Origin of the sequence: Actinomyces ihuae, assembly GCF_001457875.1 — a bacterium.
Lineage (GTDB): Bacteria > Actinomycetota > Actinomycetes > Actinomycetales > Actinomycetaceae > Pauljensenia > Pauljensenia radingae_A.
On sequence record NZ_CZPX01000004.1, the window covers coordinates 403,700 to 461,370 of the forward strand.

55 protein-coding genes (2 of these 55 running past the window's edge) are annotated in these 57,671 nt (G+C 60.0%); 37 read left to right on the forward strand and 18 right to left on the reverse strand.

What is annotated here, in order from left to right:
- The 3 genes from BN3002_RS03010 to BN3002_RS03020 all read left to right on the forward strand — a co-directional run.
- On the forward strand, positions 1-612 hold the 3' portion of the coding sequence (locus tag BN3002_RS03010) for a sulfite exporter TauE/SafE family protein (protein ID WP_058236534.1). It extends 129 nt beyond the left edge of the window; the window shows 612 of its 741 coding nt (coding positions 130-741); its start codon lies beyond the left edge, outside the window; it ends in the stop codon at positions 610-612.
- A gap of 155 nt (positions 613-767) precedes the next feature.
- Complete coding sequence (iolG, locus tag BN3002_RS03015) at positions 768-1,757, forward strand: inositol 2-dehydrogenase (protein WP_058236535.1); 990 nt, start codon at positions 768-770, stop codon at positions 1,755-1,757.
- A 38-nt stretch (positions 1,758-1,795) separates the two neighbouring features.
- A complete protein-coding gene (locus BN3002_RS03020; protein WP_058236536.1) occupies positions 1,796-2,659 on the forward strand; it encodes a sugar phosphate isomerase/epimerase family protein in 864 nt (287 codons plus the stop codon).
- Positions 2,660-2,714: 55 nt separating this feature from the next.
- Here BN3002_RS03020 and BN3002_RS03025 read toward each other — a convergent pair whose 3' ends face one another.
- Positions 2,715-3,758: a LacI family DNA-binding transcriptional regulator gene (locus tag BN3002_RS03025; RefSeq protein ID WP_082628506.1), complete on the reverse strand. Its 1,044-nt coding sequence runs from the start codon at positions 3,756-3,758 to the stop codon at positions 2,715-2,717.
- A gap of 130 nt (positions 3,759-3,888) precedes the next feature.
- On the opposite strand from BN3002_RS03025, the gene BN3002_RS03030 reads away from it, so the two are divergent.
- Entirely contained in the window at positions 3,889-6,459 is a 2,571-nt protein-coding gene (locus BN3002_RS03030) for a GH116 family glycosyl hydrolase (RefSeq protein WP_058236538.1), read from the forward strand.
- 14 nt (positions 6,460-6,473) lie between these two features.
- The gene (gene brnQ, locus BN3002_RS03035; protein ID WP_058236539.1) at positions 6,474-7,859 is read left to right on the forward strand and encodes a branched-chain amino acid transport system II carrier protein; all 1,386 of its coding nucleotides are present in this window, start codon (positions 6,474-6,476) and stop codon (positions 7,857-7,859) included.
- On the opposite strand, the gene BN3002_RS03040 is transcribed toward brnQ, so the two are convergent.
- On the reverse strand, positions 7,849-8,652 hold the full coding sequence (locus BN3002_RS03040) for a Cof-type HAD-IIB family hydrolase (protein ID WP_058236540.1): 804 nt from the start codon (positions 8,650-8,652) through the stop codon (positions 7,849-7,851). The genes brnQ and BN3002_RS03040 overlap by 11 nt on opposite strands.
- A gap of 69 nt (positions 8,653-8,721) precedes the next feature.
- Between BN3002_RS03040 and BN3002_RS03045 the strand changes: the two genes are divergently transcribed.
- Together BN3002_RS03045 and BN3002_RS03050 are read left to right on the forward strand one after the other, a co-directional pair.
- Positions 8,722-9,537: an alpha/beta fold hydrolase gene (locus BN3002_RS03045; RefSeq protein WP_058236541.1), complete on the forward strand. Its 816-nt coding sequence runs from the start codon at positions 8,722-8,724 to the stop codon at positions 9,535-9,537.
- Entirely contained in the window at positions 9,534-10,571 is a 1,038-nt protein-coding gene (locus BN3002_RS03050; RefSeq protein WP_058236542.1) for a glycosyltransferase family 2 protein, read from the forward strand. The genes BN3002_RS03045 and BN3002_RS03050 overlap by 4 nt, the downstream gene beginning before the upstream one ends.
- On the opposite strand, the gene BN3002_RS03055 is transcribed toward BN3002_RS03050, so the two are convergent.
- On the reverse strand, positions 10,568-11,812 hold the full coding sequence (locus BN3002_RS03055; RefSeq protein ID WP_058236543.1) for an alpha-amylase family protein: 1,245 nt from the start codon (positions 11,810-11,812) through the stop codon (positions 10,568-10,570). The genes BN3002_RS03050 and BN3002_RS03055 overlap by 4 nt on opposite strands.
- 38 nt (positions 11,813-11,850) lie before the next feature.
- On the opposite strand from BN3002_RS03055, the gene BN3002_RS03060 reads away from it, so the two are divergent.
- Positions 11,851-12,786 carry an AEC family transporter gene (locus BN3002_RS03060; RefSeq protein ID WP_117394359.1) on the forward strand — a complete coding sequence of 312 codons (936 nt, stop codon included), beginning with the start codon at positions 11,851-11,853 and terminating at the stop codon, positions 12,784-12,786.
- A 5-nt stretch (positions 12,787-12,791) separates the two neighbouring features.
- Here BN3002_RS03060 and deoD read toward each other — a convergent pair whose 3' ends face one another.
- Positions 12,792-13,499, reverse strand: a complete 708-nt coding sequence (deoD, locus tag BN3002_RS03065) for a purine-nucleoside phosphorylase (RefSeq protein WP_058236544.1) — start codon at positions 13,497-13,499, stop codon at positions 12,792-12,794.
- A gap of 115 nt (positions 13,500-13,614) precedes the next feature.
- Here deoD and BN3002_RS03070 point away from each other — a divergent pair, with 115 nt between their 5' ends.
- From BN3002_RS03070 to BN3002_RS03075, 3 genes are read left to right on the forward strand one after another with little or no spacing between them, the layout of a single operon-like run.
- The gene (locus BN3002_RS03070) at positions 13,615-15,141 is read left to right on the forward strand and encodes a sodium-dependent transporter (protein ID WP_058236545.1); all 1,527 of its coding nucleotides are present in this window, start codon (positions 13,615-13,617) and stop codon (positions 15,139-15,141) included.
- The gene (locus tag BN3002_RS11000) at positions 15,138-15,272 is read left to right on the forward strand and encodes a methionine/alanine import family NSS transporter small subunit (RefSeq protein WP_117394360.1); all 135 of its coding nucleotides are present in this window, start codon (positions 15,138-15,140) and stop codon (positions 15,270-15,272) included. The genes BN3002_RS03070 and BN3002_RS11000 overlap by 4 nt, the downstream gene beginning before the upstream one ends.
- Positions 15,269-16,033 (forward strand): HAD-IIB family hydrolase, encoded by a 765-nt coding sequence (locus BN3002_RS03075; RefSeq protein ID WP_058236546.1) that lies wholly within the window; start codon positions 15,269-15,271, stop codon positions 16,031-16,033. The genes BN3002_RS11000 and BN3002_RS03075 overlap by 4 nt, the downstream gene beginning before the upstream one ends.
- Here the strand turns inward: BN3002_RS03075 and BN3002_RS03080 are convergent.
- Positions 15,995-16,849 (reverse strand): TrmH family RNA methyltransferase, encoded by an 855-nt coding sequence (locus BN3002_RS03080; protein WP_058236879.1) that lies wholly within the window; start codon positions 16,847-16,849, stop codon positions 15,995-15,997. The genes BN3002_RS03075 and BN3002_RS03080 overlap by 39 nt on opposite strands.
- 135 nt (positions 16,850-16,984) lie before the next feature.
- Between BN3002_RS03080 and BN3002_RS03085 the strand changes: the two genes are divergently transcribed.
- Both BN3002_RS03085 and BN3002_RS03090 read left to right on the forward strand, forming a co-directional pair.
- Positions 16,985-17,455: a hypothetical protein gene (locus tag BN3002_RS03085; protein WP_058236547.1), complete on the forward strand. Its 471-nt coding sequence runs from the start codon at positions 16,985-16,987 to the stop codon at positions 17,453-17,455.
- An 18-nt stretch (positions 17,456-17,473) separates the two neighbouring features.
- Positions 17,474-18,529, forward strand: coding sequence for a quinone-dependent dihydroorotate dehydrogenase (locus BN3002_RS03090; RefSeq protein WP_058236548.1), 1,056 nt, complete (start codon positions 17,474-17,476; stop codon positions 18,527-18,529).
- Here the strand turns inward: BN3002_RS03090 and BN3002_RS03095 are convergent.
- Entirely contained in the window at positions 18,526-19,203 is a 678-nt protein-coding gene (locus BN3002_RS03095; RefSeq protein WP_070726549.1) for a DUF3043 domain-containing protein, read from the reverse strand. The genes BN3002_RS03090 and BN3002_RS03095 overlap by 4 nt on opposite strands.
- 23 nt (positions 19,204-19,226) lie before the next feature.
- On the opposite strand from BN3002_RS03095, the gene BN3002_RS03100 reads away from it, so the two are divergent.
- From BN3002_RS03100 to trpD, 6 genes are all read left to right on the forward strand, one after another.
- Positions 19,227-20,618: a M20/M25/M40 family metallo-hydrolase gene (locus BN3002_RS03100; protein ID WP_257525453.1), complete on the forward strand. Its 1,392-nt coding sequence runs from the start codon at positions 19,227-19,229 to the stop codon at positions 20,616-20,618.
- A complete protein-coding gene (locus tag BN3002_RS03105; protein ID WP_058236550.1) occupies positions 20,618-21,571 on the forward strand; it encodes a glycerate kinase in 954 nt (317 codons plus the stop codon). Before BN3002_RS03100 ends, BN3002_RS03105 begins: the two co-directional genes overlap by 1 nt.
- 71 nt (positions 21,572-21,642) lie before the next feature.
- Complete coding sequence (gene erpA, locus BN3002_RS03110) at positions 21,643-21,996, forward strand: iron-sulfur cluster insertion protein ErpA (RefSeq protein ID WP_058236551.1); 354 nt, start codon at positions 21,643-21,645, stop codon at positions 21,994-21,996.
- 32 nt (positions 21,997-22,028) lie between these two features.
- A complete protein-coding gene (locus BN3002_RS03115; RefSeq protein WP_058236552.1) occupies positions 22,029-23,024 on the forward strand; it encodes an FKBP-type peptidyl-prolyl cis-trans isomerase in 996 nt (331 codons plus the stop codon).
- A gap of 53 nt (positions 23,025-23,077) precedes the next feature.
- Positions 23,078-23,464, forward strand: coding sequence for a DNA-binding transcriptional response regulator (locus tag BN3002_RS03120; RefSeq protein WP_058236553.1), 387 nt, complete (start codon positions 23,078-23,080; stop codon positions 23,462-23,464).
- A gap of 5 nt (positions 23,465-23,469) precedes the next feature.
- Positions 23,470-24,531, forward strand: coding sequence for an anthranilate phosphoribosyltransferase (gene trpD, locus BN3002_RS03125; protein WP_058236554.1), 1,062 nt, complete (start codon positions 23,470-23,472; stop codon positions 24,529-24,531).
- On the opposite strand, the gene BN3002_RS03130 is transcribed toward trpD, so the two are convergent.
- A complete protein-coding gene (locus BN3002_RS03130; protein WP_058236881.1) occupies positions 24,517-24,795 on the reverse strand; it encodes an Lrp/AsnC family transcriptional regulator in 279 nt (92 codons plus the stop codon). The two genes, trpD and BN3002_RS03130, sit on opposite strands and share 15 nt — an antisense overlap.
- Positions 24,796-24,817: 22 nt before the next feature.
- Positions 24,818-26,485: an exonuclease domain-containing protein gene (locus BN3002_RS03135; protein ID WP_058236555.1), complete on the reverse strand. Its 1,668-nt coding sequence runs from the start codon at positions 26,483-26,485 to the stop codon at positions 24,818-24,820.
- Between the two features lie 50 nt (positions 26,486-26,535).
- On the opposite strand from BN3002_RS03135, the gene BN3002_RS03140 reads away from it, so the two are divergent.
- The 3 genes from BN3002_RS03140 to BN3002_RS03150 are packed head-to-tail and all read left to right on the forward strand — an operon-like array spanning position 26,536 to position 29,941.
- Positions 26,536-27,333, forward strand: coding sequence for a lysophospholipid acyltransferase family protein (locus tag BN3002_RS03140; RefSeq protein WP_058236556.1), 798 nt, complete (start codon positions 26,536-26,538; stop codon positions 27,331-27,333).
- A 38-nt stretch (positions 27,334-27,371) separates the two neighbouring features.
- Complete coding sequence (locus BN3002_RS03145) at positions 27,372-28,589, forward strand: pyrophosphate--fructose-6-phosphate 1-phosphotransferase (protein ID WP_058236557.1); 1,218 nt, start codon at positions 27,372-27,374, stop codon at positions 28,587-28,589.
- Between the two features lie 2 nt (positions 28,590-28,591).
- On the forward strand, positions 28,592-29,941 hold the full coding sequence (locus tag BN3002_RS03150; RefSeq protein ID WP_074026158.1) for a class II 3-deoxy-7-phosphoheptulonate synthase: 1,350 nt from the start codon (positions 28,592-28,594) through the stop codon (positions 29,939-29,941).
- Here BN3002_RS03150 and pknB read toward each other — a convergent pair.
- The gene (gene pknB, locus BN3002_RS03155; RefSeq protein WP_307781415.1) at positions 29,938-31,914 is read right to left on the reverse strand and encodes a Stk1 family PASTA domain-containing Ser/Thr kinase; all 1,977 of its coding nucleotides are present in this window, start codon (positions 31,912-31,914) and stop codon (positions 29,938-29,940) included. The two genes, BN3002_RS03150 and pknB, sit on opposite strands and share 4 nt — an antisense overlap.
- Positions 31,915-32,007: 93 nt before the next feature.
- Here pknB and BN3002_RS03160 point away from each other — a divergent pair, with 93 nt between their 5' ends.
- Positions 32,008-32,358 (forward strand): Rv2175c family DNA-binding protein, encoded by a 351-nt coding sequence (locus BN3002_RS03160; protein WP_058236558.1) that lies wholly within the window; start codon positions 32,008-32,010, stop codon positions 32,356-32,358.
- Here the strand turns inward: BN3002_RS03160 and BN3002_RS03165 are convergent.
- Positions 32,342-33,382, reverse strand: a complete 1,041-nt coding sequence (locus BN3002_RS03165; protein WP_070726557.1) for a polyprenyl synthetase family protein — start codon at positions 33,380-33,382, stop codon at positions 32,342-32,344. The genes BN3002_RS03160 and BN3002_RS03165 overlap by 17 nt on opposite strands.
- A 67-nt stretch (positions 33,383-33,449) precedes the next feature.
- Here BN3002_RS03165 and BN3002_RS03170 point away from each other — a divergent pair, with 67 nt between their 5' ends.
- Positions 33,450-33,836 carry a universal stress protein gene (locus BN3002_RS03170; RefSeq protein WP_058236560.1) on the forward strand — a complete coding sequence of 129 codons (387 nt, stop codon included), beginning with the start codon at positions 33,450-33,452 and terminating at the stop codon, positions 33,834-33,836.
- A gap of 96 nt (positions 33,837-33,932) precedes the next feature.
- The gene (locus BN3002_RS03175) at positions 33,933-35,393 is read left to right on the forward strand and encodes an RNA polymerase sigma factor (RefSeq protein ID WP_058236561.1); all 1,461 of its coding nucleotides are present in this window, start codon (positions 33,933-33,935) and stop codon (positions 35,391-35,393) included.
- Here BN3002_RS03175 and BN3002_RS03180 read toward each other — a convergent pair.
- Positions 35,381-35,599 carry a DUF7455 domain-containing protein gene (locus BN3002_RS03180; protein WP_058236562.1) on the reverse strand — a complete coding sequence of 73 codons (219 nt, stop codon included), beginning with the start codon at positions 35,597-35,599 and terminating at the stop codon, positions 35,381-35,383. The two genes, BN3002_RS03175 and BN3002_RS03180, sit on opposite strands and share 13 nt — an antisense overlap.
- A 105-nt stretch (positions 35,600-35,704) precedes the next feature.
- Here BN3002_RS03180 and BN3002_RS03185 point away from each other — a divergent pair, with 105 nt between their 5' ends.
- From BN3002_RS03185 to BN3002_RS03195, 3 genes are read left to right on the forward strand one after another with little or no spacing between them, the layout of a single operon-like run.
- Positions 35,705-37,825, forward strand: a complete 2,121-nt coding sequence (locus BN3002_RS03185; protein WP_058236563.1) for a DNA gyrase/topoisomerase IV subunit B — start codon at positions 35,705-35,707, stop codon at positions 37,823-37,825.
- A 50-nt stretch (positions 37,826-37,875) separates the two neighbouring features.
- The gene (locus tag BN3002_RS03190) at positions 37,876-38,895 is read left to right on the forward strand and encodes a GNAT family N-acetyltransferase (RefSeq protein ID WP_058236564.1); all 1,020 of its coding nucleotides are present in this window, start codon (positions 37,876-37,878) and stop codon (positions 38,893-38,895) included.
- Positions 38,896-38,912: 17 nt separating this feature from the next.
- Complete coding sequence (locus BN3002_RS03195) at positions 38,913-39,959, forward strand: GNAT family N-acetyltransferase (RefSeq protein ID WP_058236565.1); 1,047 nt, start codon at positions 38,913-38,915, stop codon at positions 39,957-39,959.
- Here the strand turns inward: BN3002_RS03195 and BN3002_RS03200 are convergent.
- Positions 39,956-42,403 carry a DNA gyrase/topoisomerase IV subunit A gene (locus tag BN3002_RS03200; RefSeq protein WP_058236566.1) on the reverse strand — a complete coding sequence of 816 codons (2,448 nt, stop codon included), beginning with the start codon at positions 42,401-42,403 and terminating at the stop codon, positions 39,956-39,958. The two genes, BN3002_RS03195 and BN3002_RS03200, sit on opposite strands and share 4 nt — an antisense overlap.
- A gap of 68 nt (positions 42,404-42,471) precedes the next feature.
- Between BN3002_RS03200 and BN3002_RS03205 the strand changes: the two genes are divergently transcribed.
- Positions 42,472-43,017, forward strand: coding sequence for a DUF5998 family protein (locus tag BN3002_RS03205; protein ID WP_058236567.1), 546 nt, complete (start codon positions 42,472-42,474; stop codon positions 43,015-43,017).
- A complete protein-coding gene (locus tag BN3002_RS03210) occupies positions 43,007-44,104 on the forward strand; it encodes an alkaline phosphatase family protein (protein WP_058236568.1) in 1,098 nt (365 codons plus the stop codon). Before BN3002_RS03205 ends, BN3002_RS03210 begins: the two co-directional genes overlap by 11 nt.
- On the opposite strand, the gene sepH is transcribed toward BN3002_RS03210, so the two are convergent.
- A complete protein-coding gene (gene sepH, locus BN3002_RS03215; RefSeq protein WP_058236569.1) occupies positions 44,101-45,171 on the reverse strand; it encodes a septation protein SepH in 1,071 nt (356 codons plus the stop codon). The genes BN3002_RS03210 and sepH overlap by 4 nt on opposite strands.
- A gap of 197 nt (positions 45,172-45,368) precedes the next feature.
- On the opposite strand from sepH, the gene BN3002_RS03220 reads away from it, so the two are divergent.
- Genes BN3002_RS03220 through BN3002_RS03235 form a run of 4 tightly spaced genes read left to right on the forward strand, consistent with a single transcriptional unit; the run spans position 45,369 to position 47,384 of the window.
- Entirely contained in the window at positions 45,369-45,671 is a 303-nt protein-coding gene (locus tag BN3002_RS03220) for a DUF4193 domain-containing protein (protein ID WP_058236570.1), read from the forward strand.
- A gap of 2 nt (positions 45,672-45,673) precedes the next feature.
- Positions 45,674-46,339, forward strand: coding sequence for a DUF3710 domain-containing protein (locus BN3002_RS03225; RefSeq protein WP_058236571.1), 666 nt, complete (start codon positions 45,674-45,676; stop codon positions 46,337-46,339).
- The gene (locus BN3002_RS03230; protein WP_227469303.1) at positions 46,336-46,737 is read left to right on the forward strand and encodes a DNA-binding protein; all 402 of its coding nucleotides are present in this window, start codon (positions 46,336-46,338) and stop codon (positions 46,735-46,737) included. The genes BN3002_RS03225 and BN3002_RS03230 overlap by 4 nt, the downstream gene beginning before the upstream one ends.
- A complete protein-coding gene (locus tag BN3002_RS03235) occupies positions 46,734-47,384 on the forward strand; it encodes a DUF3159 domain-containing protein (protein ID WP_058236572.1) in 651 nt (216 codons plus the stop codon). The genes BN3002_RS03230 and BN3002_RS03235 overlap by 4 nt, the downstream gene beginning before the upstream one ends.
- Here BN3002_RS03235 and BN3002_RS03240 read toward each other — a convergent pair.
- Genes BN3002_RS03240 through BN3002_RS03250 form a run of 3 tightly spaced genes read right to left on the reverse strand, consistent with a single transcriptional unit; the run spans position 47,322 to position 50,005 of the window.
- Positions 47,322-48,590, reverse strand: coding sequence for a 13E12 repeat family protein (locus BN3002_RS03240; protein ID WP_058236573.1), 1,269 nt, complete (start codon positions 48,588-48,590; stop codon positions 47,322-47,324). The genes BN3002_RS03235 and BN3002_RS03240 overlap by 63 nt on opposite strands.
- Before the next feature lie 53 nt (positions 48,591-48,643).
- A complete protein-coding gene (locus BN3002_RS03245) occupies positions 48,644-49,354 on the reverse strand; it encodes a potassium channel family protein (protein WP_058236574.1) in 711 nt (236 codons plus the stop codon).
- Positions 49,355-50,005, reverse strand: a complete 651-nt coding sequence (locus BN3002_RS03250; protein ID WP_058236575.1) for a potassium channel family protein — start codon at positions 50,003-50,005, stop codon at positions 49,355-49,357.
- Positions 50,006-50,120: 115 nt separating this feature from the next.
- On the opposite strand from BN3002_RS03250, the gene BN3002_RS03255 reads away from it, so the two are divergent.
- The 3 genes from BN3002_RS03255 (at position 50,121) to BN3002_RS03265 (ending at position 56,307) form a co-directional block, all read left to right on the forward strand.
- Positions 50,121-52,106 carry an APC family permease gene (locus BN3002_RS03255; RefSeq protein ID WP_074026181.1) on the forward strand — a complete coding sequence of 662 codons (1,986 nt, stop codon included), beginning with the start codon at positions 50,121-50,123 and terminating at the stop codon, positions 52,104-52,106.
- Complete coding sequence (locus BN3002_RS03260) at positions 52,090-53,355, forward strand: class I SAM-dependent RNA methyltransferase (RefSeq protein WP_058236576.1); 1,266 nt, start codon at positions 52,090-52,092, stop codon at positions 53,353-53,355. Before BN3002_RS03255 ends, BN3002_RS03260 begins: the two co-directional genes overlap by 17 nt.
- 138 nt (positions 53,356-53,493) lie before the next feature.
- The gene (locus BN3002_RS03265; RefSeq protein WP_058236577.1) at positions 53,494-56,307 is read left to right on the forward strand and encodes an aconitate hydratase; all 2,814 of its coding nucleotides are present in this window, start codon (positions 53,494-53,496) and stop codon (positions 56,305-56,307) included.
- 6 nt (positions 56,308-56,313) lie between these two features.
- Here BN3002_RS03265 and BN3002_RS03270 read toward each other — a convergent pair whose 3' ends face one another.
- Positions 56,314-57,006 carry a hypothetical protein gene (locus BN3002_RS03270; RefSeq protein ID WP_141757317.1) on the reverse strand — a complete coding sequence of 231 codons (693 nt, stop codon included), beginning with the start codon at positions 57,004-57,006 and terminating at the stop codon, positions 56,314-56,316.
- Between the two features lie 91 nt (positions 57,007-57,097).
- On the reverse strand, positions 57,098-57,671 hold the end of the coding sequence (locus BN3002_RS03275) for a chloride channel protein (protein ID WP_058236579.1). Its footprint extends 1,259 nt past the window's final position; the window shows 574 of its 1,833 coding nt (coding positions 1,260-1,833); its start codon lies off the right edge, out of view — the gene reads right to left on this strand; the stop codon is at positions 57,098-57,100.

The following is a 57,671-nucleotide window of genomic DNA, read 5'->3' on the forward strand; positions in this document are numbered from 1 at the left end:
GAATCGACGGCCGTCCTGCTGATTCTGTTGCTGGTAGGGGACATAATCGCGGTGTGGGTGTACTTCAAGACATGTGACTGGCGAACCCTTTTTCGGCTGATCCCATCTGTCATCATCGGTGTGGCTTGTGGTGCGGCATTCCTGTACTTCGCCTCCGACACGGTTGTGCGTCGCTCCATCGGAATTATTGTCCTGGCACTGACATTCCTCACGCTCGCGCTCATGCACGCCTATGGGGAGAAGATGAAGAAAGCGGTCGCACGAAGCGGCGTGCGCGGAATCTATGGCGCGTTAGGTGGTTTCACGACGATGTCCGCGAACTCGGGTGGGCCCGTCATGTCGATGTACTTTTTAGCCTCCGGTTTTGATGTTCAGAGGTTCCTGGGAACCCAGGCGTGGTTTTTCTTTCTCATTAACCTTGTCAAGCTGCCGTTTTCAGCAGGAATAGGCCTGGTAACGCGTGAGGTTGTGACAATAGCGCTGATTCTGGCTCCCGTCGTCATTGCGAGCTGTGCCGTTGGCAAGCTGGTCGCCAACAGGATCAATCAAAATGTCTTCAACGCCATTGTTATTGTCCTAACTATTGCTTCTGCGGCATATCTACTTGTGTAGAGGATCTCGCAAAGACCTGTCATCTGTCGTCGATTCGGTGCCGAAAGACGCCGAATCGGGGTTTAATGTCAGAACAAGCCGTGATAGGATCGTGGGATAGAGGCACAACGGGATAGCCAACGCCGGTTGTTCATGACAATAAGGAAGGTCTTATTATGGTCAATATTGGTCTCATCGGTGCGGGACGCATCGCACACGTGCATGCCAACACCATCGCTGCCAACCCCAACGCACAGCTTGTGGCAATTGCTGATCCGTATCAGCCGGCAGCGCAGGAACTGGGTGGGCGATTCGGCGCAACGGTTCTGTCCGACGCGCAGGACCTGTTCGCCCTCGACAACCTAGACGCAGTCGTCATCTGCTCCCCGACACCGCAGCACCCACAGCACATCATTGCCGCCGCCAAAGCCGGCCTGCCCGCACTGTGCGAAAAGCCGATCGCCCTGGATTACGAGGCAGCTAAGCAGCTCGAGAAGGACCTCGAAGGCCTCAACCCGACCATCATGCTCGGATTCAACCGCCGCTTCGACCCGTCCTTCGCCGCGATCAAAGCCCTCGTCGATCGGGGTGAGATCGGCCAGGTTGAGCAGGTGACCATCACCTCGCGTGACCCCGAAGCTCCCAGCCCGCAGTACGTGGCCACCTCAGGCGGCATCTTCAAGGACATGACGATCCACGACTTCGATATGGCGCGCTTCTTCCTCGGCGACATTGTCGAGGTATTCGCCTACGGCCAGAACTTCGACCCGGAGATCAAGAAAGCCAACGACTTCGACGCAACAATGATCCTGCTGCGCAACGCCAACGGCGTTGTCGCGACCATCATCAACTCGCGCCACTGCGCCCCCGGATATGACCAGCGCCTGGAAGTCTTCGGTGCCGACGGTGTGCTCAATGCCGACAATGTGCGCGCCACAACCGTTGAGCTGTCCACTTCGAACTTCTCCGCATCGAAAGAGCCTTACCTCAACTTCTTCCTGGAACGCTACGCCCAGGCATACAGCAATGAGCTCAACACCTTCCTCGACGCGATTGCACACGGCCAGACACCGACCCCGAACGTCACCGATGGGATCAAGGCGCTGCAAATCGCTGAAGCAGCACAGGAATCCGCTCTGACCGGCACATCCATTACATTGTCCTGAATCGCCCGCATATCCACACGACATGAAAGGTTGACACGATGAAAATTGCAGGAGCCCCGATCAGCTGGGGTGTATGTGAAGTTCCAGGCTGGGGATACCAGATGAGCCCGGAGCGCGTCCTAACGGAAATGAAGCAGATCGGTCTGACCGCCACAGAATTCGGCCCCCAGGGATGGCTGCCGCTCGAAGCAGAAGCCCGCGCCACCGAGGTCGCCAAATACGAACTCGACGTCGTCGGTGCATTCTTCCTGGCCATCATGCATGACCCTGAAACCGACCCGATTCCCGCCGTCCAGAAAGAACTCGATGCGTTCGAGGTCGCAGGCGGCAAATACTTGATCCTCGCAGCTGACTCCGGCGTTGAAGGCTATGACGAGCGTCCAGTCCTGGACGAAAAGGGCTGGGAAACACTGTTCACCAACCTTGACCGTATCTCAGCCGCATGCGCCGAGCGCAACGTGATCGCGTGCCTGCACCCGCACTGGGGCACCATGGTGCAAAACGTTGACGAAGTCGAGCGCGTCCTGGACAACTCGAAGGTCGGCCTGTGCCTGGATACCGGCCACCTCGCCTGCGGTGGCGCAGACGTAGTCGAACTGGTCAACAAGTACGCCGACCGCGTCGACATCGTCCACGCCAAGGACATCCACAAGGAAATGACCGACAAGCTTCTGCCCGGCGAACTCACATGGAGCGAAGGCGTCAAGGCCGGCATGTTCGCACCCATTGGCGAGGGCGACATCGATTTCGCCGAGATCGTCAACAAACTCGACGAAGCCGGATTTGACGGATACTACGTCCTGGAGCAGGACATCATGATCGATGAGGAACCACCGGCAAACGGCGGTCCCGTCGTTGATGTCGAGAAGTCGCTGGAAGCACTCAAGACTCTCGACAAGTAAGACGAGTCTATTCATGAGGCGTCTCGCGCTGTCTGGCGAGGCGCCTCATGAGCGTCTAAGGCGCGATGGTTGCGCCTGTCGTCTCCCTTTCGATCAGAGATGGCGACACGACCACATGGTGTGGCTCCCCGTCCGGATCCTCCATCCGCTCCAGCAAAATCGACGCCGCGCGCGTCCCCATTTCCTCCACGGGCTGCGAAATCAAAGTCACCTGAGGTGACACCATTGTCGTCCAGTCAGCATCATCGGTGCCGATCAGTGACACATCCTCGGGCATGCGCCGCCCACTTTCCTGCACCGCCCGATACACACCCATCGACAGCACGGCGTTCGCCGCGTAGATAGCGGTCGGCGGGTGGGCTCGAGCCAAAGCGGACGCGGTCGCCTGGCGGGCTCCTCCGGCGTGAATATTCGTCTCCACCAGCTGCAAACCATGACGATCGCGATGCGCCTCCGTCCATGCGGCCTGGAAACCCAGATAGCGGTCAAACGTGGTGGAAGCTGCAGACGGACCAAACAAACACAGAACACGCTGGTGGCCGCGTTCAATCAGATGATTCGCAGCCAACCGGCCGACAAGAACGTTATTCAAGAGCACCGAGTCACCCTCGTACGATCCGACACGCCGGTCAACGACGACGGTGGCAATGCGGGCCCGGGTCAGCAGCTCAACGTTCTCATCAGCTTCCGACGCCGCGGTCAGGATCACTCCGCACATGCGCTGTGAAATGGCATTGGCAATAAAGCGGCGCTCGCGGTCCAGATCTTCACCCGTATTACACAACACGATCGACAGGCCGTTGGCGGTGGCGATCTGCTCAATGGAGGCGACCAGTCGCGAAAAGTACGGGTTCTGAATATCCGACACGATGACAGCCCACACATCCGAGCGCTGGCGGCGCAGGGCGCGACCTGTTGAATCGGGGACATAATGCGTGCGCCTGACAGCTTCCATCACCCGTTCAGCGAGGTCAGGCTTAACGGTGCCTGCATTGCTCAACACGCGTGAGACGGTCGCCGTTGACACCCCTGCGGCGCGAGCGACATCGATCATGCGCACGCGTTGGGGAGCATCGATGGATTGATGTTTTCTTTTCATAGTGTCTTTTCCGCAAAATGCCAACCAGTGTTGCTGTCAAGTGTAATGACTGCGCCACTGCAGACCCGTCTTGACGTGGACTGTCAGCAATATTAGCCTAAAATGTAATCGATTGCATGAAAGGCCGACGATGACCACCCCACATCCATTCACTGCTCTGCCCCTCGGCGGGATCGGAACGGGAAACCTGGCGCTCGCTGCGGACGGATCACTCAAACAATGGCAGCTGCACAACATCGGAAATCACACGGGAACGCTACCCGGATCATTCTTTGCCCTACGCATCAGTCAGTGGGAGCCGCCTTTCAACGAACAGTGTGTCCTGATCGCCCAACCAGGTGAGCCGCACGAACCAACAGTCCTGGTCAACGATGATGACGTACCGACTTGGCAGCGCGACCTGCTCGAGGACTTCTCACCGATGGCCAGTGCCTCCTTCGAAGGACACTATCCATTTGGCACCGTGACATTCGATGACGACACACTGCCGGTGAAAGTCACGCTCGACGCATTCACCCCGCTCATCCCGCTGAACGAAGATGACTCCGCACTACCTGCCGCCCTTTTCACCTTCACCTTCACGAACACTGACCCCAAGACCGGGCTCAACGGCTGGCTCGGCGCAGGTCTGCAGAACGCCATCGGTCATGACGGCATGACCAACCCGGTAGGCGTCCACTCACCGCGATACGGCGGCAACGTCAACACCGTCCACCGCGCAGACGGTTGGACCGAACTCACCATGACCAACCCCTCCTTAAACGAATCCGCCCCGCGCGATCCCGGCGCAGGCACCATGAGCCTGAGCGTGTCAGGCACGCGCGTCAGCTCCCTTCCTCAGTGGACTGATCCGGCGCAGTTCATGGACTTCATGGCGACACGCCAGCCGGTGGGCCCCGACGAATGGAACGGTGTTCCAGATGACCTGCCTGACCCGCAGCCCAACGGCATCACAGCGCGTCCCATGCCCAGCCCGTCAGGATCAACATGGAACGGGGGAGTGGTCTCGCAGTTCTTCCTTGAACCGGGTGAAACCACCACAGTGCGCGTCGCGATCACATGGCACTTCCCGAACAGATACGTCAACTTCGTTCAATTTGGAGGCGTACAACCCACCTACGCTCCGGCCACACACTGGCTGGGAAACCGCTACACCACACGCTGGTCGGATGCCTCACAGGTCACCGCGTACGTACACGAAAACTGGGACACCCTCGAACACCACTCACGCGCATGGGTGGATGCCATGACGAACTCTGACCTGGCCGACGAACCGGGCGGCGAAGTCGCAGATCGGATGCTCACACAGGCCGCAATTGTGCGCTCCCCGAGCTACTTCCAAAGTGCTGATGACCGCACATTCGCCTTCGAGGGAGTCCTGGGCGCATCCACGCCGATGTGGGCTGGATTCGTCGGCGGGTCATGTCCGCTCAATTGCACGCACGTGCACGCCTACGCGCAAGCCACAGCCAAGCTCTTCCCACGCATGGAACGCTCCATGCGCGAAACAGAGTTCACCATCACGCAGGCACCCGAAGGATTCATCCCGCACCGCGTCCTGCTGCCACTGGAGACGCCACAGATCTGGGATCGGGAAATCGGAGGACCGGGCGATCCGGCGCTTGACGGAATGCTGTCAATCGTTCTGCGCACCTACCGCGAAGCCCGCTACCAGGCGGGCAGCGCATGGCTGGAGCAGTACTGGCCGAACCTGGTGCGGCTGATGGACTACATCGAAAACACATGGGACCCCGACTCAACCGGACTGCTCCACGGCATTCAGCCCTCCACGCACGACATTGACCTGTGTGGCATTAACTCCTACATGGGAACGTACTGGCTGGCAGCACTGCGCGCGATGGAAGAGATTTCCAAACTTCTGGGCGACGATGAGCGCGCCAGCCACTACCGCGAACGCTTCGAGGCATCCTCACGTGCCTACGATGAGGCGCTGTTCACCGGCGAGTACTACCGCCAGGTCCTCGAAGAAGGGGATCGCGACGACTTCCAGTGGAAGGACGGGTGCCTGTCTGACCAGCTCATCGGCCAATGGTGGGCGCACCAGCTTGACCTGGGATACCTGCTGCCACGCGACCACGTGGTGACGGCGCTGAAGAATGTTGTACGCCTGAACCTACGCACCGGTTTTGACGACTTCGAGCACCCCTACCGCTCATTCGCTACCGGCAAGGAAACGGGTCTGCTGATGTGCTCATGGCCGACCGGTGGGCGACCCGATGTGCCCACACGATACTGCGACGAAGTGTGGACGGGCATCGAATATCAGGTGGCGGCACACTGCCTGCACGAAGGGCTCACCGACGAAGGCTATGCGGTCCTGCACGGACTGTGGGCGCGTTACGACGGCACGACACGCAATCCGTACAACGAAATCGAATGCGGTGACCACTACACGCGCGCGCTGTCCGGTTGGAGCGTCTTCGATGAGCTCACAGGGATCACGTGGAACCAGTTCACCGGCGAACTGAGGATTGCCCGCGAGCCGCGCCGCAGCCTCGTCGTGATGACGGGCACCGGTTGGGGCACGCTGACGCGCGACGAGGGAGGCCTCACACTGACCTGCCTGTACGGCACCATCGATGCCACGACCGTGACCGTGGCAGATACCCTCGTGGCGCCGGAAGGAGTGAACATCTCAGCTGGAGAGAGCGCTAAACTGTCTGCAGCACAGGAAAGTTGATCGAAAGGCGCCCAGTGACATCTGCGAAGCGTGCAGGAATCCCGACCACCATCATTGTCGTGGGGTTGATGCTGTTCTCCATGTTCTTCGGAGCGGGAAACCTGGTCTTCCCTCCACAACTGGGACAGCAGGCTGGAACGAACTACTGGCCGGCGATCCTTGGTTTCCTGTCAACCGGTGTGGTTCTGCCGATGCTGGCGATTATTGCGGTGGCAGTGTCTGGCGCCGGGCTGGGAGATATTGCCAAGCGAACCGGCAAGGTTTTCGCGATGATCTTCCCGGCACTGATCTACCTGTCGATCGGCGCGTTCTACGCGATCCCGCGTACTGCGAACGTTGCGTACGAAATGGGGTTTGTCGGGCCAACCGGAATATCGGGCACAGTGGCGCTGCTCCTGTTCGTCGTGGCGTTCTTTGCTCTGAGCCTATGGCTGTCACTGCGCCGCGCCGGCATCGTCGACGCGCTGGGCAAGTATCTGACTCCTGCCCTTCTGACATTGATCGTCATCCTGGTGATCGTGGGATCCGCGCGCCTGAGCGCTGCTCCCAGTGCGCCGAGCGAGGAATACGCGTCCTCGCCTTTCACGTCCGGCATCCTGGAGGGCTACCTGACGATGGATTCGCTGGCTGCACTGGTCTTCGGGATTGTTGTCCTGCTGTCGCTGTACTCGCGTGGAGTACCCGCGGGGCGCCCCTCCGTCATCGCCTGCATCATGTCAGGTGTGGTCGGGGCAGTACTGCTGGGACTTGTCTACCTGGGGCTGGGGCATCTGGGTCGCTCCGTTGGCCAGCAATTCAACAACGGTGCAGAACTGCTTGCCTACGCTTCGCACGTCGCCCTCGGATCAGCAGGATCGTGGGTGTTTTCCGGAATCGTCCTTCTGGCATGTCTGACGACGGCGGTTGGCCTGATCACCTCGACCGCCTCCTATTTCGCGACCCTGATCCCTGCTGTTGACTACCGAGGGTGGAGCATCATCTTCACCATCATCGGCGCACTGATGGCGAACCTGGGCCTGACCGTCATCCTCGACATTGCGGCTCCTCTCAACGCGCTCCTCTACCCCGTAGCCGTTACGCTGATTTTCCTCACGCTGATCCAGGCCGCACTGCGTTTCCGCCTGGTGTGGGCCTATCGCCTGCCGGTTGCGCTCGCGGCGGTTTTCGCACTCAACGACCTTCTGCGTTCCTTCGACATTGAAATTGGTCGGGCGATCCCCGCCATCATGAAGCTGCCGCTGTATGGTCAAGGACTGTCATGGATCCTGCCAGTTGCCATCCTGGCTGCTATCTGCATCGTGATCGACAAAATCCGAGGACTGCCAATTCAGAGCCCCTCGGAGATTGCCCGCCGGTCAACACTGCTGCATGACCTGCCCGAAACGGGAACTACCGCGTAATCAATCCGGCGTACTCAAAAGCGCGCGCCAGACCATCCTCGTCAACGGGGGAGGTCACCCACGAGGCGATCGCCTTGACGTCTTCGCTTCCATTGCCCATCGCGATACTCGTGCCCACACCCGCCAGAAGCTCACGGTCATTGGGGGAGTCACCGATTCCTACAACGTCACTGATGCTGATTCCAAGGTGACCACACAGCACATGGGCGCCCGTCAGTTTGTGACACTGTGCTTTGAGGATTTCACCGACGCGCGCATCGGCCGTACCCACCGATCCACCGATGATGTCGAAACGCTCATCCAGCTGGCTGCTCATCGCCTCAAATATTCCGGCGCGAGGTGCCAGGAACGCACATTTCGAGGCCGAATCGGGTATCCCGGAGCGCAGGTACGGTTCGATCTGGCGCATATACGGCACCCAGTCGGGATCTTTGCCGGGGAAAACTGACAAATAGTCGGCAGACGGATGCATGGCCTCGGAACTTTGCCACACCCACAAACACTCATTGCGGCTCAGCACCTTGTTGACTGATTCAATGTCCGCACGGTCGATGCGTTCATCTCGGATCACCTGACCATCGACCTCAACGTAGGCACCTGATCCGCCGATTACTGCGGAAAAGCCCAGATCCCACAGCCACGGGTAGATTTCTGGAGTGGATCGGCCGGTGCACATGGCCAGAATATGTCCGGCCTCGCGTGCCTCGCGGCAGGCAGCTTGAGCAGATGGTGGCACGTCCTGCGTCCGTGTGAGCAGCGTGCCGTCAAGATCAATCAGAACGAGTCGAGCCACGGTACCTCCTTCGTATTAGGCAGTGTGTCATACCTGTGGAAGAATGGTCAGCTGAAATAAGGAGAAGCGATGGCGTATATCGGAACCGATGATTCCTCGGGCGACCCGGTCTTTCAGGAAGACTCGGACGTTGAAGTACGCACCTACCAGCGCGGTCGTATCCGCATGGTCTACGCCATGCGTGATAACCGCGTCGAGGAACATGCGCCGGATCCTTCCCGCCCTGTCTTCGTCATGATTCACGGCGTGGGGATGGGCAGGCGAGCACTGGCTGGACTGGCCAGGGAACTGGCACCTCACGGCACTGCCTATACGGTTGACTTGCCAGGCTTTGGTGATTCACCCACTCCGAAGCGCCCCCCGTCGATGGCTCAGTACGGCAAACTCGTTGCCGCTTTCATACGGGACAACAAGCTGCGTCACGTGATCGTGATTGGTCACTCGATGGGCACCCAGGTCGCAGTGGAGGTGGCGCAGCAACGGCCCGACCTGATCGATCAGCTGGTTCTGATTGCTCCGACCATCAACCCCGCCAGGCGGACCCTCCACCAACAGGCATGGGATCTGATTACTGACTTTGCCGACGATGGGCTGCACGTGATGGCAGTGGGTGTTGCGAATTATCTGCGTGCCGGCCCAGTCTGGTTCTTCCGAACGATTCGCGCCATGATGGATCACCGCGTTGAACGCATCTACCCGCAGGTGCCCACACCCACACTGGTCATGCGCGGAGAAGACGACCTGGTGTGTCCGCACGACTGGACGAAGCGCGTGGCACAGCTGCTGCCACACGGCACGTACGCGTCGATCGAGGATCACGGCCACGAAGCTGTGCTGCGAGATGCCGTTCCTGCCACTCAGATCATTCTCGATCACGTACTATGACCGATGTGGACATATCTCATCAGCCACTGCTGAGCGTCATCATCCCGGCGTATAACTCGCAAGATTATCTGCGCCGATGTGTGGAGTCCCTGATCGGCTATGCGCACCCCATCGAAATCCTCATCATCGACGATGGATCGAGTGACAAGACTCCCGAGCTTGCCGACAAACTGGCGCGCAGATTCCCTGAAATCCGCGCAGTCCACCAGGCTAACGCAGGGCATGGCGGCGCCCTCAACACCGGCATCCGCGAGGCCACTGGCCGTTACCTGAAAGTCGTGGACTCTGACGACTGGCTCGACCGGCGCTCGCTGACACGCGTGTTGGATCAGATGGCCGCAGACCAGGACCGCGGCGACGACGTCGACATGTACGTGGCGAACTACGTCTACGAGAAACAGGGAAAATCTCATAAGCATGCGGTCCGCTTCCTCAACGTTCTTCCTGCTGATCGCATCATTGGGTGGGATGACATGCGTGCGTGCCGCTACGACCAGTACCTCATGATGCACACGCTCATTTTTCGCACCGAGCTGGTCAGACAATCCGGGATGATCCTGCCGGAGCATACCTTCTACGTGGACTACCTGTATTCCTACGTGCCCTTGCCGCATGTGCGAACGCTGCGCTACATCGATGCGAATCTGTACCGCTACTTCATTGGCCGCGATGACCAGTCAGTGAACGAAAAAGTCATGATTTCACGTATCGACCAGCTGCTGCGCGTCAACGCGGGGATGCTTGCCGGCACCCCTGACGAATCCACTGTCCCTGCACACCTGTATCGCTACATGATTCACTACCTGCGCATCAATTTCATCGTGTGCTCCCTGATGTTGTTGCTCTCTGGCACACCAGAACACGTCCAGGAGAAAGAACGCCTGTGGGCGGAAGCTGACCGAGACTACCCGCAGGTCACTCGGCAGGTCAGATCAGGTCTGCTCGGACGGCTGATCTCGCTGCCGGGAACGCCCGGACGCGTCATCCCGCTATCGATCTACCGCATCGCCCGCGCCGTCCTCGGCTTTAATTAGAATGCGAAAAGAATCTGCCCTCCGGGCTCGGTGATCGTGACGTGCGGCGCGTCAGAATCATGCAGGTCGAGAAAAACGCAGATCGTGTGTCCATCCGCGCTGGAGCGGTACGACAGCTGCTCGTTGGTTACCTCGCACACCTGCGTGCGCGCATGGACAAGCCACGGATGCTGGCGACGCAGCGCAATGAGCGCCTGGTGGGTCTGGAACACTGATTCGCCCAGATTCGACAGGTGGTCGGGCAGATCAGGGAACGAGGGACGCACCTGATCGTCGCCGCCGAGCTCCTCGGTCTTGATTCCGGTATAGCCCTGTTCGTCGCCATAGTAGATCGATGGGATCCCGCCGACAGTCATGACAATGGCGAGAGCGACGCCGACATGTTGGCTCCCGATCTGCGAGGCAATTCTCGTGACGTCGTGGTTGCCGATGAATGTCTGTGGGGTGAAGGAATCGAGGAAATGGTTGTGACGATCGAGGCACCACTGCAGCTCAAAGAAATTTCGATCCGAGATACCCGACCAGATTGCCTTCCACAGTTCGTATTGGGTCAGTGAATCAAAATGGCACTGCTCGATCATGTCGGTGTAGTCACCGTGGATTACTTCACCCATCAGCCACGCTTCAGGGAAACGCGCCCGAACGGGGTCGATGACGTCGCGCCAAAAATCGCTCGGCACAGAGTAGGCGGCATCCAGACGCCAGGCGTCGATGCCGCGTTCAAGCCAGTAGGTCATGACGTCGGTGGCGTATGTGCGTGCCTGTGCACCGGCGTGATTGAGCCGAACCAGCTCACCGTGACCCTCGAAGACGCGTGGAGTCGGACCTGCGGGATCCTCCCAGTCAATGTCGAATAATTCCGCGTGCTCACTGTCCGGGCCGGCAGCGAGAACCTCGCTGACCAGCGGGTGCTGGGAGCTGACGTGAGAAAAAACACCGTCACACGCCACGCGGATGCCGCGCTCGTGGCACGCGGCAATGAGGTGATCAAAGTCAGCTTCATCTCCCAGGCGCGGGTCAACTGCGAAGTGGTCAAGAATGTCGTAGCCATGTGATGTTGACTGGAAGATCGGGCCCAGAAGCAGGCCGTTGGCTCCCAGCTCGATCAGGTAGTCCAGCCAGTTTTCCAGCATGGTGATCCGGTGCGCCGACGCGTCGGCCCCGAACGGAGGACGAATGGGGGCGCCGCACATTCCCAGCGGGTAGACGTGCCACCACACCATGTGATCAATCCATGACATGACTTTCGCTTTCCTGGTTGTGGCCATAATGTAGACGCGTGGGACAAGTAATCGAGGGCATCGCGGTCATCGCAGTCATTATGGCTGTTGGATGGATCGCGCGCGCAACGAAGATCCTCAAGACCGATGCTACTGGACACATCACTGACCTGGTGTATTGGATCGCCGCGCCCGCACTGCTGTTCTCCACGATCGCATCAGCTGATCTTGATGTCGTCATCGGCCGTCCCCTCGTCGTGGCAGCAGCAAGCGGTGTCGTCACCGCCAGCGTGTTCGCTCTGATCGCTCGCCTGACGATGCGGCCGGCGGTTGGCGATCTGACGGTCGGCGCAATGTCGTCCTCGTTGAACAACGCGGCCTACGTCGGCATCCCGATCGCGATTTACGTACTGGGGTCAGCGGTTCACGGAGTGCCGATCATGGTGTTTCAGCTGGGCTTCTTCACCCCGATGTTCTTCGTCCTCATCGACCTGTGTACGCCGGGTATCACGCTGTCGATTTTGACCATCGTGCGCTCCGTGGTGACCAACCCGATGGTGATCGCGGCGTTCCTCGGATTCCTGTGCGCAGCGGTGAGCCTGGATGTGCCGCCACTGATCGCCAACGCGACCGAGATGATCGGGCAGTCCGCGCCGGCGCTGGTCCTGATTAGTTTTGGCGCTTCCTTGGTGGGGCAGCGCCTGACTGTGCGATCCCAGGACGGGCACATGGTGATACTCGCCAGCTGCTTCAAACTCATGGTTCAGCCGGCGTGCGCGTTCGGAGCAGGACTGCTGCTGGGCATGGACGGGCACGCGCTGTTGGCAGTCACGGTGATGGGCGCGATGCCCACCGCGCAAAATGCCTTCATCGCCTCAGCGCGGGCAGGCGTCGGCAATCACATCGCGCAGGGCACTGTGCTGATTACCACGATCATGTCACTGCCGGTGACCGTGCTGATCGCCTGGCTCTTTCACCTTGCGGCTCTGGTTTAGACAGATCACGACAGCGCGGCAGCGACCGCCAGACGCAGCGTCGTCTCAAACTGTGTTTCACGTTCCTGCGCCGTCATATCCGACGACGAGTCAAGCAGGTGATCCGAACACGTCAATACGGTCAGTGCCTCTCGGCCGCACTCTGCCGCCACGCCATACATCGCGGCAGCTTCCATATCCACGCCCAACACACCATAGTCCGCCAGGCGTTGTGTCTGACCGTCGGGCGCGAAGTAGAAGTGGTCACGCGAAATAATCGTTCCCACGTGAACAGTGTCGTCTTCGGTTGCGGCCTCGACGGCGGCTCGCGCCAGGTTGAACGAGGCGACCGCACTGAAATTGACACCGGGAATGCGCAGCTGATTCATTACGGAATCCGTGTGTGCACCGATCGCGACGATCGTGTCGCCCACATGAACTTTCGGTGAGATTCCGCCGCACGTGCCGACGCGGATCACGCGCTGAACGTCGAAGAACTTCATCAGTTCGGTGACGTAGATCGTTGCGGAAGGCTGACCCATTCCCGATCCCATCACCGACAGTGGCTGACCGTCGACAGTGCCGGTGAAGCCCAGCATGCCGCGCACATCAGTGACCAGGCGTGGTGAGTCCAAAATTGTTTCAGCAATACGCTGGGCACGCTTCGGGTCACCCGGCATCAGGACTGCGGGGGCGAAATCACCTGGCTCAGCTGCAATGTGTGGGGTCGACATGGGCCTTCCTTCGTTCTCGTCTGGCGCGAGACCATCCGATATGCGGATACTTCTTCACCGCGCGCTGACAATACTCTAGCGTGAGCTTCATCCCGCAAGTGATGGAGTGACGAAAATGAGCTCACAACAAACCAAACCGCGTCGCGAAACGTGGTCCGGTCAAACAGCGTTCCTTATCTCAGCCATTGGTTCAGCTATCGGCCTGGGGAACATCTGGCGTTTTCCAGGCGTGGCCTACGCCAACGGTGGTGGCGCATTCCTGGTGCCGTACCTCGTCTCACTCGTCTGCGTCGGTATCCCGATCCTCTTTCTTGACTACGCGATTGGTCATAAACTGCGTGGCTCACCGCCGTGGGCGCTGCGCCGCATGACAGCCGGCGGAGAATTCCTCGGCTGGTTTCAGGTCGGCGTCTGCTTCGTCATCTTCATTTACTACGCAGCGGTGGTTGCCTGGGCGGCCAGCTATGCGTGGCACTCCATCACCCTGGCATGGGGAGATGACTCGCAGACCTTCTTCCTCGAAACGTTCCTCCAACTCGACGGATCAGATTCAGTGTCATGGACACCCGTCCTGTCAGTGTTAGTCCCCCTGGCCGTGATCTGGCTGTTCGTCCTGTTCATCGTGGGACGCGGACTGACCAAGGGCGTGGAACTGGCGAACCGTATTTTCCTGCCGTTACTGGTCATCCTGTTCGTGGTGATGGTGGTGCGCGCACTGTTCCTGCCTGGCGCCATGGAAGGACTTAACGCTTTCTTCACCCCGCAATGGGATCAGCTGACGAATCCGCATGTGTGGCTGGCAGCGTTTGCACAGATTTTCTACTCGCTGTCAGTGGGCTTCGGCATCATGGCGACCTACGCCTCCTATCTCAAGCCCAAGTCAAACCTGACCGGAACCGGCCTTGTTGCAGGTTTTGCCAACTCATCCTTCGAGCTGCTCGCCGGCATCGGCGTATTCGCCGCCCTCGGCTTCATGGCACATGCTCAACAGGTTGGCGTGAACGAACTGGAAGGCCTTACCGGCCCGATCCTGTCGTTCGTGACCTTCCCGCAGATTATCTCGATGATGCCGGGCGGCCCCATCTTCGGCGTCCTGTTCTTCACGTCCCTGACGCTGGCAGGAATCACCTCGCTGCTGTCACTGTTGCAGGTTGTTTCCGGCTCCATCCAGGACAAGTTCGGAGTCACCCCGCGTAAGGCTGCGATGATTATGGGCGTGCCTGCGATGGTGCTGTCGCTGGGACTGTTCGGTGTGCGCTCGGGGCTGAATGTCCTCGACGTCATCGACACCTTCGTCAACAACATCGGCGTGGTTGCCTCCGCCATGGCGCTGTGCCTGCTTTCCGCGTTCGCCGGTCCGCGCCTGAAGGGACTGCGTGCGCACCTCAACTCGGTCTCATCGATCCGAGTTCCCGCTTTTTGGGACCTCGTCGTGGGTGTGATCAGCCCGATCGTCCTGGGCTTCATGCTTATCAGCGCACTCATCGACTATGTGATGCACGGATATGACGGGCATGCTACCTCCTTTGTCGGCATGTTCGGCTGGGGAATGCTGCTGGCAATCATCGTCTTCGCCGTTATCATGACGGTGACCAAGTGGCATCACTCCCTCGACTCGCGCGCGAAAGGACTGGAACAATGACAGCGAGCGCACTCATCTTGATGGTCATCTCGATCCTGCTCGTGTGGGGAGGCCTCGTCGCCTCGACCGTCGCACTCAAGACCCTCAAGCAGCCTGGCGTTGACGACACTATTGAGGAGTCCGTGGAGTGAAACTGGCAGCTTTCGATCTGGACGATACGTTAGCCCCCTCGAAATCTCCGCTCCCACCCCTGATGGACGAGCGCCTGTGTACGCTCCTCGACGTTGCCGACGTGTGCATCATCTCCGGAGGACACATCGGTCAATTTCGCACACAGGTCCTGGCGCACCTGCACGCTGACGATGCGCAGCTTGAACGCCTGCACCTGATGCCAACGTGTGGAACCCGCTACTTCAGGTATCGTGACCAGCAGTGGCACCAGATCTACGCGATGGATCTGAGCGCAGACGAGCGCCAGCGGGCCATCGACTCCCTGACCCGGCACGCACACGACCTGGGAATTTGGGAAAGCCACACCTGGGGAGACATTATTGAAGATCGAGGCTCGCAGATCACCTTCTCTGCCCTAGGGCAGGAAGCACCCCTGGAGGCCAAGCGCGCATGGGACCCGGACGGAACGAAGAAAGCCGCACTGGCTGAGCGGGTCGCCCGCGACGTTCCTGAACTGTCGGTACGCGGTGGCGGGTCCACATCCGTCGATATCACCCGACAGGGTGTTGACAAGGCGTTCGGCATGCGCCACCTGGTCGAGGCGACACGTATCGCCGCCAGCGACATAGTGTTTGTCGGGGACAGGCTTGATGAGGGTGGCAACGACTACCCGGTGAAAGCCGCAGGATTCACGACGATCCCAGTGTCAGGATGGGAGCAGTGTGCTGAGGTGATCGCGCAGCTAATTGAGTGCGCGGGTCGCCCAGAAGAACACTGCTGACGCAGCAGCCACATTCAGCGAATCCACTCCGCCGGCCATCGGGATACGCACCGTCAGATCTGTCTGCTCAATGGTGCGGCGCGACAATCCGTCGCCTTCAGTACCGAAGAGCAATGCCACCTTCTTGTCCGGAGGGTTCGCCACGAACTCATCGAGACTCAGTGAGTCATCACTGAGTGCGCAGGCGACCGTGCAGTAGCCCGCCTCGCGCAGCACGTCAACGGCTGGCCAGGTATCCAGCCGAGTCCACGGCACCTGAAAGACCGTGCCCATGGAGACACGGACGGAGCGCCGATACAGCGGATCACAGCAGCGAGGTGTGACGATGACCGCGTCAACACCCAGAGCAGCTGCAGAACGGAAGATTGCACCGACATTCGTGTGATCAACCAGGTCTTCCAGCACAGCGATCCGGCGCGAACGTGCCAAGAGGTCCGACACGTCCGGCAGCTCGGGACGCTGCATAGCGGCAAGAGCCCCGCGATGCAGGTGAAATCCGGTGATGTGTTCGAGCACCTCTTCGGAGGCGATATACACGGGCACGTCACCACCGTCAACACTGCCTGTCGAGGATGCCAGCAGATGCTCCATCTGCTCGAGCCAGCGCGGCGCCATGAGGAATGAGCGCGGGTGATGCCCCGTCTCAAGTGCCCGCATGATCACATTGTGTGATTCCGCCATGTACAGTCCGCGTTCCACTTCCATGCTCGAACGCAGCTTGACGTCCGTCATACACGTGTACTCAGCAAGCGCACCGTCCGGTACGGCTGCTTCCACGTCTTCCAGGCTCTGACATGCGGTTAAATCGATGATCACACCCGCCATTATGCTCCATCGTTTATCCACAGCGCACCGTGGGTACCCTCGTCAATCCACAAAGACCAGGCGCGTGCTGGCACAGGTCGATCCTCATGCGGTGAACTGCACGCACCGACACAGAAGGAGGACGTCATGCTGATCAAGCAGACGAAGGTAGAGGGAATGTATGGGCCTACAGGGTGGCTCGACACGAGTGGCATCACAGTTCTTTTGGCTCCTTACATGGAGCTGGATGATCACGATTATTGTCGCTTCACTATGGTTGGTGGGGACGATGCTCGCGAGCTGAGGAGCCTGCTGAGTGCAGAAAACCTGCAGTGTTCGCAAAATGGAGGGCCGACGGTTGAAGCCGCGCTCGATGCTGCGATCACTTTCCCTCAGGAGGTGTACGTGAGCGGTTATGTCATTCGCCAGCCGCGACGAGACGAACGAGTCAGTGTCGATGCGCTCGTGATACGTCACTCATTACCGGACGGTGTGACGCGAGCCTGGCCCTATCTGCGCGACAGATACGCGCTGCATTGTCTGGCACCCGACGAATGCGACCGCATCTTGCTGGATGATCCGGTCGGGCATCTGGCGTGGTGGTTATGGTGGGACTAGAGACGCTAGGCTAGATCCATGTCCGTCTACTCATGGCTTTTTCGCAGCGTCATCCACCGCACTGATCCTGAACGTGCCCACCATGCAGGCCTTAATGCCGTTGCGTGGGCAGGACGACACGGCTTAATCCGCGCACTGATGCGCGCCACCATCGGATACTGGGATCCGCATGCACGCTCCATGCTGCTGTGGCCCACGCGCTCGCTGCCGACAATCGGTGAGCGCACCGTGCACGGACGCCTGGGTCTTGCAGCCGGAATGGACAAAGACGCACGCGCCATTGAGGGCATGTGCGCACTGGGATTCGGATTCGTCGAGATTGGGACGATCACACCCCGACCGCAGCCAGGGAACGACCAGCCACGCCTGTGGCGCCTCATGGACCAGGCCGGCCTGCGCAACCGGATGGGATTCAATAACGAGGGTGTCGACCAGGCTGTTGCGCAGCTACGTGAGCTGCGATCCACCCGTCACGGCAGGCGCTGTATCGTCGGGGCGAATATCGGAAAGAACAAGGTCACTCCACCTGACCAGGCGCCTCGTGACTACGAGATCTGTGCCCAGAAAGTCGCGCCGTGGGTGGACTTCATTGTCGTCAACGTGTCCTCACCCAACACTCCGGGACTGCGGGACCTGCAGGCTGTCGATCAGCTTCGCCCCATCCTGGAGGCTGCGCGACGCGGAGCCGATGCGGCGCAGCAGCGCCGTCACGTGCCGCTGCTGGTGAAAATCGCGCCCGACCTGAGCGATGACGACATCATCGAGGTGTGCTCCATGAGCCGGGACATGAAACTGGACGGGATAGTGGCCACCAATACGACGATCAATCACGAGTGGGGAGAAGGTGGCGTTTCAGGAGCCCCGCTGTTCCCGCGTGCTCTCGATGTGGTGTCTCTGGTTGCTGAGCACCTGGACGACCATCAGCTTCTGATCGGCACGGGCGGGATCTTCACCGCATCTCAGGCTCAGGCCATGCTGGATGCCGGTGCCGACCTCGTTGAAGCATTCAGCGCATTCGTCTTCGAAGGGCCGACGTGGCCGGGCGCGATGAACCGCGCCCTGGCCCTGAACTAGTCTTTCTGTTTCTTCGACCCCTTCGGGAACTCACCGCGTCCCACCTGAGGAGCCGGCGAGCGCCAGCGGCGTGCCATCAGCATGCGTGAAAATGCGTAGAACCACGAGCCGCGCGGGATCACCTTGTCAGGGAAGCGCTCGCGGATACGACGTTTGAGGATCTGCCAGACGATGACGCCCTCAATAATGCAGAGCAGCAACGCGCCGTAGAAGAAGATGAACATCACCATCATGACGACGGGGAGCTGACCGTTGGTTTGCTGCGCCGGTGCGATGAAGGAAAATGCCAGCGACAATGCGATGAAAACCAGCATCACCGGCATCATGAACTCGCAGATCGACCAACGGGCATCCAGGTAGTCGCGGATGAAACGACGGATAGGGCCACGATGCTGGGGCGGCATATAGCGCTCGTCTCCCGTCGTCATCGCTTCCTGTTCACGGCGGAAACGCTCATCACGCTTCTCTTTGGCCTGACGGCGGGCTTCCTTACGGTCAGCCGGCACCAGCGGACGATTCCTGCGCGCCTCAGCCTGTCGGCGCGTCGGCGTCGGACGGCCCTTCTTTGCGCTCGCTTCATGCGTCGGCTCGTCGACGGGAGCGGCTGTCGTTGACTCTTCTGAAGATTTCTTACGGAATAACACACCTTTAGGGTAGTTGATTGAGACCCACAAGCCGAACTACTAAACTCAGTGATATGACTACCACTACTCATGATGACCTCACGCCCTCAGTCCAGGAGCTGCGTGAACGTGTCGATCAGCATTTCGACGAGCTGCTCGACGAACTCAAGACACTCGTATCCATTCCGTCAGTTTCCTCCCTTCCGGAGCATCAGGACGACGTGCAGAAATCAGCTGAACACGTCAGCAAGCTCTTCAACGATCTTGGCCTGGAGACTGAGATTCTACGTGCCGACTCGCCTTTCGGCGGACAGGGTGAACCAGCCATTGTTGGACACACCCCCGTCATCGAGGGAGCGCCCACCGTCCTGCTGTATGCACACCACGATGTTCAGCCCACTGGTGAACTCGACCGCTGGGACGGTGACCCGTTCGACGCCACCGTTAAGGGGGACAGGCTCTATGGCCGCGGCGCATCCGATGATGGCGCCGGCGTGATCGTCCACCTGGGCGCTCTGCGCACCCTTGCCGATGATCTGGGCCTGAACGTGCGTGTCTTCATCGAAGGTGAAGAGGAGCTTGGTTCCCCCTCGTTCGAAAACTTTCTGACGACCCACGCTGACAAGCTGGACGCTGACGTCATTGTGGTTGCTGACGGTGACAACTGGAAACCGGGGATTCCCGCGATGACTGCGTCACTGCGTGGCAACGCCGTGGTGACCGTGGACGTGCGCGTACTCGAGCACGCTGTCCACTCCGGCGCATTCGGCGGTCCGATCATGGATGCTGTCACAATCGCTGCGCGCATGATTGCGACCTTGCACGACGAGGACGGCAACGTGATTGTCGAGGGCCTCAAAGCCACCGACACGTCCGATATAGACTGGCCTGAAGACGAGTATCGTGAGGCTGCTGGCGTCCTTGATGGAGTGACGCTTGCCGGATCGGGTGACCTGGCGGCGCGCGTGTGGACAAAGCCATCTATCAACGTTATTGGCATGGACGTTCGCTCTGTTGCGGAATCATCCAATACGATCGCCCCGCACGCACGTTTCCGCCTGTCGATGCGCGTGGCCCCCAACCAGGCCCCGGCCGAGGCTCGAGACAAGCTGATCGAGCATCTCAAGGCGCATGTTCCGTTCGGCGCTGCCATCGACATTTCAGTGGAAAAGTGCTCACCGGGATTCCTGGCCGACCTTGATTCCGAACCTGCCCGCGATCTGCACTGGGCGCTGGACATCGCGTGGGACACTGACGCGGTGAATAAGGGTGTGGGCGGATCAATCCCGTTCATCTCCCACTTCAAGAAGCACTTCCCGCAAGCAGAGGTCCTTGTGACGGGCGTGGAAGACCCCTTCACGAATGCCCACTCCGAAAACGAGTCGCAGAGCATCCCCGACCTGAAGGCCGCGATCCTGGCAGAAGCGCTCCTGCTGGCCCGCACTGCCAAGCGCGCACGCAGGTAGTGCGCGTCCTTATCGTCGGACACTGGTTCGCCCCGCGCGCCCTCCCAGCACTGGAAGCGGTCGCGCGGGGTATTCAGCGTGTGCGCGACGCGGCATGTGAGCCGATCGTGTTCGGACCCGGCCCGTTCGTCACATCCGATCGCCTCATCGTTCGTGTCCCAGATTCCGCGACGAGTACACGCGACGCAGGCCGGGAACTTCGCCGCCTCCTCGACCAGGGCGATACTCCCGTGCTCGAAGGTGGTCATACCTCCTGCACAGACGGGGGAAGCGAATTTCTCAGTGCCATCACCTCGCTGCCTGTCGACACGTACGAGCAGATGGAACAGGCATTGCACTGCGCGCAATCGGACCGCAGGCTACGCGAGGTGGTCGCGCTCGCCTCGACCAGGCGCAGCTTGCTCGGCTTTACCTCGGTACTGTCGACACACGCAGACGGGACGGCTCGTCATGACCAGAACCTGGGTTTATCGAGCCGCCTGACACGCCTGTTTGCCACACATCGGGATACAACGGACGTGTCACGTCTGGAAGGCAGTGGCGCGGCAGGAGGAGCGGCCGGCATGCTCGCCCTGTGTGGTGGGAGCATCGTGCCCACAGGCGAGGCCCTGGCCAGAACCCTCAATCTTGACCATCGCATGGAGCAGGCGGATCTGGTCGTCATCCTTGAGCCCTACGCGCACGACCCACTGCTGCATGATACCCTCATCGACACGCTGACCGACCATGCTGGTTGCCATGCGTTGCCAGTCGTCCTCGTGTGCGAATCGACGACACTGTCAGCACCGGAAAAAGCGCAGTGGGGGATCCACGGGATAATTGACACGCATCCTGGAGCACTCATGCCGACCTGTATCGCTGAGAACGAACAGGATGATTACGAGATGCTTGAAGCTGCTGGAATGCGCATGGCGCGCACGTGGATACCCGGCGTGGAAAACACCACGATATGAACACGGTCATGGCGCGTTGCCCATGAGCGTCGTAGGCTGGATCTACGAGTACTGAAATGATGAGGAGCAACATGTCTGACGTTGAGACACAAACCCCGGCCCACGAAGTGACCTTGACTGACGCGGCTGCCGCGAAAGTTAAGAGCCTGCTGGACCAGGAAGGCCGCGACGACCTGCGTCTGCGCATCGCCGTTCAGCCAGGGGGCTGCTCGGGTCTGATCTACCAGCTTTACTTTGACGATCGCCTGCTTGACGGCGATGCCATCCGTGACTTCGAAGGAGTCGAAGTTGTCGTCGATCGTATGAGCGTTCCCTACCTTGCCGGAGCCTCCATCGACTTTTCAGACACGATCGAACGCCAGGGATTCACGATCGACAACCCCAATGCGCGTAACACCTGCGCATGCGGAGAATCCTTCCACTAAACCATTTCCCACCTCAAACAAAGGTCCTGTACGTGAAATTTCAGCGAATCACGGCGGTTGTCGCTACCCTCTTTCTGGCCGCAACGATGAGCGCATGCTCGTCCGGCGACTCCTCACAGTCCGGTCAATCAGGCCAGGCAGCAAGCCAATCCGGTGATGAGAACCGTCCTGCTCCCTCCGATGAGCCAAAAGTTGACCGCTCAGGCACGCAGACGATTCCCGAGGTGAAAGGTGATTTTGGGGAAGAACCTGTTATTACCCCGAGCACCGGATCCGAACCCGTCGACTCCATCATTGCGACAACACTTGTGCAAGGTGACGGCCGCGAAGTTCAACCCACCGATGCCGTGCAGGTGGCATACAAGGGTGTTCTGTGGGACGGAACGGAATTTGACTCCACCTTCAAAGAAGGCGGGAAGCCCATTGCGTTCTCACTGGATCGCGTGATTGTCGGATGGAAAGCCGGACTGACAGGTCAACACGTGGGGGACCGGGTCGAATTGGTCATCCCATGGCAGTGGGCATACGGGGAGCAAGGACAGGCTTCGATTCCGCCCAAGTCAACTCTGACCTTTGTCGTTGATATTCACAATGCGGTCGACACCGCCGATGTGGACCAGCTCAAGAGCGCCACGCCTACAGACGCAGCGTTGCCCGACGGTGTCACCGTGGAAGGTGACTTGGGAACTGCTCCGAAACTGACGCTGGCCGAAGGCGCGAACCCCGAACCAGGAACGTACCTCATTTCCGAGGGAACAGGTCCTGAACTGACCAAGGACAATTACGCTGTCCTGCGTGCCGTTGAAGCAGTGGTGGGCGTGCAGAATGAAGGACAGACGCAGATGTGGGACGTCCCGAACCTTGCACCGGTCGCCAAGCTGGTGCAGCTGGAAGGTCACAAAGTCGGATCACGACTCATGGTCGTCATCGATATGGCCGATCCGCGTCCGACCTCGGATCAATCACAGTCAGGCGAGGTTCAGATGCTGCGCGACGTGGCCATTTTTGATCTGGCTGGATCGCTCTGACCTGTAAACAGATAGAATGACTCGAAGTCGACTTCCGTGACTAAGGAGCTATCGTGACCGAACAGAATGTGAACGTCCTTGTCTTCAGTGATGATGTGGATACCCGAAAAGCAGTCATAACGGGGGCGGGCGTGCGTCCCGGTCGAGACACTCCCACCGTCACATACGTTGAAGCTGCCACCGCTTTCGGAGCCGTTGAAGCAGTCAAAGATACTGAGTTTGCGGCGTTGATCCTTGACGGTGAGACCGAAAAAGAAGGCGGTATGGCTGTCGCCAAACGCCTGCTGACCACCATGGATAATGTTCCACCCATCATTATGATCACGGCACGCCAGCAAGATGACTGGCTGGCGCAATGGTCCGGTGCAGCGGCCACCGTTCCTGAGCCAATTGATCCCATCGTGCTGCAGGAAACTCTGGCACGCCTCCTTCAGGAGTGATTTGCATGGAGTGGACTGACATTATTGAACGCCTCCTTGCCGGTGAGGACCTGAGCTACGAACAGACATATGCGGTCATGGACCGTGTGATGACGGGCGAACTGGGCGACGTGAAACTCGCTGCTTTCCTGACGGCACTATCGGCTAAAGGTCCCTACGTCAGTGAGATCCGCGGTCTGGCTGACGGCATGCAGGATCACGCCGAACCTGTCGATGTTCCCACCGATGTGCTCGACATTGTCGGCACGGGCGGTGATGGGGCACATACGGTGAACATCTCCACCATGTCAGCGATTGTCCTCGCCGCTGCTGGAGTGCCCCTGGTCAAACACGGTAACCGCGCGTCAACCTCGTCGTGCGGATCAGCTGACGTGATCGAAGAACTGGGAATCAAGATCGACCTGTCGCCCAGCGGTGTGGCTCAGGTGTTCGACGAACTGGGAATTACCTTCCTGTTCGCCAACAAGTTCCACCCGTCAATGCGTTTTGCCGCAACTGTGCGCCGCGCTCTTGGCTTCCCAACAGCGTTCAATATCCTCGGTCCGCTGACCAACCCTGCCAAGCCTGAAACATCTGCGATTGGTGTTGCCAACGAAAGTCACGCACCGCTCATGGCAGGAGTGTTCGCTCAGCGCGGCCAGTCGGCTCTTGTGTTCCGCGGAAAGAATCATGGCCTGGATGAGCTCAGCTCAATTGAGCCTGCTCAGATCTGGGCAGTGCACGACGGTGAAATCACCTTCAGCGAAATCGATCCCGTCGCAGAGTTCGGCATGAAGCGTGGAACGCTTGAAGACCTGCGCGGTGGCAAAGCCGATGAGAACGCGAAAGTGGTCTACCGCATCATGGACGGAGAAGAAAGCCCGATCCGTGACGCCGTGCTGCTCAACGTCGCAGCCGGACTGGCAGCATTCGGACGTCACGATGGCGTCGGCCCGACCCACGGCTCACTGACCGACCGTATGCGCATCGGCATCGACATGGCGCGCGAGACGATCGACAGTGGCAAGGCAGCTGATCTGCTCAAGCGGTGGATTGAGGTCTCCAAGACGGCCTCACTCAAGGCCTAGGTGGAACGCCTCTTCAAGGTCCTGGGATGCGAATGAGCGGAACGCGATATGCGTACGCATCTGAGTGACACCCGGGACCTTTCCCAGCTGATCTGACACGACCTCGGCAAGGTCTTCGTACTCGCGGACCTTGACGAGGGCGACCAAGTCGATATCACCGGTCACTGAATACACATCACTGACGCCATCCAGGTCAGCAAGCGCCTGTGCAACCTCGGGAATTTTGTCGATCTCAGCGTTGACAAGAACAATTGCGGTCAGCATGGTCATCCTCTCCTGTAGGTTCCTAGTTCATTGTGGTCTCTGGACGTCTGGCCTGTCCAACGGCGCGGATGAGCGTGTCGCGTCGAAGCGGTGACGTCCACGTTGAACCGAGCGGCACGACCCCATCCCATTCAATCAGGCGTGCTCCCGGCCTGGTCAGATCGCGGTACAGCACTCGCGTCTCCTCCCACGTCGTTCCCGCAAGAAACACGTCTGGGCGAGCGGGGACATCCTCGTCATGGAGCATCTCCACCCACGGCAACGGTGACGTACCCGGCGGCGAGACCGCGACGCGTACCAGGCGCCCGAACGAAGTCAGCGCGATCTCCCACCCGCCTTCACTGCGATGGTGCGCCCATACGGCCCGCCGAGCCAGCCCGAGCGCCCGGACAATTCTCTGCTGCTCAATGCCGCGAATATACGTTCCGAGCAGGGTGCGCAGACGTGCAGCACGCTCAAAATGCTCATCGCCTGCAGCCTGATTCATCTGCTCATTCAACGCATCGATGACGCTGCACTCGTCACAATCCATCGTGTCGGCACCTGCCTGTTGGAGTGCGTCGATCGCCTCACGTGCAGATGCGTGCGTCGAATACGGTCCGAGGGCGTCGAGGGCTTCGTGCGATTCAATCACCGGCACGCATTCAAAACGATCGTGGCGCCGTACCACCCAGTGCGTGGCTTTTTGACGGCGCGAAGCGGAGTTGAACAGGGGAGACAGGGTGCGGATCAGACGCAGTTCCTCCACGCGTGCCTCAAGTTCAGTAGACGTGGACTGAGCCTCCACGCCGGTGGCGACCGCCAGCATTCGTCGGACCTTCCGGCGCGTCTCAGTTGCCGTGAAGTAGGTGCGTACGCGTGAGCGGATATTGCGGGCAGAGCCGACGTACAGCGTTCCGCCGGCATCATCGACGAAACGGTAGGTGCCCGGTGTTTGCGGCAGAGAATCAGCGAGTGTGGATTTTTGACGTGTGCGTGGGGGAACGGGGCGCCCGAGTGTGACCAGATCCTCCACTGTTGATGCGCCGGACTTGCTGACCAGGTCGCACAAACCGTGGAATACCTGCACGGTCGCCAGTACGTCGCCGAGTGCGCGATGCGCGTCGTAGTCGCTGACACCAAAATGCGCAGCAAGGGTTCCCAGCTTGTGGTTGCTGATCATGGGGCGGGGGAGTGCGAGGCGTGCCAGAGCCAGGGTGTCAACGATGCGGATGCGCGGCCACGTCATGTCACACGCATTGGCGGCGCGGCGCAGGAAGCCGACGTCGAAACGTGCGTTGTGGGCGACAATGATGGGCTGCTCGTCAAAATCTGCCCACTGGTGAAACTGTGGATAGACGTCTGTTATCAGTGGGCACTGCGCCACCGACTCATCGCTGATGCCGGTCAGAGCAGTGATGGATGCTGGGATGGGCTGGTCTGGATTGACCAGGGTGTGAAACTGGTCGGTGATGCGCCGACCGTGCACTTTGACAGCGCCGATTTCTGTGATGGCGCTGCGCGTCCCGATGCCGGTAGTCTCTAAGTCAACGACGATCCACGTTGCCTCATCCAGCGGCGTGCCCAGCTGGTCGAGGCCAACCTGGACTCCAACGGGAACAGCTTCAGCCAAACGGCGTGCAACCGGGGAGTGAGGATGAAGGTCGACCTCGCCATGGCCATCTTGAGCCGGATGAGTCGAAATCGTCATACAGTGGATCCTAGTCGGTTGATTGCCCATCGCAGATGTCAGGAGGATTCGTGGCTTTCTATCAGACATTGAAATTTGCCGGTGGTCCGATTCTTCGCACCGCATACAAACCGTGGATTCGCGGAGAGGAGAATATCCCCAGCGAGGGGCCCGCGATTTTGGCGTCTAACCATAACGCTGTGTGGGATTCAGTGTTTCTGCCGCTCATGATTGACCGCGAAGTGGTGTTCATGGGGAAGGCTGACTACTTTACCGGCACCGGTTTCAAAGGATGGGCTACCAAGGAGTTCATGCGCGCAGTCGGCACGATCCCAGTTGACCGCTCTGGTGGGCGAGCGTCGGAAGCCGCGCTGCAGGCCGGTGTGGACCGCCTGAAGGAAGGGGAACTGTTCGGTATATATCCCGAGGGGACCCGCAGCCCTGACGGGCGTCTTTACCGCGGTAAGACAGGTGTGGCCCGTTTAACACTGATTTCCGGGGCGCCGGTCATCCCAGTGGCCATGATCGGCACGCACGATGCGCAACCCATTGGGCAGCGGATCCCCTCGCGTGAAGACATCGGAATGGTCATTGGTGAGCCGCTCGACTTTTCGCGTTACCGCGGACTTGACCGAGACCGCTACGTTCTGCGCGCTATCACCGATGAAATCATGTACAACATCATGCTGCTGTCGGGCCAGGAATACGTCGACATGTACGCAGCCGACCGGAAAGCGCAGCTCGCGCAGGAGGGGAATTTTGATGGGCCTGTGCCCTCGAACGGTCGGACAGGTCCGGGCGGGCGCAAGGCTCCCGACGTGTCTGTGCCGAAACGCCCAGAGGATTCATCTGACGATCCCGTAGACTAGAGACGTTCAGTTTTCATCGTCTGAAAGGTGTTTGTGCCATGTCGGTTCGTCGAGTAGCTTTGCTCACTGCTGGTGGTTTTGCCCCGTGCCTGTCGTCGGCTGTTGGTGGGCTCATCCAGCGTTATACCGATATTGATCCGTCCATTGAAATCATCGCGTACCAGCACGGCTACCACGGGCTGCTGACTGGCAACTACGTTGTCGTCGACGAGGAGGCCCGCAGGAAGGCCGGCATCCTTCACCGTTTCGGCGGTTCACCGATCGGCAACTCGCGCGTCAAGTTGACCAATGCGAAGAACCTGGTCGAGCGTGGCCTGGTCAAGGAAGGCGACGACCCGCTTCAGGTTGCGGCCGAGCAGCTGCGCAAGGACCATGTTGACGTTCTGCACACCATTGGCGGTGACGACACGAACACGACCGCCGCCGATCTGGCACAGTATCTGCACGATCACGACTACGACTTGACGGTTGTCGGCCTGCCGAAGACCATCGACAACGACGTGGTTCCGATCCGTCAGTCACTGGGCGCCTGGACCGCCGCTGAGCAGGCCTCGGTCTTCGCACAGAACATCATCGGTGAGAACCGAGTGGGACCACGCATGCTGATCATCCACGAGGTCATGGGCCGTAACTGCGGATGGCTGACAGCAGCCGCTTCACGCAAGTACACCGAGTGGCTCGACCAGCAGGAATGGGTGCCGTCGCTGGGACTGAGCAAGGAACACTGGTCAATCCACGCGATCTTCGTTCCTGAAATGGCAATCGACCTTGACGAGGAGGCCGACCGCCTGCGCGCCATCATGGACAAGCAGGGCAATGTCAATATCTTCCTGTCTGAAGGTGCCGGCGTGCGTGAAATCGTCGCTGAAATGGAAGAACGTGGCGAAGAAGTGGCGCGCGACCCGTTCGGTCATGTGCGCCTTGACGAAATCAACCCCGGACAGTGGTTCGCCAAGCAGTTTGCTGACCGACTGGGAGCTGAGAAGGTCATGGTACAAAAGTCCGGATACTTCTCACGTTCAGCTCGCGCAAACCAGGACGACCTGCGTCTGATCCAGTCGATGACAGACCTTGCCGTCGAGTGCGCACTGCGCGGCGAATCCGGCGTGATCGGTCACGATGAGGAAAACGACGATCGTCTGTGCGCCATCGCCTTCCCGCGCATCAAGGGTGGCAAGCCCTTCGATATCTCCCAGCAGTGGTTCGTTGATCTGATGGATCGTATCGGACAGCCACTGGCGCCGACGCAGAAGTAAGTATGCGACAGCCTGAAGAGCTCGAACCGGTTGCTGGAGGGTGGAATACGTGGAGACAGTATCCCTCCCTCCAGCAACCGCACTATCCAGATGAACACGCGCTGCGCGCGGTGACCGCTGAACTGCGCAGTCGCCCGCCCCTCGTCTTTGCTGGCGAGGTGGATGACCTGCGTGACGAACTGGCCGCTGCCGGACGCGGCGAAGCTTTTGTGCTCACTGGTGGTGACTGCGCGGAAACCTTCGCAGAATCCACTGCTGATCACCTTCGCCTCAAGATCCAGACGATCCTGCAGATGGCCGTTGTCCTGACGTATGGAGCCTCGCTGCCGGTCATTAAAATTGGCCGTATCGCAGGGCAGTACGCCAAGCCTCGTTCATCGGATATCGAAAAACGCGGTGACGTGACCCTGCCGTCGTATCGCGGCGATGCGGTGAACTCGTTTGAATTCACCGAGGAGGCGCGCACACCCGACCCCGGTCGACTGCTGGGCACCTACCAGCATGCTGCCGCCACGTTCAACCTGATTCGCGCCTTCACGAAAGGTGGCTACGCTGATCTGCGCTTGGTCCACCACTGGAACCGCGGCTTCACGTCCAACCCGGCGTATGCGCGCTACGAATCTCTGGCCTCGGAGATCCATCGCGCCGTGAAGTTCATGGAGGCAGCCGGAGCTGACTTCGAGTCGCTGCGACAGGTCGACCTGTTCTCCTCCCACGAAGCGTTGCTGCTCGAATATGAAGCAGCGATGACGCGCGTAGATTCACGAACCGGCGACCTGTACGACACGTCCGGCCACTTCCTGTGGGTGGGGGAGCGCACGCGAGACCCGCAAGGCGCGCACGTGGAGCTGCTCTCACATGTGCGCAATCCTCTGGGGGTGAAGCTGGGGCCGACTACAACCCCTGAAGAGGCCATTGCACTGATCGACCGCCTCAATCCTGACGGCGAACCTGGACGATTGACGTTCATCGCCCGCATGGGGTCGAAACATATTCGCGATGCGCTTCCACCTCTTGTGGAAGCGGTGAAAGCTGATGGCCGTCCGGTGATCTGGACAACCGACCCGATGCACGGTAACACGATCACGTCCTCAACAGGCCTGAAGACCCGCCAGTTCGAAACGATCATGGACGAGGTACGCGGGTTCTTCGAGGTTCACGACGCCGCCGGAACAGTTCCCGGCGGCATCCATGTGGAGCTCACCGGTGATGACGTCACTGAAATTATCGGCGGCTCCGAGCATCTGGATGAACAGTCCCTCAAGGACCGCTACGAAACCCTGGTTGATCCGCGCCTCAACCACCAGCAATCGCTGGAAATGGCGTTCCAGGTGGCTGAACTGCTGCGCTAGACAACGGTGATCGTGACAGTCGATCCCTTCGGGATCATCTGTCCGCTCCCGGGGTCGGTGGAGCGCACGGTGCCGAAAATGCCGCCGAGGATCTTGTTGACCTCCACTTTGAACCCGGCATCGCGCAGCGTCTTTTCAGCCTGATCGAGCTGCTTGCCCACCAGGTCGGGAACCTCGACCAGTTCGGGACCTTCCGAGACAACAAATGACAGCGTGTCACCGCGCAGCAATGTCGATCCGGCCTCAGCTGACTGAGAAATGATCTGGCCTTCGGGCACGGCGTCCGAATGTTGCGATGTGGATTCAGCAGCCAGGCCCGCTTCTTCAACGGCAGCGCGCGCCTCCTCGCCAGTCATTCCCGCTAGGTCTGGAACCGTGATCGGCTCACGACCTTTCGACACGACGAAATCAACCGCCGTGTCGTGGCGCACCTGTGCGGCAGCCTCCTCTGATTGTGAGATCACCTGTCCCTTGGCAACGGAATCTGAGTATTCCTCGCTCACTGTCCCTGCGGCCAATCCGGCGTTGGTCAGTGCCCCACGAGCCTGGTCCGCACTCAGGCCTACCAGTTGCGGCACAGCGCGCATATCCACACCTTTGGAAACGACGAGGGAGACCTCGCCGTCCTTATGGATCTGCGACCCGCTGGCCGGATCGGATCGAATGATCAACCCGTTCTTGACGTCATCTGAAAATTCTTCACTGAGCGTGGACGATAATCCCAGAGCTTCGAGTTCTGACTGAACGGCTTTGACGGCGCGGCCGTCAGTTTGCGGCATCGTCAGATAGGATCCTGGCCCGTACTGGCTCCACCACCACCAGCCGCCGCCCGATCCGACGATCAGCAGCACGGCCAGCAGAGCGATGACGGTTTTCAAACGCGAACGCGACTTCTTGTGTGGCCGGTCGGTACGCGGCAGCGATCCCGATGCTTTGACGACGGTTTGTGACGAGGGCGTGAGGACGCCGCCAGGTAGCGCTGTCGTGACCGCGTGGAACTCGATGGGTGCCGTGGGCTGGCCGGACTGCACCGGCTGGACATCGGCGCGACGCTCGGCAAGATCGGACGGCAGGGAGGCGCGCACCCGTGCCACCAGTTCCAGTGCGTCGCGCGCATCCCGGGGACGTTCTGCCGGGTCGCGGGCAGCGAGCGTAGCGACCAGTTCATCGATCTCGGTAGGAAGCCACGAACACTCTTCAGATGGGGAGGGAACATCCTCGTTGACATGGGAGTACGCCATTTTCATGGCGGGCGCGCCATCCCAGGGCACGTGGCCCACGACCATCTCGTAAAGCATCATGCCAACGGAGTAGATGTCGGTGCGCGCATCGGTGTGACCGGTGGTTGCAATTTCAGGAGCCATGTAGGCGACGGTGCCGAGCATGGAACCAGTGGTGGACATCGATACTTCGGATGCCGCACGTGCCAGGCCGAAGTCTGTGACGCGCACGTGCGAGTCCTCAGAGATGAGGACGTTTTCCGGTTTCATGTCGCGGTGGACAACGCCGACACGATGCGCGGCGTGCAGAGCATCAAGGATTTCCTGCGTGTAGCGCAGTGCCTGCGAGAGAGTAAAGGCGCCCTGCGAGGTGAGCAGCGTGCGTAGATTCGGACCGCTCACGAGTTCCATGACGAGGAATCCCTGCCCGTGCACGATGCCCTGGTCAAAAACGGAGACAACGCCGGGATGAATGATGCGTGCAGCGGCGCGGGCTTCGCGTCTGAAGCGGGCGACGAAGTCGGCGGACTCTGCCAGGTGCGGATGCATGACTTTCAGGGCGATGGGCCGGTCCAGTCGCTCATCGTGCGCGATGTAAACAGTTGCCATCCCGCCGCGCGCAAGTTTGCGGTCGATGCGGTAGCGCTGGTCGACGAGCATCCCGATGAGCGGGTCAGTCACTGTTTCGTGGGTATCAGAAGATGGCGCGTCAGGTTCTGACGACGCTTTCTCATCTGTGTTTCTGGTACTCACGTCTTGGATTGTACGGGATGCGGGCTACATACGACTGCGGCGCGCCCGATGAGACGCCGCCCAAAGGCCGCACGATCATCTAGGCTAGCGACCATGAACGAGCCTACTGACCTCATCAGCGTGGACGCTGCTGCACAACTGCTGGGTATTGAACCGCGCCGAATCAAGCAACTGGTGCGTGACCGCATCCTGTTCACGGTGCCCGGAGAAGACGGCAAACCTGCCATTCCGCGCGAGATCATCGTCAAGTCCGAAGGCAAGTGGGAGCCGCTGGACACGCTGCCCGGCACGCTGACCGTGCTGGCTGATGGCGGCTTCAGCCCCCGGGAAGCTGTGGCCTGGCTGTATACGCCCGAAGCTGAGCTGGGGCAGACTCCGATGCAGGCCCTCCTCGAAGGGCGTCAGCACAGGGTGAACGCCATCGCCTCTATGCTCGCCTGGTAGTCAGCATCGGCTCCATTTCGCTCAGGAGTGTGCGCGAGTGCTCATCAAGTGCGGCCAGTGCATCGCGCCCCTGCTGCGTCACTGTGTCAATAAGCTGTTCGTGGGGCTGCCGCCCGACTTGCTCGATGATGCCTTGAAGGTCGATTACGCCGTCGGGGCTGCCAATCAGTGTGGCGATCGCATGGCGCTGCTCGGCTGATGCGTGCTCCCATGTCAAAGCCAGCAGTGCCGTTCGTTTACCTTCGATCAGGTCTCCGCCTGCCGGTTTTCCGGTGGTCTGGGGGTCACCGAACACTCCGAGCTCATCGTCGCGCAGTTGGAACGCAATGCCCCACGGTTCGATGACGCGCTGCACTGTCTCGACCATGTCTGCCCGGCCGCCGACAAGCAATCCGAGGACCGTGGGGTGCACAACCGAGTAGCGCGCTGACTTGCGGCGGATAACTTCCATGATGACGTCCAGGTCGAAATGGTCCAGTGCCGGCTGCTCGTTGACAATATCGAGGTACTGGCCGAGGGCGACTTCAGCATGCATGAGAGTGAGCTGGCGTAACACGGCTGGATTCGCAACTCGTGTCGCCGTAAAGTCAGCGGCCGAGAGCAGGAAATCGCCCACCAGAAGTGCGCCGGCTGTTCCAAATTCGCCGGCATCCCCGGTCCACCCCTGGTCTCGATGCATCTGCGCGAAAACAACGTGAGCGGTGGGGCGCCCTCGTCGAGTCTGCGCATGGTCGATCAGATCGTCGTGAGCCAGTGCGGACGCTTGGTAGAGCTCGGCGGCACCTGCCAGGCGCGCAATCGAATCATCACAGTCACCCCACGCGCGACCAGTGGCGAGCGCATACCCCAACATGACCCACAGGCCACGCAAACGCTTCCCACCTGCGATGGCGTCACGTGCGGCAGTAACGAGGGCGTCAGCCGGCTCCTGGGTGGGGCCGAGGGTGTTGATCAGGTCGGTGAGCGCGGCTTGGGTGTGGTCTCCAATGCGCTCCACCATGTCGCCTACTGTGAGATTCTCCATGCGCCAAGCGTATCGAATGAAGTGCTTCTAAGATACAAACATCCGCTGGAACAAAGGATTGACCGATATGGCAATTGTGTTGAGCTATCACGGTAACCGTGAATCGGAAGCAGCTTTGCAGGAAGCGTTGAGGCTCGCTGATGTCAGGCGTACATCTGTGGTCGTGGTGTTGGCACGTCGAGAAAGTGAAGATGACGCCCGCACCGCTGAAGATGCCGAGGAGCTGTTGTGGTCGCATCTGCGCCATGCCGACATTCCCTTTGAAATCCGCCACACGCAGCATGAGCAGGAAGTAGCCGACGCGGTCTTGGATGCGGCAGAGGAAATTTCGGCCGACTTGATTGTGCTGGGGCTTCGGCCGGGCGGGTCCGGGCGCACCACGGTCGGCCCGAATGCCTCGCGCATCTTGCTGGATGCCCCGTGCCCAGTGGTAACGACCACTACACACCGGTGATTATTGTTTCCAACGGGCGTTTTGTCGGGGACGGATTATAATGGTTCAGGTTCTTTCACACCAGTGTATGAAGCAGATCTGAGGAAGGGAATCAGCGTGAGCGCAACCCGCCCCAAGAAGGCAACGGCCGAAACGGCCGCGTCAAGCGACTCGAAGAAGGCCGCGCCTCAGTCGAAGTCGACCGCAAAGAAAAAAAAGAGCACAACTGCCAAAAAGACGACAACTGCTAAGAAGTCAGCGACCGCTAAAAAGCCCGCGACTGCGAAGAAGACGACGACCCGTAAGAGTGTTGCCAGGAAGTCCACAACGTCGAAGCGCACCGCCATTAAGAAGACCAATGAGAAGCCCAGGAAATCGGTTCAGGCGCACGACGAAGAAGAAGAGATGCCTGAAGATGACGACATTGATGACTCGAACATTGATCTGAGCAACGAGGAAGAAATCGACGTCGATGAGGCGGATGATGATTCGGACGATTCATCCGAATCGGACAATGAGCCTGAAGACGAGGACGAGGACGACGCGAAAGGGGCTGCCGCGGATCTGCGGGAGCGCACCTCTCAGGGCATCCATACGCGCGGCGGGTTTGTCGTATCCGACTCTGATGAGACCGATGAGCCTGTCCAGAAAGTTACCGTGGCAGGCGCTACTGCCGATCCGGTCAAGGACTACCTCAAGCAGATCGGTAAAGTCTCCCTGCTGAACGCGGAGCAGGAGGTGGACCTGGCACGGCGCATTGAAGCCGGCCTGTACGCCGAATACAAGCTCAAGAACGAGTCGGACACGATGACGTCGAAGGCGCGTCGTGAGCTCCACTTCATTGCACAGGACGGCCAGAACGCCAAGAACCACCTGCTGGAAGCTAATTTGCGTCTGGTGGTCTCACTGGCCAAACGATACACGGGCCGTGGGATGCAGTTCCTAGATCTGATCCAGGAAGGAAACCTCGGTCTGATCCGTGCGGTCGAGAAGTTCGATTACACGAAGGGCTATAAGTTCTCCACGTATGCCACGTGGTGGATCCGTCAGGCTATCACCCGAGCGATGGCTGACCAGGCGCGCACGATCCGCATCCCGGTTCACATGGTGGAAGTCATCAACAAGCTGGCCCGCGTCCAGCGTCAGATGCTGCAGGATCTGGGCCGCGAACCTACCCCGGAAGAATTGGCCAAAGAGCTGGATATGACGCCGGAGAAGGTTGTCGAGGTTCAGAAGTACGGTCGTGAGCCGATTTCACTGCACACACCTCTGGGTGAAGATGGCGACTCAGAATTCGGAGACCTCATTGAAGACTCCGAAGCGGTCGTTCCAGCCGATGCCGTTTCCTTCACGCTGCTGCAGGAACAGCTCCACCGCGTCCTCGATACGTTGTCGGAGCGTGAAGCTGGCGTCGTGTCGATGCGCTTCGGACTGGGTGACGGCCAGCCGAAGACTCTGGACGAAATCGGTAAGGTGTACGGCGTGACGCGTGAACGTATCCGTCAGATCGAATCCAAGACGATGTCCAAGCTGCGTCACCCGTCACGGTCGCAGGTTCTGCGCGATTATTTGGACTGATCCATCAGGTGGCGCTCGTCGTCGATGCGCAGTGCGGAATCCCGCAGGGCGTCCATGTGAAGGCGAGCGTGGTGTGCGCAGAACAGGAGTGGCCCTGAGGCCATAGTGACGCGCACCCATGCACGGGCGCCGCATGCGTCGCATCGGTCTACTGCGCGCAATGTCGGTTCCGTCGTGTCTGGTCGTGTCAGTGTCGCTGCGTTCATGGTTCCATCACAGCACACCGGTCGCTCGCCGTGCATCTTCTTTCGCCAGTGGCACAATCTCGGCGGTGCAATCCAGGAGCTTGCGGTGCTGCACCCTAAAATAGGGTGGTGAGTTCAGACGCTTCAACCTATTCCGCACGGCACCTGTCAGTCCTGGAGGGGCTGGAAGCTGTGCGCAAACGCCCCGGCATGTATATCGGATCCACCGATCACAGGGGGTTGATGCACTGCCTGTGGGAAATCATCGATAACGCAGTCGATGAAGCGCTTGAAGGGTACTGTGACCGCATCGAAGTGCGCTTGCACCCGGATCATTCCGCATCCGTCCACGACAATGGTCGAGGCGTCCCTGTCGACACGGTTCCGTCAGTTGGCTTGTCCGGCGTGGAAGTGGTGTACACGAAGCTGCACGCAGGCGGTAAGTTCGGCGGCGGCTCCTACGCCTCGTCCGGCGGTTTGCACGGCGTGGGCGCATCTGTCGTCAACGCCTTATCCGCACGTATGGATGTGCAGGTCGACCGCTCCTCGAAGACCTATCAGATGTGCTTCAGACGCGGCGAGCCAGGCGAGTTTGATGATTCGCACCAGCGCACCCCGAACTCACCGTTCAGCCCCTATACGCAATCCTCGCGCCTGCAAACTGTCGGTAAAGTCAAGCGCGGTGTGACAGGCACGCGCGTGCGTTTCTGGGCAGATTTTCAGATCTTTCCTTCCTCTGAAGGCTTTTCGTGGGACAACCTGATTGCCCGCGCACGCCAGACCGCGTTCCTCGTTCCCGGCCTGACGATCGCCTGCTGGGATGAGCGCACCACTAACGAGGACGGCGAACCGCTGCACGAAGAATTCCGTTTTGACGGCGGCGTCGTTGACTTCGTTGACTGGCTTTCCACCGATGGGCCTGTCACTGCAACGTGGCATGTCACCGGCGAGGGAACCTATAACGAAACCGTCCAGCAACTCGATCCTGACACCGGACACCTCGCACCTGTCGAAGTGGAGCGCACCTGCCAGGTGGATTGCGCATTGAGGTGGGGAATTGGCTACGACACTCAGGTGCAGTCTTTCGTCAACATTATTGCCACACCGAAAGGCGGCACTCATCTGGCCGGTTTCGACCAGGCACTGTTGAAAGTGATGCGCGCCCACGTTGAGAAGAACGCGCGCCGCCTGAAAGTGACGGCCAAGGACGGTCGCCTGGAGAAGGACGATGTCATGGCGGGGCTGTCCGCTGTGGTGACTGTGCGATTCCCCGAGCCGCAATTTGAAGGCCAGACCAAGGAAGTTTTGGGTACTCCGCAGATCCGCACCGTCGTCAACCGCGTGGTGACCGACGCTCTGGAATCCACGTTGAAATCCAGTAAGCGCGACGTGAAGCAACAGGTGCAGGCTCTGGCTGAGAAAGTCGTGGGTGAGATGAAGGCGCGCGTGTCGGCGCGTGTTCACAAGGAAATTTCGCGGCGCAAGAACGCTCTTGAAACATCGTCCCTGCCTGCCAAGCTGGCAGACTGCCGCTCCGAAGATGTCGAGCACTGCGAACTGTTCATCGTCGAGGGCGACTCGGCACTGGGCACCGCGAAAGCGGCGCGAGATTCACGCTTCCAGGCACTGTTCCCCATTCGTGGCAAGATCCTCAACACGCAGAAAGCATCGACTGCTGAGATGCTCTCCAATGCTGAATGCGCGAACATTATCCAGGTCATCGGTGCTGGCTCCGGCCGCACATTCGACATTGACCAGGCACGGTACGGCAAAGTCATCCTCATGACGGATGCGGACGTCGATGGCGCGCACATCCGCACGCTGCTCCTGACGCTCTTTTTCCGCTACATGCGTCCGATGGTGGAAAGCGGGCGAGTGTACGCGGCCGTGCCGCCGCTGCATCGCATCGAGCTGCCCGCACACGGCAAGAAGCCACGAGATTACGTGTACACCTATTCCGAAGAGGAACTGCACAGCACACTGCGTGAGCTCAGGAAAGTACGGCGCACATGGAAGGAACCTATTCAGCGTTACAAGGGCCTGGGCGAGATGGATGCTGACCAGTTGGCTGAAACCACGATGGATCCGCGTCACCGTTCCCTTCGACGTGTCACGCTGGCCGACGAAGAGGCATTGCGTGAAGCTGAGGACGTGTTCGAATTGCTCATGGGGTCGGTGGTTGCCCCGCGGCGTGACTTCATCGTCGAGGGTGCACATCAGGTTGATCGTGAGCGAATTGACGCGTGAGCCAGCTCATCCGATTCTGAATAGGACTGAAGTCTCGGTAAAGTAGAGATATGACTGGTTTGGCTGATCGAGTCTGTCCACCTGCACAGGCTTCTTACCCGGGTCCTCACTTGGGACTTCGATGGCGTTCGATTCTTCCTCAGGACGGTCCCGCCGTGTACCGACTGATCCTCGAAATCGAAGACCATGACCATGCCATCCACCGCACGTCGCTTCGCGACGTTGCGGATATGATCGCCGGCTGCACGGAAACCGACTGGCTGGACGTCATCGTCGGATTGGATGCGCAGCGCACGATTGTTGCCATTGCATCTGTTCGCGTCATGGGTAACCTCGACGGCGTGGCCACAGCCATCGTCAACGCGTTCGTTCATCCGCATTGGCGAGGGCGAGGCATCGGCCGCTCACTGTTGTACTGGCAGGACGCACGTGCCCGCCAGATGCTGGTCGAACACTTCGGGGCCGATTCGGATGCGCCCGCCTACATCGCCAACGGTGTCGATTCGCATATGACGGATCGCCGTAGGCTCTACATCGCCGCAGGCTATTACGCCTGCCGCACATTCCAGCTTATGTACCGCGAGCTTGAAGGCTCCGAGCAGCTGCCCAGCCCGCGCGACGGCTACACGATTGTTCCGTGGGGCTCGGTGCCGACCGAACAGGTCAAGGCGCTCCACATGGATGTCTTTACCGCTCACTTCTGGCCGCATTTTCGCGAGCAGTGGTGGAACGAGGCAATGGATGAACTGGTTCCGTCATGGTCATGCCTGGCGCTTTCCCCTTCCGGTGAACTTGCAGGCTATCTGACTGTTGGCAGGCCTGATCTGAGATGGGTCCTGGAGGGACGCAAGGAAGCGTATGCGACACTGTTAGGGGTCAACCCGGACCACCGCGGGCACGGTTTGGCGGGCTTGCTGCTGCGCACCGCGATCGTGGCGGCGTCCCGCGCGGGGATGACGCGTTTCGGTCTGGATGTGGACACACACAACGCGTCACATGCTCACGAGATCTACGAGCATTACGGGTTCGTGGACGAGCGAGCGGAAGTTGTGTATGCGATTGAGCACTAGATCAGAAGGAGGCAGCAGTGGTTGAGCGCGACTCGGACATCGTGACATGGAGAGCTCTCACGCCTGATCATGCTGTCGCACTGGCCGATCTGATTGCATGCATTGAGCGTGTGGACGATCCTCCATACCGCACAAGCCTCGACGAAATTGTCGAGTTGCTGTCCAACATGTCCAAGTGGCGTGGCGTCATTGGCGAGCTTAATGAGACAGGCACGTATGTCGCATTCTCGATTATCACCACGCGTTTCGTGGGTGTGCCTGAGTGCGTGTGCCAGGGCGGCGTTCACCCGGATTTTCGCCGCCGAGGCATTGGCCGCTCGCTCATCGAATGGCAAACCCGCACCTCGACCGAGATACTCCGTGTCCTCGCGGAGCGCAAGGAATTACCGGACGATGAGCCCGTGGGAGTTCGTGCTCCGCACATCGAAACCGGCATGGTCACGCCTGACAGTGATGCCATCGGCCGTATCGTGACGCACGTGGATATGGGGCACGAGGAACTCGAGGAACACCTGCGTGAACTCGACTACCACTGGTCGAACACGTATTTTGAACTGCGCGCAGATTTGGAATCAGTGCCGCAGATGCCGGAGTTGAACGCCTACCTGCAGGTCGCCCCGTGGGATGACATGTGGGAGGACCCGGTTCGCCGTGCCGCTAACCGTCTGGCTGACCAGGAATGGGGGAGGCCCCCTCAGTCAATGGAGCAGTGGCTGATGGGGCGCACCGCGTTCGCGCCGCAGTGGTCGTTTGTTGCCCTTGACCGTTCAGGTGACCGCCCGCAGGTGGCGGGTTTCCTGTTGGCCTCGCGCTACGAACAGGACTGGGCGGCACTGGGATGGTCAGAAGGGTACATCGACCAGATGGGCGTGCTCGAAAAGTGGCGTAATGCCGGCGTTGTCGAGGCGTTGATCATTGCCTCCATGCGTGCGCAAAAAGACGACGACATGGATAAGACGGGAGCCGGACTGGGATCGGCTAACCACTCAGGAGCACTGGCCGTCTACGACGGGCTTGGTTTTCACGTGGTGGGCGAATCTCGGCTGTACGCCCTGGACGTCTAACCGATTGTTGCGATCGCGTGCTTGACGGGCCGGCCGGAGCCGTCGCGACGCTCATCAAGTTCGGGCAGGTCCGTGGGCTGACCGTTCGCTGAAGCTGCCCGAGGTGGGCGAGGCCCGACCCATGCAGTGTCCAGGCGTGCTTCTCCACGTAGGAAACGGTGCGCGCGAACGCCTTGCGTGCCGCGGCCCTTCATCGGGAAGACCTCAAAGGGGCTGACCTTGACGGTTGTCTGACCGGTGCCGGGCAGTGCGCCTTCAGCTCCCGCAACCGTGACCACGCACGCTTCGCTCGGATCGGCAACGACCCATAAGCCGATCACCTCGGCATCTGCTGCCAGCTTGATGCCAGCAACACCACCGCCGGTTCGTCCCTGCGGACGTACCTTCGACGCATCGATGCGCAGCAAGTGAGCATCTGAGGTGACGAATGCGATTTCGTCTGAGTCGTCGCACATATCGAAGCCCACCAGGTGGTCGCCCTCGTCCAGCGAAATAACCTCCCACGAATCGCGTTGCAGCACGTCAGGGCGCAGACGCTTGACCACGCCGTGCGCCGTGCCCATCGCCATGATTGTGTCACCGTTCGGATCGATCAACCCAACGGGCGTTTCCTCAGAGTGGACAAGCAGTCCGGCAGGTGTTGCCGCAGCGAAGGACAAGCCGGTGTCAAAACGCGGCAGTCCGGGCAAGTCCACGACATCGATGCGGTGCGCAACACCATCGCTCATCACCACGGCCACCTGTGAGCGGGTGGTCGTCGGGATCTGCATCTTCCAGCCATCGAAACTGGCGCGCGCGCCGCGTTCGAGCACGTCACCGCCCTCCACGCGGGCCAGTCCGCCAGTTGCCGTCAGAACCACCATGCACGGCTCGTCCGGTATCTCAAGAGCAGGGGCAGATGATGATCCACTCTGCGGAGCAGATGCGGCCAAAACGGTGTCGCCCTCGCCGGCCGATGCGAGCAGTAATGTGCGCCGAGGAGTGCTCAGGCGTGCGGATACTTCCTGCAGATCTGATTTGACCATGTCGCGCAGCAGCTCATCGGAGCCGAGGACTTCTTCGAGTTCAGCGATTTTCGCGCGCAAGTCATCCCGCTCAGCTTCCAGTTCGATGCGCGAGAATTTCGTCAGGCGTCGCAGGCGCAATTCCAGAATGTAATTGGCCTGCGCTTCACTCAGATCAAAGGCCATCATGAGGCGCTGGCGCGCTGAGTCGACGTCGTCGGATGAACGGATAATGGCGATAACGTCATCAATATCGGCGATCGCGATCAGCAGGCCTTCAACCAGGTGCAGGCGCTCTTGCCATTTGCCCACGCGGAAGCGGCTGCGACGCGTGGTGACCTCGATGCGATGGTCGATAAAGACCTGCAGCATTGCCTTGAGCGACATTGTCTGCGGCTGCCCGTGAACCAGTGCGACGGCGTTGACAGCGAACGATTCTTCCAGGGGCGTGCGCTTGTACAGTTGCATGAGGACGGCCTCGGGGTTGAAACCATTTTTGATTTCAACGACCAGACGCAAGCCGTGGTGACGATCCGTGAGGTTTTGAACTGCGGAAATTCCCTTGAGTTTGCCAGAGGAAACGCTGTCCTTGATTTTCTCCATGACGCGTTCAGGGCCGACCATGTAGGGCAGCTCCGTGATCACCAGTCCGCGCTTGCGGGCAGTGACACGTTCAATCGACACTTTCGCGCGGGTCTTAAAAGATCCGCGACCGGTCTCGTAGGCTTCGCGGATTCCGTCCAACCCTACGATGACGCCGCCTTCAGGCAAGTCCGGTCCGGGCACGTAGCGCATCAGGTCATCGACGGTGGCATCCGGATTGTCGAGCAGGTAGATGCACGCGGCAATAGCTTCACCCAGATTGTGCGGTGCAATGTTGGTCGCCATGCCGACGGCAATGCCGGATGAGCCGTTGACAAGCAGCTGTGGGAAACCGGCGGGCAATACGTCCGGCTGCATGAACTGGTTGTCATAGTTGGGAACGAAGTCAACGGTGTCCTCGTCCAGGCCTGCCGTCAGATCCAGCGCGGCGGGAGCCAGGCGTGCTTCGGTGTATCGAGGGGCTGCCGGCCCGTCATCGAGTGAACCGAAGTTACCGTGACCATCGACGAGGGGAACCCGCAGGTTGAACGACTGCGCCAGACGCACCAGCGCGTCGTAGATAGCGGAATCTCCGTGCGGGTGGAGCTTACCCATCACTTCACCCACGACGCGCTGAGACTTGACATGGCCCTTGTCGGGCCGCAGTCCCATCTGTTCCATCTGGTACAGAATGCGTCGCTGGACGGGCTTGAGTCCGTCACGGGCATCAGGCAGTGCGCGCGCATAGATCACCGAGTACGCGTATTCGAGGAACGACCCCCGCATTTCTTCGGAGACATCAATCTCAGAGATGGATTCTTCAAAGTCCTCCAAACGAGGCGTGGTCGTGCGTCGCATGTTCGCATTGTGCCGCGAACCACCTGTGGAAAGACGCTTCCCACGCCGCAACAAGGCACAATTGGAGAATGGACACACACGCTTCAATCCGGCAGCACGGCTTCTATCCGTCCCTCGTGATACGCGCCTTGGATCGCGTTCTCGGCGACGAAGAACCGCTGGCTATGGTGTCTCAGCTGGAGGCGGCGTTTGACCGTTCCAGCATGTTCCGCCACCTCACGGTTGCCGTTCTGACACCGACCACGTTGATCCAGATCCACGTTGACGAACTGGACCGGGGTGGCGCCATGACGAACACGATCATCACCCCGACCACTCGCATCCACGGAGCTTCACTCACTGAGGTTGTAACCGACGCGATCCATGATGGCGGCAGTCAGCTGAGCGAGCTGACCATGGCGATCAACTGCGGCAGCCAGCGTCGCGGTGAAGTGGAGCTCAACCAGTGCGATGACCCGCAGTGCACCGCTGACCACGGCTTCACCGTCCACACCTTCCCGGAGGATTTCTCGATGCGTTTTTCGGCCGCCGCTGATGGCGAGGCCGCCCTCGCCAATGCTGAACGATTCGTCGACGCGACACTCCAGGTCATCAAGGAGAATCATGCGCATTAACGAGGGCGACCCGCACCTGCCTGGTCCGAGCGATCTGCGCATCACTGACGTCTTGGGCCGGTGGATCGACGGTGTGGGACGGTCGTATGAGCAGATGGTGGTGATCCTGGCTGATGGTCTGGGGGCGGTGCCGCTGGCGGATCACTTCGGCCATGCGAGCGTGCTGCGCGGATACCGCGATGAGATCGAGCAGGCTTTCACCACTGTTCCCTCGACAACAGCCGCAGCGATCACCTCATTCGCGACGGGAGCGCTCCCTGGCGCCACGCGTATGGTGGGATACTCGGTGGCGTATCGGGGCAGGGCAATGAATCTGCTGGCCTTCGAGAACGGACCGGATCCGACAGTCTGGCAGGAAGTACCCACCCATTTCGAGCGCCTGGCAGATCGCTCAGTGTCCTCAGCTGTGATTTCACCTCCGAGCTTTGCCGGCTCAGGTCTGACTCTGGCCGCGTTGCGCGGGGCGCGTCATGTGGGCGCGGTATCGATGCAGGAGCGCATTGACGCTGCAATGTGCGAACTGCAGGCAGGCACCCACATCGTCTATTTCTACTGGTCAGATATCGACCACGAGGGCCACAGGCATGGCGTCAATTCCGAGCAGTGGCGCCGCGCGCTTGAAGAGTTCGATGCGGGTATCGGGCATCTGCTGACGCGCATTTCTCATATGCGTTCGGCCGATCGAATCGCCGTGATGCTCACCGCTGATCACGGAATGGTGGATGTGCACCCCGATGATCTGATCGACGTGGCGCACACGCCTGAATTGCGCGAGGGGGTCGAGCTGATCACGGGTGAAACACGCTCGGTTCACCTGCACGCGCAGCCGGGTCGAGCCGCGGAAGTCCTCGTCCGGTGGGAGGAGTATCTGGGTGAGCGTGCCTGGATCGTGCCGGCGGACGCGTTACCAGGCGTGATAGGTGAGGGGCCAGGCGTGCAGGTTGTCGGTGATGCGATGGTGATGTCGCGCGGCAGGTACGGCATCGTGGATTCTCGTGTGCAAAGTGAGGGCGCAATGGCGCTGATCGGGGTGCATGGGTCAATGACCGAGGCTGAAATGATGGTGCCGGTCGTGCGCCTCGCTTAGGATTTTGAGCCGAAAACGATCTCATCCCAACTGGGTACCGAGCGGCGACGCGTGTTTTTCTTTGGTGCTTCAGCCTTAGGCTCAAGGTCTTCCATGCCGGGAAGCGCCGAGGTTTCCGGCTCGTCGGGCTGTTCGGCGGTGGGCGTTGCCATCACGGAACTCCACAGATCCCGGGAGGTCCCCGGCGCCGTCGAGGGTGCCTCTTCTTCGGGTGTTTCGGTCACGATGTCATCATCGTGGGGGTCGATCACTCCGGTCTCCATCGGTTCGGGTTCTGTCGTGTGCGTGCGTGAGCGAGCCAGGGAGTAAATGCGCGCTGACAGTGAATCGCGCTGGACGCGCTCATCTGGATCCTCAGTGTCGTCACCTTCACCGTCGATCACAATTTCCTGACGCTTGCCGCGTTGAGCGTTGAGCTGGTCGAGCAGCTCGTCATTGACCGGCGTGGGAGCCGGCTCGCTGTCATCTTCGGGATGCAGGGGAGTGAAGACAGCAGAGACAGGGGAAGATGGAGTGGCGTTCTCGGTGAGCCACCGGGCTTCCTGATCGATTGCTTCCGCGCTGGATTCGGAATGATCCATGCGCCAATGTGCGGCGTGTTCGGCTGCGCCCTGAATGAACGTCACGAAGACTTCCCACGGGCCGTCCTGCTCACGCCTGGCTGACCAGATGATTGATTCGGGATCCACTCCGCGAGCCGCCAAGCGGTCGACAACGAGGTCACCCATCAGAGGTGAATCCTTTTCGCCACCCACATGCGATTCGCGTGCACGCTGAATGGCCCACGCTTTTTCTGCGTCGATCGGTGCTTCGAAACGCTCAATCAGCGCGATATCCGTATCGTATTCAGTGGCGATTTCTGATGCTGACATGCCTGAGCGCAGGAGTGCCTGAATGTCACGCGGACGCAGAGCCCTGGATTGGATGGGTTCAACTCGGGGACGTCCACGGCGAACTGACGCGCGCAATTCGTCAGTGACTGCCACGCGGTAACGTTCACCGTCTGCGTCGGTGAAAATCAGCGATTCATTGTCACTGCCGACACCGAGCAGCTCAAGATCGATCATGAAAACCTCCCGAATACATCTGATTGAAATCGTCTCAAAGAAGAGTGAAGATCGGTGGCGCTTGGCGCGCGTGTCTAGTAAACGATCGGAATAAAACAGTGTCAGTATGGACGCCATAATGCGCAGAAGCGCAATGAGTGTTACTATCCCTGCGCTGAGCAAGATTTGACCCGCAGGCTGTGCGAGGAGGAGGAACCGTGGCAACTGACTACGATGCCCCACGTAAAAACGACGACGATGTGGCGGAAGATTCCATCGAAGAATTGAAGGCTCGCCACAAGGACGCCGGTTCGAATGAGGTAGACGAGGACGAAAACGAGGCGGCGGAGAATTTTGAGCTGCCGGGCGCCGACCTGTCGAAAGAAGAACTGACTGTGCATGTGGTTCCTCGCCAGGATGATGAGTTCACGTGTACGAGCTGCTTCCTGGTCCATCACGCATCGCAGCTGGCTTATGTTGATGACAACGGTCAGCCTGTGTGCACGGAGTGTGCTGGGTAGCTATGGGCTGGTTGAAACGTCGACGTCGCGATGATGAAGAGCAGGTCGAACAGCACGCACACGACGAGTCACAGGACAAGCGGCAGGCCGGTGATGACGCGGAGATCTGGGATGAGCCAGGTCCGCGCACTGCCGAGGACGTGGACGTCTCCCAAGGGTATGTCGACCTGGGTGCGCTGAAGATTCCGGCGATCAAGGGCATGCAGCTGCGCACGCAGCTGGCTGACGACAAGCGCACCGTGTTGCGCGTGTTGATCGTGCTGGGCAATTCGGGCCTGCAGATTTCAATCGCCGCCGCTCCGCGTTCCGGTGGAGTGTGGGACGAGGTGCGCGAAGAGATTCGTGAATCGCTGACATCCAACGGCGCCAGCGTGGAGGACGCTGAGACGCGCTATGGCGCCGAGCTGCTGGCTGACATGCCGGTGACCTTGCCGGATGGTTCAAAAGCGACGTCACGGATGCGCATCATTGGCCGTGAGGGTCCGCGCTGGTTTGCGCGCATTGATGTGTTGGGGCCTGCAGCTCAGTCAAGCGAAGCGGGCGAAGGAATTGAGAAGGTGATTGATCGCCTCGTGGTTGAGCGTGATGACCGTCCCCGCGCGCGCCTTGACCTGCTGCCGATGCATGTTCCTGACAATGCCGTTCAAGCGCCGATTGTGCCGCAATGAGTGACCCGAGCGAGGTTTTCCCGAAGCGCTCGTGGTGGCATAGATTGAGCGACGCGTGGCATTTTTCGACCCCTGAAGCGACTGAGGCCGATGATGAGCAGCGCTCTCAGCGTTCGCGAGGCACTGTGCCGATCAAGGACGTGCGTCCGCGTGAAAAGGTGGTTATTTCGGGTGTTCTGAGATCGGTGACGCTGTATCCGCAGGAGGGTCCTGATCAGCTCGATGCGACGTTGTTCGACGGGACCGGTTCAATCGTGATCAGGTGGCTGGGTCGGTGTGAGATCCCTGGCCTGCGCGTGGGGCACCACGTGGAAATCGAAGGAACTGTAGGTGTTGATCACGGAATCTACGTGATTTCTGACCCGCTGTACCGCCTGCTGGCTGGAGAACATTCGTGAGAGTTGTTGATTCGCTTCAGGACGAGGAATTCTCTGTCTGGTCGGCGTTGGGCGGCTGGCGGGGTATCGTTGAATCGGTCGCTCCGATCATCGTTTTTGTCACGACGTATATTGCGACCCACGAACTGACGTGGCCGCTGATCGCCTCCGGTATTCTCGCGGGCCTCTTCGTCGTTGCACGCCTGGTGTCCGGCCAGCAGATCACCCAGGCACTGTCGGGTGCCATCGGCGTTGCACTGTCGTGCGTGTGGGTGGTGTTCTCCGGTCGAGGGCAGGATTTCTTCATCGTGGGTATCGTCACGGCAGCGGTTCTGAGTGTGGCGTTGCTCGTGTCGATCGTGCTCCGGCTTCCTGCGGTCGAACTTGTGTTGAACATGTTCTGGGAAAAAGGCGCAGTGCCGCGCCGTGTATGCACCACGCTCACGTGGGTGTGGTTCGCACTGTTCTTCATTCGTTTCGCAGTGCAGGTGCCACTGTGGTGGGTAGGCCAGATTGCTGCACTGGGGGTCGCGAAACTCGTACTTGGATTGCCGCTGTTCGCCGTGGCATGTTGGATTACGTGGATGACGCTGAGGCCCTTCGTCTCACTCGCGTCGGTGGAAGAACGTTCGACCGTTGACAACGGTGTAGATGAACCCCAGAGGTGAGTGCCACTTATAAACCCCCGTAGCGACCTGCTCAAGCCTCCAGTGGGCGTGTGTTTTTGCGCGGTGAACGCTTCGCGAGAGTGGACCGAGGTTGTCAAGGCGCGTCTGCCCGGATAGCCCATCTGGATCGAACGCCTGGGTATGGTCGATATCGCAGCTTCGCGAGCGAACATTCGAATACGGGAAGACTTCATAGGGTTCGCGCGTCTGGAGCGCCAGTCGCATATCGCCAGACGGATCATGGCGATCAATCGGCGTGAGAGCCCGCGGATCAAGAACGGGCCGGATCGTGACGCGAGTGTGAGCAAACATCTGCCGCAGCTGTTTCAGCCCGACACTGCCGTGCCCGTCAATCTGCGCGACGGGGGAGTCATCAACGTGGACGATCACAGTGGCAGCAGGCTGGAGTGAGCGCGAAACGGATCCTTCGTCCAGAAGCCTGGCCGCGTAGTGCGGCGTTGCGAGGATACCCAACGCCTGCGAGCGTCGTTCATCGATGCTGAGTTCGTCAGCATCTGCGAGCAATCCAGCTAAACGCGTGATCGTATTGTCCAGTGCAATCGCGTCAGTCGCACTGAGTGTGGCATCGACAGAGGCGATGGAACTGGATTCTTCATGCGTGATCTGAACGCGGCGCGTGGACTGCGCTCGCGCGCATTGCGCGTCGAATTCATCGGGATTAATACGGGCGATGAGGTTGTCAACATGTCGACAGATGCGCGCCTGAGACCAGGCAGCAATAGCCCCGAGGAAGCAGTCAATCTGACGGCAGTCAGCCTGACTGAGCAGCGTCGTGCGCTCAGCGACCGTCATCGCTTTCCACACGGGAGCTTCTGCAGCGACAACTTGCTGCCACAGGCACGGCAGTCTAAAACTCAGGTCAAGTAAGGCTCCCATTTCATCGAGCATTTTGGCAGGGGAGAGCCCTAACGCAGCAGATAGCTCAAGGTGTGCGAATTCGGCAATTCGAGGCACGCCCTCACCGGCTCGCTGCACCAGGTCCTGTTCGCCTTCAACAGCTTCACTCACGGCAAGAACAGCGCGGACAACCATCTGGGCACGCCGAGCCTGCGCCACACGCACCGCACGATCCGCGTCGCGGGCAGCGTTGACCAGCTCACGAGCCGTGGCCTCACGAGTGTCACAATCTCCTGCACTTACCGCAATGTCGAACATGTGTTCTATTGTGGCAGTGGGCACGGGCATCTGCGTTCCATCCACAGGCTCACAAGCAGCCCATGAAAGTGATGTACCTCACATTAAGCTGTGGTGTTTGGAGCATCAGCCTGTCCGGTCTCCGGCACAACGCCATTGACCAGCGTCCCCAAATGCTCCAAGTGTTTCCCGCGCTTTTCGGGCACCAGCATCAACAGTTCATCGCCTGATTCGAACACGTCGTCAGGTTGTGGATTCACAGGAATCTGGTCGCGCAGTAACGCCGCCAGGACCGTTCCTGCAGGGAAGTCAACCTGACCGATTCGCTCGCCCACCAGGGGCGAATCCTCCGGAAGGACAATCGCATACATTGCAACATTGGCCTTGTTGAACGTAAACAGCGGGATGGGAGCGCCCTCGGAAACAGCTTCCTCAACCAGGGCGGTCATGATGCGCGGCGTGGACACCGGCACGTCAACACCCCACGCCTCGTTGAAGAGCCATTCATTGCGCGGGTGATTAATACGGGCCACCACGCGCGGCACGCCGAACTCGGTCTTCGCGAGCAGGGAGATCACCAGGTTCGCCTTGTCGTCGCCCGTTGCGGCAACCAGGACATCGGTTTCTCGCACTCCCGCGTCGGCGAGGACGTCCGGTGAGCACGCATCGGCCAGCACCCAGTCCGCATCAGCCACAGTTGCCACACGCATCTGGTCAGGATTGTTGTCGATCAGGGTGACCTCGTGGCCATGATCCAGAAGTTCGAGGGCGACGAAGCGTCCCACTGAGCCAGCACCGGCAATCACGATTTTCATCTAGTTCTCCAATCTCGGTGCAGAGGTGAGCACATTGCGCAGCGCAAGCGAATCTGTGCCTGACACGGCGAAAATCAGCTCATCATGTTCCTGAACGACGAGGTCGTTGCGCGCAGGCTGGATCACGCCCAACCGAGACACAAAGGCGAGTCGCTCGCCGGTCAGTTCCTCAACGACTGGCAGCGGAACGGAGGTCCACGACGGGTCTGGGATAACGTTCACGAGCGACACCAAGCCGGTCGAGTGCGTCCAGGTCACGTGCGCATTTGGCGGCATCATCCAGCGCAGAACAGCCTCGGACGTGCGGCGAACCGCTGCTACCGTGGGGATGCCTAAGCGCTCATACACCGCGGCTCGCGAGGGGTCGTAGATGCGTGCGACCACGCGCTCAACATGGAAAGTCGTGCGAGCTACTCGGGCCGCAATGATGTTTGAATTGTCGCCATTGGAGACCGCGGCGAAAGCGTACGCATCCTTGATGCCCGCCTGACGCAGAGCATCGCGATCCATGCCGACGCCTGTCACACGCCGACCGGAAAAGTCGGATGACAGGCGTCTGAAAGCCTGAGCGTTCATATCAATGACGGCAACTGAATGGCCCTGTTCATCAAGTGTCGAGGCGATCGACGCGCCGACCCGGCCACATCCCATAATTACGAAATGCACAGGTTCAAAGGTACTCGGTTTTCCTGTCGAAAGGGTAGTAGGCTAGACCATCGTGTTGGAGGCTTTTTCTCGCGCCAAGCGCGTACTGATTGGGCGACCCATGCGTTCAGACGCCATGGGGCACCAGTTATTGCCCAAACGGATCGCATTGCCGATCTTCGCATCTGATGCGCTTTCATCCGTCGCTTACGCGCCAGATGAAGTTCTGCTTACCCTGGCAATCGCCGGAGGAGTTGCAGTAACCCAATCCGTGTGGGTGGGGCTGGCAGTGGCGGTAGTGCTGCTGGTCGTCGTGCTGTCCTACCGCCAGACCGTACACGCCTACCCGTCAGGCGGCGGAGACTATGAAGTCGTGACCAAGAACCTCGGACCGTCGTGGGGACTGGTCGTCGCATCTGCGTTGCTGGTGGACTACGTGCTGACGGTGGCGGTGTCGATCTCCTCAGGGGCGCGCTACGTGACCGCCGCAATCCCACAGCTGGCAGGCCAGGAAGTGCCGATCGCAGTGGCCGTTGTCATCGTGCTGTGCCTGTTGAATCTGCGCGGTATGCGCGAGGCAGGTTCAGCTTTCGCTATTCCGACATACATTTACATGGCTTCAATTGGTATTCTCATCGCGGTCGGCATGGTCAAACTGGTCACAGGCCACCTCGGTCAGGCACCCTCGGCAATGTATGACCTTGTCCCGCAGGCCTCTCACGTATCGGGCCTGGTCGGACTGGGCGGAGCGCTGCTGGTGATGCGCGCATTTTCCTCGGGCTGCGCAGCGCTGACCGGAGTCGAAGCGATCTCCAACGGCGTGCCCTCATTCCAGCGCCCCAAGTCCCGTAACGCGGCGACAACTCTCGCGATGCTCGGCGGGATCGCTGCCACCATGCTGATTTCAATTCTCGTATTGGCGAGGGCGACCGGCGTGAGAATCGTGGAGGATCCGGCCACACAACTGAGTCTGAACGGGGCGCCAGCAGGCGATGTCAGGCTCGACCCGGTGATCGGCCAGTTGTCTTCAGCAGTATTCGGACACGGATCGATCCTGTTTTACCTGATCACGATTGTGACCGGATTGATTTTGGTGCTGGCAGCCAACACGGCGTTTAACGGTTTTCCAACCTTGGCCTCGGTACTGTCACGCGACTCGTTCCTGCCGCGTCAGCTGTACCGCCGTGGAGACCGGCTGACATTCTCAAACGGCATCGTTGCCTTGTCGGCCGCAGCAATCGTCCTGATCATCGCGTTTGATGCGCAGGTTACCCACCTGATCCAGCTCTACATCGTCGGCGTGTTCATCTCTTTCACGCTCAGCCAGGTGGGCATGATCCGCCACTGGAATGCGAAACTGCGCAATCCTCAGCGCGCCGACTCGCGGGCCTCCCTGCTGCGCTCGCGGCTAGTCAACATGATCGGATTCGTGCTGACGGGAACGGTGCTGATCGTCGTACTCGTGACGAAATTTACCCGCGGTGCGTGGATCACATTGCTGCTAATGGGGCTGGTGTTCCTGACTCAACGTGCCATTCGCCATCACTACGACACCGTTGCGACGCAGCTGCGCGTGGAGGACTACTCGACTCGGCGCGCACTTCCGTCGCGCGTGCACGCATTAGTGCTGGTGTCGTCAATGAGCAGAGTGACGATGCGGGCAATTGCCACTGCCCGCGCGACGGCGCCCTCGTCACTGCAACTGGTGAGTGTGGTTGCCGACCAAGCTGAAGAAGAACGGATCATCCGGCAGTGGCGGGCCTCCGGCCTGCCGATCCCGCTGACGATTCTGTCAGCACCTTACCGGGATATCACGCAGGTCATCGTCCAGCACGTGCGTTCCCAGCGACGCCGGTCACCTCGCGAAATGGTGGTTGTGTACGTGCCGCAGTTCCTCGTGTCGCACTGGTGGGAAAATGTGCTGCACAATCAGACGGCACTGAGGTTGCGTCAGGCACTGCTGCGGATTCCGGGCGTAGTCCTCACTCTTGTACCATGGAAACTTGGGGAAGACAGCCAGGTGGAGGGTGAGCAGCCCATCAAACGCCAGCTGATTAACGACCCGTTCCGTTCACGTCAGAAAGGTCCTCATGACTCCGCCTCGTAATCGCGAAGAATTGACGCTCACGCTGGGAGAACCTGCACACGGTGGAGCATGCGTCGCCCGAGACGACGACGGTCGCGTCGTTTTTGTGCGACATGGGCTGCCCGGTGAGAAAGTCGTGGCACGTGTGAGTGCCACCCGCAAGCGCCTTGCATGGGCCAATGTAATCGAGGTGCTCGAGGCAAGCCCTGACCGTGTCGAGCCGGCATGGCCGCAGGCTGCTCGCGAAAAGATCGGTGGAGCCGAACTGTGCCATGTGCGTCCCGCAGCCCAGCGCACCTGGAAGGAAGACGTGCTGCGTGGACAGATCCGGCGCGTCGGGGGAGAGGGCCTGGCACAAGCCGTCGACTCGATCGGAGGCGTCCACGTGCAGGCGTGCCCGGGCGATGAGGATCCGGACGACTTACTGCTGCACAGGCGAACACGCATCGAGCTGGTGGCTGACAAGGACGGTAGGCTGGGCATGTCGCGCTACCGGTCGAACCAGGTCGTTGCATTAGAGTCAATGCCGCTGGCCGTAGACGCACTATGCGAGATCGGCCTGTTTGACGGGAACGATTCACGGTGGCTGACCGCGTGGGGGCCGCGTGATCGTGTGCGAGCGGTCGCCTCAACGGGCGGTGACATCGCCGTGGTGACGCCGTCGGGAACGTACGACGGGCAGGGCAAGCCATTGGACCGCGAAAAGTTGCGGTGGGTCGTGGAGCCCGATCCCGAACCGTTCAACGTCCGTCCCTCGGGCTTCTGGCAGACGCATGTACGCGGTGCGCAGGTCCTGTCCGATGCTGTACGCCGTCTGGCTGGCCAGGGCAGTGCGGCAATGGAACTGTATTCGGGGGCCGGATTATTCACACGCTCGCTTGCGGGCGCGTTCGGACGCGTCGTGTCGCTCGAGGGTGACGACGGTGCCGTGGAAGATGCCGCGCTGAACCTCGGGGGAGCGGCACATGTTGAAACGTTCATCGGGGATGTTGATCATCAGGGGATCCTCGATCTGTCCAACGAGCTGCAGTCACATGCCGATGTCGTGGTGATGGATCCGCCACGCTCGGGTGCGGGCGACGAGGTATGCCAGACGGTAGCCGCGCTTGGTTCGGAGCGAATTGTGCTCGTTTCATGCGATCCGGCGGCAGGTGCCCGTGACCTGCGGACTTTGACGGAGGGCGGATACCGCCTGACCTCCCTCGAAGCGTGGGACTTATTTCCGCACACTCACCATGTCGAATTTATCGCCGCGCTGGAGAAGGACTGAGTTTCTCGGCCCGGTGGCCGCAGACGGGTTTTTCGCGCGACACTGCGATTTCCTGCGTGCTCTGCGCGTGATTTTCGTGTTCTCCTTGCAGCGTCCCCGCCCTCTGATATCTTGATATCGAGACATTAGGGGGATCACATGGCTTTGCAAGGCAGTTTCGATGCACGCTCCACGCTCACAGTGGATGATTCGACGTACACCATCTACCGCCTCGATGCGGTGGACGGATTTGACCGGCTTCCATACTCACTGAAGATCCTGGCTGAAAACCTTCTGCGCAACGAAGACGGTGTCAACATCACCGCCGACCAGATCAACGCGCTGGCTAGCTGGGACCCGAAAGCACAACCCAGCACCGAAATCCAATTCACCCCTGCGCGCGTTGTCATGCAGGACTTCACCGGCGTTCCCTGCGTCGTCGACCTGGCCACCATGCGTGAAGCAGTGGAGGACCTGGGCGGCGACCCCTCGAAAATCAATCCGCTGGCGCCAGCGGAAATGGTTATTGACCACTCCGTGCAGATCGACGTGTACGGCACGCCGGAGGCGTTCGAAGCCAACCAGGACAAGGAATACGAACGTAACCGTGAGCGCTACCAGTTCCTGCGCTGGGGACAGGGAGCCTTTGAAAACTTCCGCGTCGTCCCACCGGGCACCGGTATCGTCCACCAGGTCAACATCGAATACCTCGCGCGCACCGTGTTCACACGCCAGGACGGCGAAGACACGCTCGCCTACCCGGATACCTGCGTCGGCACCGATTCCCACACCACGATGGTCAACGGTCTGGGCGTGCTCGGCTGGGGTGTCGGTGGTATTGAAGCCGAGGCAGCCATGCTCGGCCAGCCAGTTTCCATGCTGATCCCGCGCGTCGTCGGTTTCAAACTCTCCGGCGAGATCCCCTCCGGCGCGACCGCGACGGACGTCGTCCTCACCATCACGCAGATGCTGCGTGAACACGGCGTGGTCGGCAAGTTCGTTGAATTCTACGGCCAGGGTGTCTCCGCTGTGCCGTTGGCAAACCGAGCCACCATCGGCAACATGTCGCCCGAATTCGGCTCAACCGCCGCGATCTTCCCGATCGATGACGTCACCGTTGACTACCTGCGGCTGACTGGACGCAGCGAAGAAACGCTCAAACTGGTCGAAGCGTACGCCAAGGAACAGGGGCTGTGGCACGATCCCTCGCGCGAGGCAGAATACTCCGAGTATTTGGAACTCGACCTGTCCACAGTGGTGCCTTCCATTGCCGGCCCGAAGCGTCCGCAGGACCGCATCGAACTGAGCGCCGCCAAGGAATCATTCCGCGCCACGCTGCCGAACTATGTCAGCGAACACGAACAGCACTCCGCTTCAGAACTCGATGAGGCACTGGCTTCCACCTTCCCTGCGTCAGATCCGGTCGATCCGAACGCCCTCGACCATGAGGACGATGACGAACCGCGTATCGCTTCGGCAATCGACGACCGACCGCACCACATCGTGGATGTCACGTTGGCGGACGGGACGGAAACGAAACTGGATCACGGTGACGTGGCGATCGCCTCAATCACTTCATGTACCAACACGTCCAACCCGGCGGTCATGATCGCGGCCGGTCTGCTGGCACGCAACGCAGTCAAGCGTGGACTGCAGTCCAAGCCGTGGGTGAAAACCTCACTGGCCCCTGGTTCACAGGTCGTCACAGGGTACTTCGAAAAGGCCGGACTGTGGGAGGACCTCAACGCACTCGGGTTCAACCTGGTGGGCTATGGGTGCACCACGTGTATCGGCAACTCCGGCCCGCTGCCGGACGAAATCAGCAAGGCCGTCAATGACAATGACCTGGCTGTTGTGTCCGTGCTGTCGGGTAACCGCAACTTCGAAGGTCGCATCAATCCCGACGTTAAGATGAACTACCTGGCATCCCCGCCGCTGGTCATCGCCTACGCGCTGGCCGGTACGATGGATTTCGATTTTGAGACTGAAGCGCTGGGGCAGGACCAGGACGGCAAGGACGTGTTCCTGCGTGAAATCTGGCCTGATGCGGCAGAGGTGGATGACACAATCAACTCGTGTATCGACCGCTCCCTGTTCGAGCAGGACTATGCGGACGTGTTTGCTGGTGACCACCGCTGGCAGGGTCTCGATACTCCCGAGGGTGACACGTTTGAATGGGACGAAGATTCCACCTACGTGCGCAAACCACCGTACTTTGACGGAATGACTATGGAGACCGCTCCGGTTGAGGATATTCACGGTGCGCGAGTGCTGCTCAAGCTAGGCGATTCGGTGACAACGGATCACATTTCGCCGGCAGGCTCCTTCAAGCCGGATACGCCGGCAGGCAAGTACCTGATTGAGCGAGGAGTGGAACGCTCGCAGTTCAACTCCTACGGGTCGCGTCGCGGTAATCACGAAGTCATGATCCGAGGCACATTCGCAAATATTCGTATCCGAAACGAAATGGTGCCCGGCGTGGAGGGCGGATTCACCCGCGACTTCACGAAGGACGATGCGCCGACCGTGCCGGTATTTGATGCGGCGATGAGCTACAGCGAAGCAGGTGTGCCACTGGTGGTTCTGGGCGGAAAGGAATACGGATCAGGCTCCTCACGTGACTGGGCAGCCAAGGGAACAGTGCTGCTGGGCGTACGCGCGGTGATCACCGAATCATTCGAACGCATCCACCGTTCGAACCTGATCGGCATGGGCGTGCTGCCGTTGCAGTTCCCTGAGGGCGAAGATCGTAATTCCCTGGGTCTGGACGGCACGGAAGTAGTCGATATCACCGGCATTGACGCGCTCAATGATGGGTCGATCCCGAAGACAGTGCATGTCAGTGCCACCCGCGAGGGTGCGGACCCCATCGAGTTCGATGCGGTCGTGCGGATTGACACGCCTGGAGAGGCTGCCTACTACCGTAATGGCGGCATTCTGCAGTATGTGTTGCGTCAGCTTGCCCAGCAGTAGAGGCTTCTACTGTCCGGGCGGATACCGGTGAGACAGTGCGACGATCGTGGCGCCAAGCTCCGAATCGAGCGGCCACGAGCGCGCACACTCACGGGCCGCATCGCGCAGGAGAATATGCGCCTGGTCCGGGTCGGTGCCCACGCACACTGAAGCCTGAGTGAGAAGCTCACGCACCTTCGGGTCGTGAGCGGCTTCACGGGCAACGACTTGCAATGCGTGCGCCGTCAACGGATTGACCGGCCGATGTCGGGTGGGGTGCAGCAGGGGAATGCGGCCATTGCGGATACGGCGCTCCAGTTCGCGCATGTATGCGACGAATGTTTCATCCATCATGCCGGTTGCATGCCACGTGATGCGCCGACCATGCACATCCGTCACAGTGACACAGGTTGAAGTCTGTGCCGGGCGGATTGAAATCGTCACGATGTCAAGCAGCTCAACTGTGCGCGTGCCGCGCACGGATCGCACAGCGAGGTAATCGGGCGTCAGATAGAGCCTGCGCGGAACTTCAACGATGAGCAGAGCCAGCCCCAGCACGCTCAACCCCAGCGCCACAGCGATGATCGCGACGCGTGACTGAGTGGTGAGTTCCCGCCACAGAGCCCACGCACCAATCAGCACCATCGCGCCGTAGCACGCGATCAGTTCCAGCGGCGCGTACAGGGTGAGTGGAAGCGTGGTTGCACGCAGACGTGCCACATGATGACGCCAGAGTGCAGCACAGATACACGCGATGAGGAACGCGATCGGTATCACAATGGCCCACGCTGGCATAGGAGCAGTCTACCCGCTAGCTACGACGACGAGGATGACGCTCACGCCACCGCGAACCGAAAGAGGATTCGATACGTGCGTCGAGCGCTCGCCGTTGATCGCGATACATACGGTCAACCAGGTCGCGCCCGTTGATCCAGCCGACCATGTGGGCGGGCGCACCCTGCCCGTCGTCATGCAAGACGGGAATCCCCTCGACGCCACTGGATGTCAGCACGCGCATGACCGTGGACGGCAGATCCGTGTCAACCACGTGCACATGTCGCAACGGCAGAGCTTCCAACGCGGTGTCATGCTCGACCCCTTCTTCACGCCAGGAGGCAATATCCAGGGCGCTGACAACACCGGACACCACGCCGTCCGCATCGACCACGGGGAGTGCCTGGGCGTGCGCTTCGCGCATTCGGGACACCGCGCGCATGATGGTGTCTGATGGGTTAAGAGTGGCAGGAGCTGGCTGCATGAGCGCCCCGGCCGGGTTGGCACCCAGCAAAGTGTGGGACACGGGATCATCGAGGATATCGCCACGCCTGCGCAGCTTTTCCGTGTAGATCGTGGAGCGTGTCAGGAACCGTGAGCATCCTGTTGCG

Bases quoted from the DNA above. Each gene is read 5' to 3' on its own strand.
- BN3002_RS03025 (WP_082628506.1), bottom strand. From the start codon at position 3,758: ATGAAAAGAAAACATCAATCCATCGATGCTCCCCAACGCGTGCGCATG.
- BN3002_RS03205 (WP_058236567.1), top strand. From the start codon at position 42,472: ATGGACACACACGCTTCAATCCGGCAGCACGGCTTCTATCCGTCCCTC.
- BN3002_RS03260 (WP_058236576.1), top strand. From the start codon at position 52,090: ATGACTCCGCCTCGTAATCGCGAAGAATTGACGCTCACGCTGGGAGAA.
- BN3002_RS03240 (WP_058236573.1), bottom strand. From the start codon at position 48,590: ATGCCCGTGCCCACTGCCACAATAGAACACATGTTCGACATTGCGGTA.
- BN3002_RS03150 (WP_074026158.1), top strand. From the start codon at position 28,592: ATGCGACAGCCTGAAGAGCTCGAACCGGTTGCTGGAGGGTGGAATACG.
- BN3002_RS03210 (WP_058236568.1), top strand. From the start codon at position 43,007: ATGCGCATTAACGAGGGCGACCCGCACCTGCCTGGTCCGAGCGATCTG.
- BN3002_RS03100 (WP_257525453.1), top strand. From the start codon at position 19,227: ATGACTACCACTACTCATGATGACCTCACGCCCTCAGTCCAGGAGCTG.
- BN3002_RS03030 (WP_058236538.1), top strand. From the start codon at position 3,889: ATGACCACCCCACATCCATTCACTGCTCTGCCCCTCGGCGGGATCGGA.
- BN3002_RS03250 (WP_058236575.1), bottom strand. From the start codon at position 50,005: ATGGGATGTGGCCGGGTCGGCGCGTCGATCGCCTCGACACTTGATGAA.
- BN3002_RS03135 (WP_058236555.1), bottom strand. From the start codon at position 26,485: ATGACGATTTCGACTCATCCGGCTCAAGATGGCCATGGCGAGGTCGAC.
- BN3002_RS03170 (WP_058236560.1), top strand. From the start codon at position 33,450: ATGGCAATTGTGTTGAGCTATCACGGTAACCGTGAATCGGAAGCAGCT.
- erpA (WP_058236551.1), top strand. From the start codon at position 21,643: ATGTCTGACGTTGAGACACAAACCCCGGCCCACGAAGTGACCTTGACT.
- iolG (WP_058236535.1), top strand. From the start codon at position 768: ATGGTCAATATTGGTCTCATCGGTGCGGGACGCATCGCACACGTGCAT.
- BN3002_RS03055 (WP_058236543.1), bottom strand. From the start codon at position 11,812: ATGTCATGGATTGATCACATGGTGTGGTGGCACGTCTACCCGCTGGGA.
- BN3002_RS03085 (WP_058236547.1), top strand. From the start codon at position 16,985: ATGCTGATCAAGCAGACGAAGGTAGAGGGAATGTATGGGCCTACAGGG.
- BN3002_RS03130 (WP_058236881.1), bottom strand. From the start codon at position 24,795: ATGCTGACCGCAATTGTTCTTGTCAACGCTGAGATCGACAAAATTCCC.
- BN3002_RS03265 (WP_058236577.1), top strand. From the start codon at position 53,494: ATGGCTTTGCAAGGCAGTTTCGATGCACGCTCCACGCTCACAGTGGAT.
- BN3002_RS03045 (WP_058236541.1), top strand. From the start codon at position 8,722: ATGGCGTATATCGGAACCGATGATTCCTCGGGCGACCCGGTCTTTCAG.
- BN3002_RS03050 (WP_058236542.1), top strand. From the start codon at position 9,534: ATGACCGATGTGGACATATCTCATCAGCCACTGCTGAGCGTCATCATC.
- BN3002_RS03165 (WP_070726557.1), bottom strand. From the start codon at position 33,382: ATGGAGAATCTCACAGTAGGCGACATGGTGGAGCGCATTGGAGACCAC.
- BN3002_RS03160 (WP_058236558.1), top strand. From the start codon at position 32,008: ATGAACGAGCCTACTGACCTCATCAGCGTGGACGCTGCTGCACAACTG.
- BN3002_RS03225 (WP_058236571.1), top strand. From the start codon at position 45,674: ATGGGCTGGTTGAAACGTCGACGTCGCGATGATGAAGAGCAGGTCGAA.
- BN3002_RS11000 (WP_117394360.1), top strand. From the start codon at position 15,138: ATGACAGCGAGCGCACTCATCTTGATGGTCATCTCGATCCTGCTCGTG.
- BN3002_RS03245 (WP_058236574.1), bottom strand. From the start codon at position 49,354: ATGAAAATCGTGATTGCCGGTGCTGGCTCAGTGGGACGCTTCGTCGCC.
- BN3002_RS03230 (WP_227469303.1), top strand. From the start codon at position 46,336: ATGAGTGACCCGAGCGAGGTTTTCCCGAAGCGCTCGTGGTGGCATAGA.
- BN3002_RS03090 (WP_058236548.1), top strand. From the start codon at position 17,474: ATGTCCGTCTACTCATGGCTTTTTCGCAGCGTCATCCACCGCACTGAT.
- BN3002_RS03145 (WP_058236557.1), top strand. From the start codon at position 27,372: ATGTCGGTTCGTCGAGTAGCTTTGCTCACTGCTGGTGGTTTTGCCCCG.
- BN3002_RS03020 (WP_058236536.1), top strand. From the start codon at position 1,796: ATGAAAATTGCAGGAGCCCCGATCAGCTGGGGTGTATGTGAAGTTCCA.
- sepH (WP_058236569.1), bottom strand. From the start codon at position 45,171: ATGATCGATCTTGAGCTGCTCGGTGTCGGCAGTGACAATGAATCGCTG.
- deoD (WP_058236544.1), bottom strand. From the start codon at position 13,499: ATGTCGACCCCACACATTGCAGCTGAGCCAGGTGATTTCGCCCCCGCA.
- BN3002_RS03070 (WP_058236545.1), top strand. From the start codon at position 13,615: ATGAGCTCACAACAAACCAAACCGCGTCGCGAAACGTGGTCCGGTCAA.
- BN3002_RS03255 (WP_074026181.1), top strand. From the start codon at position 50,121: ATGCGTTCAGACGCCATGGGGCACCAGTTATTGCCCAAACGGATCGCA.
- BN3002_RS03200 (WP_058236566.1), bottom strand. From the start codon at position 42,403: ATGCGACGCACGACCACGCCTCGTTTGGAGGACTTTGAAGAATCCATC.
- trpD (WP_058236554.1), top strand. From the start codon at position 23,470: ATGGAGTGGACTGACATTATTGAACGCCTCCTTGCCGGTGAGGACCTG.
- BN3002_RS03190 (WP_058236564.1), top strand. From the start codon at position 37,876: ATGACTGGTTTGGCTGATCGAGTCTGTCCACCTGCACAGGCTTCTTAC.
- BN3002_RS03180 (WP_058236562.1), bottom strand. From the start codon at position 35,599: ATGAACGCAGCGACACTGACACGACCAGACACGACGGAACCGACATTG.